The 49,075-nt window shown below is 64.0% G+C and carries 47 protein-coding genes and 1 tRNA gene (1 of these 48 only partly in view); 19 read left to right on the top strand and 29 right to left on the bottom strand.

Features of this window, described 5'->3' with window-relative positions; all coding sequences use genetic code 11:
* The first annotated feature begins 1 nt into the window (after position 1).
* Positions 2-451 (top strand): nuclear transport factor 2 family protein, encoded by a 450-nt coding sequence (locus J5M71_RS19745; RefSeq protein WP_243434267.1) that lies wholly within the window; start codon positions 2-4, stop codon positions 449-451.
* Here the strand turns inward: J5M71_RS19745 and J5M71_RS19740 are convergent, their stop codons facing one another.
* Both J5M71_RS19740 and J5M71_RS19735 read right to left on the bottom strand, forming a co-directional pair.
* Positions 452-1,807 carry an ATP-binding protein gene (locus tag J5M71_RS19740; RefSeq protein ID WP_207835397.1) on the bottom strand — a complete coding sequence of 452 codons (1,356 nt, stop codon included), beginning with the start codon at positions 1,805-1,807 and terminating at the stop codon, positions 452-454.
* Entirely contained in the window at positions 1,804-2,514 is a 711-nt protein-coding gene (locus tag J5M71_RS19735; RefSeq protein WP_063914055.1) for a response regulator, read from the bottom strand. The genes J5M71_RS19740 and J5M71_RS19735 overlap by 4 nt, the downstream gene beginning before the upstream one ends.
* A 168-nt stretch (positions 2,515-2,682) precedes the next feature.
* Between J5M71_RS19735 and J5M71_RS19730 the strand changes: the two genes are divergently transcribed.
* The 5 genes from J5M71_RS19730 (at position 2,683) to J5M71_RS19710 (ending at position 7,256) form a co-directional block, all read left to right on the top strand.
* Positions 2,683-3,465, top strand: a complete 783-nt coding sequence (locus J5M71_RS19730) for a VacJ family lipoprotein (RefSeq protein WP_207835388.1) — start codon at positions 2,683-2,685, stop codon at positions 3,463-3,465.
* Positions 3,466-3,478: 13 nt separating this feature from the next.
* Complete coding sequence (locus J5M71_RS19725; protein ID WP_243434273.1) at positions 3,479-3,688, top strand: hypothetical protein; 210 nt, start codon at positions 3,479-3,481, stop codon at positions 3,686-3,688.
* A 268-nt stretch (positions 3,689-3,956) separates the two neighbouring features.
* On the top strand, positions 3,957-5,189 hold the full coding sequence (locus J5M71_RS19720) for an MFS transporter (RefSeq protein ID WP_207835383.1): 1,233 nt from the start codon (positions 3,957-3,959) through the stop codon (positions 5,187-5,189).
* Positions 5,190-5,225: 36 nt separating this feature from the next.
* Positions 5,226-5,999 (top strand): helix-turn-helix transcriptional regulator, encoded by a 774-nt coding sequence (locus J5M71_RS19715; RefSeq protein WP_207835381.1) that lies wholly within the window; start codon positions 5,226-5,228, stop codon positions 5,997-5,999.
* Positions 6,000-6,107: 108 nt separating this feature from the next.
* A complete protein-coding gene (locus J5M71_RS19710; protein ID WP_063914050.1) occupies positions 6,108-7,256 on the top strand; it encodes a M14-type cytosolic carboxypeptidase in 1,149 nt (382 codons plus the stop codon).
* Positions 7,257-7,449: 193 nt separating this feature from the next.
* Here the strand turns inward: J5M71_RS19710 and J5M71_RS19705 are convergent, their stop codons facing one another.
* The 8 genes from J5M71_RS19705 to J5M71_RS19670 form a co-directional block, all read right to left on the bottom strand.
* A complete protein-coding gene (locus J5M71_RS19705) occupies positions 7,450-8,421 on the bottom strand; it encodes a spore coat U domain-containing protein (protein WP_063914049.1) in 972 nt (323 codons plus the stop codon).
* Entirely contained in the window at positions 8,418-10,742 is a 2,325-nt protein-coding gene (locus J5M71_RS19700) for a fimbria/pilus outer membrane usher protein (protein WP_233687904.1), read from the bottom strand. The genes J5M71_RS19705 and J5M71_RS19700 overlap by 4 nt, the downstream gene beginning before the upstream one ends.
* Before the next feature lie 81 nt (positions 10,743-10,823).
* The gene (locus tag J5M71_RS19695) at positions 10,824-11,600 is read right to left on the bottom strand and encodes a molecular chaperone (protein WP_207835379.1); all 777 of its coding nucleotides are present in this window, start codon (positions 11,598-11,600) and stop codon (positions 10,824-10,826) included.
* A 39-nt stretch (positions 11,601-11,639) separates the two neighbouring features.
* Complete coding sequence (locus J5M71_RS19690; RefSeq protein WP_207835377.1) at positions 11,640-12,143, bottom strand: spore coat U domain-containing protein; 504 nt, start codon at positions 12,141-12,143, stop codon at positions 11,640-11,642.
* A 3-nt stretch (positions 12,144-12,146) separates the two neighbouring features.
* The gene (locus J5M71_RS19685; protein WP_207835375.1) at positions 12,147-12,677 is read right to left on the bottom strand and encodes a spore coat U domain-containing protein; all 531 of its coding nucleotides are present in this window, start codon (positions 12,675-12,677) and stop codon (positions 12,147-12,149) included.
* A gap of 18 nt (positions 12,678-12,695) precedes the next feature.
* Positions 12,696-13,232, bottom strand: coding sequence for a spore coat U domain-containing protein (locus J5M71_RS19680; RefSeq protein ID WP_207835336.1), 537 nt, complete (start codon positions 13,230-13,232; stop codon positions 12,696-12,698).
* Between the two features lie 30 nt (positions 13,233-13,262).
* On the bottom strand, positions 13,263-13,790 hold the full coding sequence (locus J5M71_RS19675; RefSeq protein WP_207835329.1) for a spore coat U domain-containing protein: 528 nt from the start codon (positions 13,788-13,790) through the stop codon (positions 13,263-13,265).
* A gap of 195 nt (positions 13,791-13,985) precedes the next feature.
* A tRNA-Gln gene (locus tag J5M71_RS19670) sits at positions 13,986-14,060 on the bottom strand.
* A 260-nt stretch (positions 14,061-14,320) separates the two neighbouring features.
* Here J5M71_RS19670 and J5M71_RS19665 point away from each other — a divergent pair.
* Positions 14,321-14,563: a DUF465 domain-containing protein gene (locus tag J5M71_RS19665; protein WP_207835327.1), complete on the top strand. Its 243-nt coding sequence runs from the start codon at positions 14,321-14,323 to the stop codon at positions 14,561-14,563.
* A 1-nt stretch (position 14,564) separates the two neighbouring features.
* On the opposite strand, the gene J5M71_RS19660 is transcribed toward J5M71_RS19665, so the two are convergent.
* On the bottom strand, positions 14,565-14,990 hold the full coding sequence (locus J5M71_RS19660) for a DUF1810 domain-containing protein (protein ID WP_207835325.1): 426 nt from the start codon (positions 14,988-14,990) through the stop codon (positions 14,565-14,567).
* A gap of 158 nt (positions 14,991-15,148) precedes the next feature.
* On the opposite strand from J5M71_RS19660, the gene zapE reads away from it, so the two are divergent.
* Complete coding sequence (zapE, locus tag J5M71_RS19655) at positions 15,149-16,219, top strand: cell division protein ZapE (protein ID WP_207835323.1); 1,071 nt, start codon at positions 15,149-15,151, stop codon at positions 16,217-16,219.
* A 126-nt stretch (positions 16,220-16,345) separates the two neighbouring features.
* Here the strand turns inward: zapE and J5M71_RS19650 are convergent, their stop codons facing one another.
* Positions 16,346-18,235, bottom strand: a complete 1,890-nt coding sequence (locus J5M71_RS19650) for a propionyl-CoA synthetase (protein WP_207835314.1) — start codon at positions 18,233-18,235, stop codon at positions 16,346-16,348.
* 172 nt (positions 18,236-18,407) lie between these two features.
* Between J5M71_RS19650 and J5M71_RS19645 the strand changes: the two genes are divergently transcribed.
* Complete coding sequence (locus J5M71_RS19645) at positions 18,408-19,274, top strand: LysR family transcriptional regulator (protein WP_207835312.1); 867 nt, start codon at positions 18,408-18,410, stop codon at positions 19,272-19,274.
* On the opposite strand, the gene J5M71_RS19640 is transcribed toward J5M71_RS19645, so the two are convergent.
* The 5 genes from J5M71_RS19640 to J5M71_RS19620 all read right to left on the bottom strand — a co-directional run bounded on the left by J5M71_RS19640 (position 19,248) and on the right by J5M71_RS19620 (position 23,354).
* Positions 19,248-20,402, bottom strand: a complete 1,155-nt coding sequence (locus J5M71_RS19640; protein WP_207835310.1) for an HPP family protein — start codon at positions 20,400-20,402, stop codon at positions 19,248-19,250. The genes J5M71_RS19645 and J5M71_RS19640 overlap by 27 nt on opposite strands.
* Positions 20,403-20,743: 341 nt before the next feature.
* Positions 20,744-22,063: a sensor histidine kinase gene (locus J5M71_RS19635; protein WP_207835308.1), complete on the bottom strand. Its 1,320-nt coding sequence runs from the start codon at positions 22,061-22,063 to the stop codon at positions 20,744-20,746.
* Positions 22,060-22,728, bottom strand: coding sequence for a response regulator transcription factor (locus tag J5M71_RS19630; RefSeq protein WP_207835306.1), 669 nt, complete (start codon positions 22,726-22,728; stop codon positions 22,060-22,062). The genes J5M71_RS19635 and J5M71_RS19630 overlap by 4 nt, the downstream gene beginning before the upstream one ends.
* Positions 22,729-23,043, bottom strand: coding sequence for a PepSY domain-containing protein (locus tag J5M71_RS19625; RefSeq protein WP_207835304.1), 315 nt, complete (start codon positions 23,041-23,043; stop codon positions 22,729-22,731).
* Positions 23,043-23,354 (bottom strand): PepSY domain-containing protein, encoded by a 312-nt coding sequence (locus J5M71_RS19620; RefSeq protein ID WP_207835302.1) that lies wholly within the window; start codon positions 23,352-23,354, stop codon positions 23,043-23,045. The genes J5M71_RS19625 and J5M71_RS19620 overlap by 1 nt, the downstream gene beginning before the upstream one ends.
* A 266-nt stretch (positions 23,355-23,620) precedes the next feature.
* Between J5M71_RS19620 and J5M71_RS19615 the strand changes: the two genes are divergently transcribed.
* Both J5M71_RS19615 and queD read left to right on the top strand, forming a co-directional pair.
* On the top strand, positions 23,621-24,700 hold the full coding sequence (locus tag J5M71_RS19615; RefSeq protein WP_207835300.1) for a patatin-like phospholipase family protein: 1,080 nt from the start codon (positions 23,621-23,623) through the stop codon (positions 24,698-24,700).
* A 53-nt stretch (positions 24,701-24,753) separates the two neighbouring features.
* Complete coding sequence (queD, locus tag J5M71_RS19610; RefSeq protein ID WP_003256551.1) at positions 24,754-25,110, top strand: 6-carboxytetrahydropterin synthase QueD; 357 nt, start codon at positions 24,754-24,756, stop codon at positions 25,108-25,110.
* Positions 25,111-25,238: 128 nt separating this feature from the next.
* Here the strand turns inward: queD and J5M71_RS19605 are convergent, their stop codons facing one another.
* Entirely contained in the window at positions 25,239-25,718 is a 480-nt protein-coding gene (locus J5M71_RS19605; protein WP_172827536.1) for a DUF1289 domain-containing protein, read from the bottom strand.
* Between the two features lie 404 nt (positions 25,719-26,122).
* Between J5M71_RS19605 and acnB the strand changes: the two genes are divergently transcribed.
* A complete protein-coding gene (gene acnB / locus J5M71_RS19600) occupies positions 26,123-28,732 on the top strand; it encodes a bifunctional aconitate hydratase 2/2-methylisocitrate dehydratase (RefSeq protein ID WP_207835421.1) in 2,610 nt (869 codons plus the stop codon).
* 175 nt (positions 28,733-28,907) lie between these two features.
* Here the strand turns inward: acnB and prpD are convergent, their stop codons facing one another.
* The 6 genes from prpD to J5M71_RS19570 form a co-directional block, all read right to left on the bottom strand.
* Positions 28,908-30,392, bottom strand: a complete 1,485-nt coding sequence (prpD, locus tag J5M71_RS19595; protein ID WP_207835298.1) for a 2-methylcitrate dehydratase — start codon at positions 30,390-30,392, stop codon at positions 28,908-28,910.
* Positions 30,393-30,456: 64 nt separating this feature from the next.
* Positions 30,457-31,647, bottom strand: a complete 1,191-nt coding sequence (prpF, locus tag J5M71_RS19590; protein WP_207835289.1) for a 2-methylaconitate cis-trans isomerase PrpF — start codon at positions 31,645-31,647, stop codon at positions 30,457-30,459.
* 134 nt (positions 31,648-31,781) lie between these two features.
* Complete coding sequence (acnD, locus tag J5M71_RS19585) at positions 31,782-34,370, bottom strand: Fe/S-dependent 2-methylisocitrate dehydratase AcnD (protein ID WP_207835280.1); 2,589 nt, start codon at positions 34,368-34,370, stop codon at positions 31,782-31,784.
* A gap of 169 nt (positions 34,371-34,539) precedes the next feature.
* Entirely contained in the window at positions 34,540-35,667 is a 1,128-nt protein-coding gene (gene prpC / locus J5M71_RS19580; protein WP_013971911.1) for a 2-methylcitrate synthase, read from the bottom strand.
* A gap of 179 nt (positions 35,668-35,846) precedes the next feature.
* Positions 35,847-36,737, bottom strand: a complete 891-nt coding sequence (gene prpB, locus J5M71_RS19575) for a methylisocitrate lyase (RefSeq protein WP_003259689.1) — start codon at positions 36,735-36,737, stop codon at positions 35,847-35,849.
* The gene (locus tag J5M71_RS19570) at positions 36,734-37,450 is read right to left on the bottom strand and encodes a GntR family transcriptional regulator (RefSeq protein ID WP_025338439.1); all 717 of its coding nucleotides are present in this window, start codon (positions 37,448-37,450) and stop codon (positions 36,734-36,736) included. Before J5M71_RS19570 ends, prpB begins: the two co-directional genes overlap by 4 nt.
* Positions 37,451-37,779: 329 nt before the next feature.
* Between J5M71_RS19570 and J5M71_RS19565 the strand changes: the two genes are divergently transcribed.
* From J5M71_RS19565 to J5M71_RS19545, 5 genes are all read left to right on the top strand, one after another.
* Positions 37,780-38,316: an ATP-dependent zinc protease gene (locus tag J5M71_RS19565; protein WP_207835273.1), complete on the top strand. Its 537-nt coding sequence runs from the start codon at positions 37,780-37,782 to the stop codon at positions 38,314-38,316.
* 5 nt (positions 38,317-38,321) lie between these two features.
* Entirely contained in the window at positions 38,322-39,857 is a 1,536-nt protein-coding gene (locus J5M71_RS19560) for an inactive transglutaminase family protein (RefSeq protein ID WP_207835271.1), read from the top strand.
* The gene (locus tag J5M71_RS19555) at positions 39,857-40,837 is read left to right on the top strand and encodes an alpha-L-glutamate ligase-like protein (RefSeq protein ID WP_063914025.1); all 981 of its coding nucleotides are present in this window, start codon (positions 39,857-39,859) and stop codon (positions 40,835-40,837) included. The genes J5M71_RS19560 and J5M71_RS19555 overlap by 1 nt, the downstream gene beginning before the upstream one ends.
* Before the next feature lie 199 nt (positions 40,838-41,036).
* Positions 41,037-42,380 carry an aminodeoxychorismate synthase component I gene (pabB, locus tag J5M71_RS19550; protein ID WP_207835269.1) on the top strand — a complete coding sequence of 448 codons (1,344 nt, stop codon included), beginning with the start codon at positions 41,037-41,039 and terminating at the stop codon, positions 42,378-42,380.
* 197 nt (positions 42,381-42,577) lie between these two features.
* The gene (locus J5M71_RS19545; RefSeq protein ID WP_207835267.1) at positions 42,578-43,312 is read left to right on the top strand and encodes a phosphoadenylyl-sulfate reductase; all 735 of its coding nucleotides are present in this window, start codon (positions 42,578-42,580) and stop codon (positions 43,310-43,312) included.
* A gap of 71 nt (positions 43,313-43,383) precedes the next feature.
* On the opposite strand, the gene cysB is transcribed toward J5M71_RS19545, so the two are convergent.
* The 3 genes from cysB to J5M71_RS19530 all read right to left on the bottom strand — a co-directional run bounded on the left by cysB (position 43,384) and on the right by J5M71_RS19530 (position 46,056).
* The gene (gene cysB / locus J5M71_RS19540) at positions 43,384-44,358 is read right to left on the bottom strand and encodes an HTH-type transcriptional regulator CysB (protein ID WP_010953293.1); all 975 of its coding nucleotides are present in this window, start codon (positions 44,356-44,358) and stop codon (positions 43,384-43,386) included.
* Between the two features lie 128 nt (positions 44,359-44,486).
* Positions 44,487-44,984 (bottom strand): universal stress protein, encoded by a 498-nt coding sequence (locus tag J5M71_RS19535; RefSeq protein WP_063914023.1) that lies wholly within the window; start codon positions 44,982-44,984, stop codon positions 44,487-44,489.
* A gap of 124 nt (positions 44,985-45,108) precedes the next feature.
* Positions 45,109-46,056, bottom strand: a complete 948-nt coding sequence (locus J5M71_RS19530) for a putative 2-dehydropantoate 2-reductase (protein WP_207835265.1) — start codon at positions 46,054-46,056, stop codon at positions 45,109-45,111.
* A 231-nt stretch (positions 46,057-46,287) separates the two neighbouring features.
* Between J5M71_RS19530 and J5M71_RS19525 the strand changes: the two genes are divergently transcribed.
* Positions 46,288-47,364, top strand: coding sequence for a 3-deoxy-7-phosphoheptulonate synthase (locus J5M71_RS19525; RefSeq protein ID WP_063914021.1), 1,077 nt, complete (start codon positions 46,288-46,290; stop codon positions 47,362-47,364).
* An 82-nt stretch (positions 47,365-47,446) separates the two neighbouring features.
* Here the strand turns inward: J5M71_RS19525 and J5M71_RS19520 are convergent, their stop codons facing one another.
* Entirely contained in the window at positions 47,447-47,728 is a 282-nt protein-coding gene (locus J5M71_RS19520) for a GNAT family N-acetyltransferase (protein ID WP_025338432.1), read from the bottom strand.
* A 506-nt stretch (positions 47,729-48,234) separates the two neighbouring features.
* Between J5M71_RS19520 and oprI the strand changes: the two genes are divergently transcribed.
* Positions 48,235-48,486, top strand: a complete 252-nt coding sequence (gene oprI, locus J5M71_RS19515; RefSeq protein WP_003259780.1) for an outer membrane lipoprotei OprI — start codon at positions 48,235-48,237, stop codon at positions 48,484-48,486.
* Between the two features lie 132 nt (positions 48,487-48,618).
* On the opposite strand, the gene J5M71_RS19510 is transcribed toward oprI, so the two are convergent.
* Positions 48,619-49,075 carry the 3' end of a L,D-transpeptidase family protein gene (locus J5M71_RS19510; protein ID WP_207835263.1) on the bottom strand. Its footprint extends 521 nt past the window's final position, so the window shows 457 of its 978 coding nt (coding positions 522-978); its start codon lies off the right edge, out of view; it ends in the stop codon at positions 48,619-48,621.

Genomic DNA, 49,075 nt, shown 5'->3' with positions numbered 1-49,075 from the left:
CCTGCCGCCCTTCACCCGTGAAAGCGCCATCGAAAAAGTCCGCCTGGCCGAAGATGGCTGGAACGGCCGCGACCCGGCCAAGGTCGCGCTTGCCTATACCATCGACACCGTCTGGCGTAACCGCGCCGAGTTCCCCCGCGGCCGTGCCGAGGTCGAGGCGTTCCTGGCGCGCAAATGGAACCATGAACTGGAGTACCGCCTGATCAAGGAGCTGTGGGCCTTCACCGGCAACCGCATCGCCGTGCGCTATGTCTACGAGTACCACGACGACAGCGGCCAGTGGTACCGCGCCCATGGCAACGAGAACTGGGAATTTGCCGACGACGGGCTGATGCAGAACCGTCATTCGAGCATCAACGAACACCCAATCAGTGAAGCCGAGCGCAAGTTCCACTGGCCGTTGGGCCGGCGCCCGGATGATCACCCCGGGCTCAGCGAAATGGGGCTCTGATCAGCCCAGCGGCAGCATGATCCTGACTTCCAGACCGCCACCGGGGCGGTTGCCCAGGGTCACGCTGCCTCCCTGCTCCAGCACGATGGCCCGTGCTGCGGGCAGGCCCAGCCCAACACCACCGGTATTGCGGTTGCGTGAACCTTCGATACGGTAGAACGGCGCGAATACCTGCTCATGTAGCTCCGGCGCGATGCCCGGCCCGCGATCCTGCACGGTAATCTCGATCTGCCTGGCGTTTACCGCCAACACCACCATGGGCTCATGGCCATACTTCGCGGCATTGTCGATCAAGTTGACCAGCACTCGCTTGATGCCCACCGGTCGCCCGGTGTACACACAGCGGCGCGGCCCGCTGAGGCCGACCTCGACCCCCGCATCCTTGAAATCGTCCACTACGGTCAGCAGCAATTCGCCCAGGTCGAATACGGTCGTCTGTTCCAGCCGTGCATCATCACGGAAGAACCCCAATGCCGCATCGACCATTGCCTGCATCTCGTCGACGTCCTTGAACAACTTGGCCTGTAGCTGGGCATCGTCGATGAACTCGGCGCGCAAGCGCATGCGCGTAAGCGGTGCACGCAAGTCATGGGAAATGGCCGCAAGCATCTGGGTACGGTCGTTGAGAAAATGCTTGAGCTGCGCCTGGGTGGCATTGAACGCGAGGATGGCCTGGCGCAGGTCATGCGGGCCGACCACCGGAATGGGCGGGGCATTGAAGTCCTTGCCAAAACGCCGCGCACCTTCGGCAAAGCGCTCCAGCGGCTTGGCCAGGTAGCGCGTGGCCAGCAGCGCGACGGCAAGGCTGGAAACCAGCATCAAGCCCAGGATGATCAGGTTGCGCGGCAGTTCATCCAGGCCCCAGCTGCGGTCGGTGGCACGGTACAGCACCCAGGACTTGTCGGTCAGCTCGATCATCAGCGCATAGCCACGCTCAGGTGCGTATTCCGGCATGTCCGACGGTTCGAAGGCCTCGATCCTGGCATCCGGGCGCTTGAGCAGCGCGCGTAGTATAGGCGTACCCTGGCTGAACTCGGCATCGACCAACACTGGCACGCCCGCTTCGTCATGGCGGCGCAGCCATCGCACAGAGTACGAGCCGTCACCCGCCGCGCTGGCAATGTTGGCACGCTGCTCCATGGGCGCGGCATCGAGAATGCGGGTGACCGCTGCAACCTTCTCGATCACCCCGCTCTCCAGCAGCGGTGGCTGCGCCCAGACGCTCAGCAACAGGCTGAACAGCACCTTGAGCAGCAGCAGGAACAGCATCGCTGTCAGGGTGGTCAGCGCGATCCAGCGGGCAATGGTGATCTTGGGCCGTGGCAGGGCCTGGCGAACCCTGGCGAGGACCTTCATCGCTTCGCGACCGTGGGCGTGAACAGGTAACCAGCGTTGCGCAGGGTACGGATCAAGGGCTCGTTGCCGTGGTCGGTTTCAAGCTTGCGGCGCAGCCGGCTCACCTGGACGTCGATGCTGCGATCATAGGCGTCGTAGGCATCGCCGCGGGCCATGTCCAGCAATTGCTGGCGGCTGAGCACCCGCCGCGGATGCTCGGCGAACACCAGCAGCAGCTCGAATTCACCGTTGGACAAGGGGATCATGACGTTGTCCGGCGAACGCAGTTCGCGCCGCACCACATCCAGTCGCCAGCCGGCAAACTCCAGAATCGCGCAGGCATGGCCCGCCGCGCCACCGGCCGCTTCGCCGGCACGGCGCAGTACTGCCCTCACCCGGGCCAGCAGTTCACGGGCGGCGAACGGTTTGGTCAGGTAGTCGTCCGCCCCCAGCTCCAGGCCAACCACCCGGTCACTCAGCTCGCCCATGGCGGTGAGCATGATCACCGCCACCTTGTGCTCGGCCAGCAAGCGCTGGCACAACACCAGGCCACTGTCGCCAGGCAGCATCACATCCAGAATGACCAGGTCTGGCACCCGCCGCTCAAGGGCCTGCCAGAGCGCCTTGCCATCCCTGGCCACATCAACCTCGTAACCATGCTGGCAGAGAAACTTCTGCAACAGGTCGAGCACCTCGACATCATCGTCGACTATCAGCAAATGGCTCACAAAAAAGCACCGCAAAACAAGGTTACCAAGCCGTACTTTAAGGCCATCCCTACGCAGACGTCATATATTTCAACCCTGAAACAAAGTGTCGACGCCGAGACAATCCGGACATTCCCGGGCAAAGAAAACTGCGCAGCATCGCCGCCAGTTCTTGCCAGGAATGTATCTATGTCCCGTTCATCATCCGCCTCCCGTTCAGCGCGCTCTGCCGCGCTGGCCTTGTCGCTGCTCGTGGCGGGAAGCTGCAGCCAACGTGCAGCGGCCACGCCTGCCTGCGGCAATGTCGCCTATCAGGTCAGTGATCCGGCCGAGCCCGCCAACCGCGCCGTATTCGCCTTCAACCGCACGGTCGATGACTATCTGCTGGCCCCCGTCGCCCGCGGCTACACCGCGCTGCCCGGTTTTGCCCAACAGGGCCTGCACAACTTTGCCAGCAACTTCGGTGAGCCCAAGGTGTTCGTCAACGACCTGCTGCAGGGCAATGGCGAGCGGGCGATGACCAGCCTCAGCCGCTTCATCTTCAACACCACCCTGGGTGTGGCGGGGCTGGTCGACGTGTCTGGCAAAATGGGCCTCAGCCAGCACCGCTCGGACTTTGGCCAGACCTTCGGAGTGTGGAACATCGCCGATGGCCCCATCGTCGAGCTGCCGCTGCTGGGCACCCACAACCTGCGCGATGCCACCGGCACGGTACTGGGCCTGGCGCTGGACCCGTTTGGCGGCAACAGCAATACCGTCGAAACCCTGGGCAAGGTAGCCACGGCTGGAGGCATCGTCGATGCACGGGCCGAAGCACTGCCACTGACCGACCTGCTGCGCACCTGGCCTGATTACTACCTCGCACTGCGTGACTACACCGCGCAGCGGCGCAGCAACCGGGTGGCAGAAGGCAAGGCCGGCGAGCCGGGAGCGTGGCCAGTGGATTGTGCAGGAGATGCCCGTGAAGAATGATGCCCAAGCCGCCATGCTGCTGTTCAGGCGCCTGGAAGGCGCTGCCCGGCAACCGCTGTTGCTGCATGAACTGGAGGCCCGGGTTTCGGCTGATGGCCGGAGCCTGGTGCTGAGCCGCTATCGCGAACGCTTTACCGCCGAAGGCAAACCCTACCGGCACGAGGTTCATCGCAGCGTACCGATTGCCGCCTTGCTGCGCTGGGTGGCGCGGCACGAACGATGAATCCGGGGCGGCCAGGTATTAGCAGGGACCCTGTAGGAGCGGCTTTAGCCGCGAACACCGGCGCAGCCGGTGCCATGCACCGCGTTGGATTCTTCGCGGGTAAACCCGCTCCCACAGGGTACGCGGACCGCTTGCGAATCCAGGGCGTCAGGCCCGGAATGTCCGAAACGCGACAGTAGCTGCCTGTTCGGCGTGAGACAGGCAACCCGGGTACTGGCTAACCTGCGGCGGCAATGCCTTGCTCCCTTTCCACGGAAGAACCTTGCCCATGACGACCTCCACCGCCTCCATGGCCGCCGCCACACCTGCCGACCAACCCCAGGGCTTTCTGGTCCGCATCGTCGGCGCCGCCGCATTCGCCCACCTGCTCAACGACCTGATCCAGGCCGTGCTGCCGTCGATCTACCCGATGCTCAAGAGCGATTTCGCGCTGAGCTTTGCCCAGATCGGCTGGATCGCCCTGATCTACCAGGTGACCGCCTCCCTGCTGCAACCCTGGATCGGTCTGTACACCGACAAGCACCCGCAACCCTACCTGCTGCCGGCTGGCATGCTGGTGACGCTGGTGGGCATCGCCCTGCTCGCCTTCGCCGGCAGCTATGAAATGCTGCTGGTGGCCGCGGCGGTGGTCGGTGTGGGCTCGGCGACCTTCCACCCCGAAGCCTCGCGAGTGGCCAGGATGGCCTCCGGTGGGCGCTTCGGCACCGCGCAATCGACCTTCCAGGTCGGCGGCAACACCGGCTCGGCCCTCGGCCCGCTGCTGACCGCTGCCATCGTCATTCCGCACGGGCAGCCGGCCATTGCCTGGTTCATGCTGGCCGCCGCGCTGGCGGTATTCGTGCTGTTGAGAGTAACCGGCTGGACCGTGCGCCACGGCCAGACCCGGCTCAAGACCTTCGCCGGCCAGCAGGCAGCCGGCCTGTCGCGCGGCGCCATGTGGCGTGCCGTGGCGGTTATCGCCGTATTGATGTTCGCCAAGTTCGTCTACATCGCCTCGTTCACCAACTACTTCACCTTCTACCTGATCGAGCATTTCGGCCTGAGCGTGCAGCACAGCCAGCTGTACCTGTTCGTGTTCCTCGCGGCCGTGGCACTGGGCACCTTCGCCGGTGGCCCGGTGGGTGACCGTATCGGGCGCAAGGCGGTGATCTGGGTCTCGTTCCTCGGCGTGGCGCCCTTCGCCCTCGCCCTGCCCTACGCCAACCTGGCCTGGACCGTGGTACTGGCGGTGGCCATCGGCCTGGTGATGTCCTCGGCCTTCGCCGCCCTGGTGGTGTATGCCCAGGAGGCCGTGCCGGGCCGGGTCGGCATGGTGTCGGGGGTGATGTTCGGGTTGATGTTCGGTATCAGCGGCATCGGCGCCGCCGGGCTCGGTGAACTGGCCGATCGGCATGGCATCGAGTGGGTGTACCAGGTCATCTCGTTCCTGCCGCTGCTGGGGCTGGCCACCGCGCTGCTGCCGGCGACCCGCTCGCAAGCCCGCCCCAGCCGCTGCTGTTAAAATGGGCGTGCCGGGCTGCCTGTACAAGAGGTCGAAATGCTAAAGCCGCAGCGTGAATTGCTGGTGGAGGTCGATGAGTGGACCTGGGAAGTGGGCAGCCGTGCGACGGACTACCCGACCGACTGGTTCATCGAGCCCCACAGCCATGCCAAGCACCAACTGATCTATGCCACCAAAGGCCTGATGATCGTCGAGTCCGGGAACGAACGCTGGACCGTGCCCCCCAGCCGCGGCGTCTGGATGCCCTGCGGCCAGGTGCACGCGATCCGCTGCGTGGGCGATGTGAAGATGCGCAGCGTGTTCGTGCGCACCGACGCGGCAGTGCTGTTGCCCGTGCAGAGCAAGGCCATCAGCATCTCGCCGTTGCTCAGCGAACTGATCAAGGCCTCCGTAGGCTTTACCGCGCCGTTTGCCGAAGACTCGCGTGAAGCCCGGGTGATGCGCCTGATCCTCGACGAGATCTGCGTGCTGCCGACCTTGCCGCTGAAGCTGTCGCAGCCCGGCGACAAGCGCCTGCAGGCGATCTGCTCGGCGCTGCATGAGCGACCTGACGATAACGCCACCTTGGCCGACTGGGGCCAGCAGCTGGGGGTGGACGAAAAGACCATCCAGCGCCTGTTCCGCAAGGAAACCGGCATGACCTTCGGCCAGTGGCGCCAGCAGGCGCGGCTGATGCAGGCACTGGAGCGGATCGCCCTGGGCGAGCGGATCATCGATGTGGCGGGGACGCTGGGGTATGACAGCCCCAGTGCCTTCGCCAGCATGTTCAAGCGCCAGTTCGGTATCACGCCGAGTCAGTTCTTCAAATAGCCTGTAGGAAACATATGAGATCGCCCCGCGTCGCCTGATCTCGCGCATCAACCCTGTCAAGCCGTGTACAGTAGCCTCACAACAAAGCCCCCAGAAGGAGCCCGGCACATGACCGTGACGCTGTCCCCCCTGCAGATCGACTGCGATTTCGACTCCGGCAACATCCAGGTGCTGGATGCCAGCAACCCGGCCCAGGTACACCTGGCCATCCGCCCGGACACCCACAGCGGCCACTACCAGTGGTTCCACTTCAAGGTCAGCGGGCTGACGCCGGGCCAGGTCCATCGCTTCAGCCTCGACAACGCCTCCGGCTCCTCCTACAAGAATGCCTGGAGCGGCTACAACGCCGTGGCCTCCTACGATCAGCACACCTGGTTCCGCGTCCCCAGCCAGTTCGACGGCACGGCGCTGTCGTTCGAGGTAAAGGCCGAACAGCCACACATCTGGTTCGCCTACTTCGAGCCCTACCCGCGCGCGCGCCACAACCAGCTGATCGAACGTGCCCGGCAACTGCCAGGGGTCGAATTGCTCGCCAATGGCCGCAGCGTACAGGGCCGCGACATTCCCCTGCTGCGCGCCGGTGACGGTGCCGCTGGCAAGCGCAAGCTGTGGCTGATTGCCCAGCAACACCCGGGCGAACACATGGCCGAGTGGTTCATGGAAGGCGTGATCGACCGCCTGCAGGCCAACGACGCGGTGATCCAGCAATTGCTGGCCAAGGCCGACCTGTACCTGATCCCCAACATGAACCCCGACGGTGCCTTCCTCGGCCACCTGCGCACCAACTTCAAGGGCAAGGACCTCAACCGTGCCTGGCAGGACGCCAGTGTCGAACTCACCCCAGAGGTGTTCTTCGCCCAGGCGCAGATGAAGCAATACGGCGTGGATGCGTTCATCGACGTGCATGGCGATGAGGAGATTCCCCATGTATTCACCGCGGCCTGCGAGGGCAACCCGGGCTACACGCCACGGCTGGCCAAGCTGGAAGAGCAGTTCCGCAGCACCCTGTGCAGCCTGACCCGCGACTTCCAGACCGTGCATGGCTACACCCGCGACGAACCGGGGCAGGCCAACACGACGCTGGCCTGCAATGCGGTGGGGATGGCGCATGACTGCCTGTCACTGACCCTGGAAATGCCGTTCAAGGACCATGACGACGCGCCGGATGCCGTCACCGGCTGGTCGGGGGCGCGCTCGAAGGCGTTGGCCGGGGCGGTGCTGGAGACATTGGCGAAGATGGTTGGCGATTTGCGTTGACTGAAACGGCCCATCGCCGGCAAGCCGACTCTCACAGGACTGCACATGACTCATGGCATTAGCAGGGCCCCTGTGGGAGCGGCTTTAGCCGCGAACACCGGCGTAGCCGGTGCCATGCACCGCGTTGGATTCTTCGCGGCTAAAGCCGCTCCCACAGGTTACGCGGACCGCCGCTCCCACAAGGTCCCTGCACTCAGAACTGCACATCCAGAATCACACTGTCGGTATAGGTCGCCGCCGGCGGTGTAGCCTGGTCGGTGTAGACCTTGGCGTTGTAGTTGAACACCTGGCTACCGGTGCCAGTACCCGTGCCGGGGTTTACATCGGCATCGGCACTGGCCCGTCGCGCAGCCCCTACCGAACCCCAGCGCACCGCACCGGCGCTCTTGAAAATGTCATAGGCCAGGTAGTTGTTGGCCGCCGACTTCATCCGCCGTCGCCCATTGGCTGCGTTCTGGCCGTCATCCAGGCCCACGGTGTAATTGCTGCCCTTGGTGCACGATACACTCAAGCTCTGGCTCACCGTGCCGAAGCCTGCCACCACCGGCGCACTGGAGAAGCTGATAGTGGGTGTGGTGATCTGGCAGTCGTTGGTCACCGTCAGGCTCACGTACAAATTCTGGCTACCCGAGTTGATGTCACGCCCCGCGCAAAGCCCGCCGAGGCCAATTCCCGCACAGTAATTCCAGCTCCAGGCCACGGTCAGGGTCTCCTGGTACAGGCCTGCGGCGACGTTGCTGCCAGTCTGGGTACGCATGTAGATCGGCACAGTCTTGGGCGTGGAGCTGCCGAGCAACCCCAGCACGTCGATGATACTGTTGCGGGCGAAGTCGTAGGGCTGGCCACGGGTCAGCGGATAGTTGGTACTGTTGTCGGCATACAGCGTGTAGGGGATGACGTCGCCCGTCGGACCGACCAGGCCGCCCGACGCGGGCAGGATGGTGGCGTAGAAGTGATCATCGCTGCTGAGCAGGGTGAGCAGCGAACCGCTGCACTGTAACCCCGAGTTCAGCGTCGAGGTGCTTTGTACCGTGTTGAGTACCTGCCGCGAGCTGAGGCTGCCGAACGCTGCCGGCGACGTCGCGACCGACGAGCACAGCGCCCACGCCGAACCTGCCGGCAGTAACAGTAACCCCGCCCACAACCCGCGCCAGCAGGCCGTCATTTGCACACCAACGGGCCGATCAAGGGGATCGAGCCTTGCGCTTCAGGCAGGTCGAACGCCACCTGGCAATGCCCGCCCCCTTCCAGCTCCACCTGCAGGCGGTTATGCGCCGCCAGGTTCTCCAGGTACACCAGGCCATCCCAACCGACTACAGCCTGGCCGCCACTTTCAGCATGGGTGACACGGCTGCCCAGCTTGAGCGCCTGCCGGTCAGCGTCCACCAGTTCGACACTGGCCGCCAGCACGCGCCTGAGCGGGAACTCCAGCAAGTAGCCGCTGCCCCGGCGCACCGCCACCCGCTGTTCCACTTCCGGCGCGAGGATGTCCGGCGGCAGGTCCATGGGGTCGATCTCGTACTTGCCGCGGTAGTAACCGCTGCCGTACGGCACCAGCAGGTGGCCGTCGGCATCGGTGCGGCCTACTTCCTGGTTTTCATAGCGCACCGGCACATCGGCGTAGCCACCGGTGCTGACCACCACGAAGGCATCGTCGATACGGTTGGCAGCGAACAGCCCGGCATCCATCCACACCAGCGAACCACTGGCGTCGGCCCAGCGGGTCATTTCGCCACTGCTGCCATACACACCGGCCTGCAACTGCACCGACTGCAGGCGCCAGGTGACATCGGCCTGGCGGTAAGCATCGCGCTCGCTACCGGCGGCATAACCCAGGTTGTACCCGTAACCACCACCCACCGGCGTCGCGCGGCTGTAGTTGACCCGCTGCAAGGTCTCGCCTTCCTGGCTGCGCTCCATGCCCAGGGCCAAGGTGCCGTGCAGGTCGAACGGGATCACCAGTTGTGCCTGCACCGCCCACTGGCTGTCCCCCACTTCACGGTTGGCCGACAGGTACACGCTGCTGTTCCCCCACAGCGGCCTGCTGTAGCTCAGGTTGATCAGCCGGGTACGCGTGCCGTCGCCGGCGCGCACATCGAAGTAGCCGGCACCGATGTTGCCGTATTCGTTCAGGTTCAGGCTCAAGGTGACCTGTTCGCTGCGCTGGCTCAGCTGTATGTCCTGGCTGTCGACCCGGGTCAGGTCGGCGTAGTCGCCATGGCGTTGCAGGCGCTGGTAGCTGAAGCCGATGCGCTGGCTGTTGTATTGGTAGCCGAGGGCGACCTGGTGGCCCTTGTCGCCGTCGAACCGGCTCTGCGCCAAGGCAGCGTTGAGCACGCCGAAGTTGCCCAGGCGCAAGTTGCCGCCCAGGCCGCCCAGCATCAGCGATTCGGCAGTTTCGGCATGGGTCTCCAGGGTGAGGATGTCGCTGACCCCGTAGCGCAGGCTGGCCGAGGCAACCCCTGGGCCATAGGCAAAATCGCGCACTCCGTAGTCGCGGCGCAGGCTACCGGCTGCCACCGAATAATCCGCCAGGCCCTGCTGCAGCAGGCTGCTGGTGACGTAGAACGGCAAAGTGGTCGACACCTGCCGACCAAGGGCATCGGTGGTGACCACCACCGCTTCCCCGGCGCCGTTGATGAACGGCACGTTGGTCAGTGTGTAGGGGCCCGGCTGCAACTCGGTGGTGCTGGACTTGTAGCCATTGATGAACAGGTCCAGCGAGGTCGGGACCGCGGCTTCACCGGAGAACGCCGGCAACGGGTAGGTGACCAGGTCGGGGCGCACAGCGAAATCGCGCGATAGCTGCAGGCCACCGACCCGCACCGAGCTGGTCCAGGGCAAGGCGCCGGTCACCAGGTCACCGGCTTCGTAGGTCAGCAGGCGCTGCTCGTCGGTGAAGCGCCAGGTGGTGTCGTAACGCAAGAAGCCCTGGCGCGTGTCGTCGGCCGGCGCACCATTGAACGACTGGCGCCACTGCCCGGTGCTGGAGAACGTACCCCAGCTGTCGAACAGGCGCAGTTCGTTCCAGGCTGCCAGGTAGCTGCCGCCGTCATCGGTGTCGTTGAGGTACAGGTCGTAGTTGAACAACGCGCCGAAACTGCTGCGCGCATCGCTGGCCGTGTACAGGTTGCGGTCGCCCAGTTGCTGGTCGGGCAGCCAGGCCGGCGGCACTTGCAGCAGCAGGCGCTGGTTCTGGCTGTCGTAGTCGGCGTGCAGCCCCGCGATGGCCTCCAGCGCCACCTCGCCCTGGGGGTTGCCCGGCAGCGAGACACCGGCCCCACGCAACACCTCGCTGTCCAGGTACAACTGCCCGGCGCGCTGCTGCACCGGCACCAGTTCAGCCTTGGGCATCTGGTTCACCAGCAGCTCGAGGTACAGCGTGGCGTCGGCGATGGCGGACAGCTCCGTAGGCGGTGGCGGCAGGTCGTCGGCCAGCACCAGGCCAGAGCCGACCAGGGCCAGCCCCAGGCACCAGCGGTGCATCGCCGCCGTCAGCCACCTCACACACGGTTTCCAACCATTGCCAGGTCCTCCCTGGGCCCTGCTCGGCATTCAGGCGCGAGCTCATTGGCTTTGGCGGATGGCGTCCGCACTGCTCTGGCCGTTCAACCTACCCTTCAGCACACTGCCGGCATTCAGTGCCAACGGTGCCGGCCAGCGCATGCTGGCCCCCGGCAGCACATAGCCCAGCAGGCCCTCGGCCAGTGGCGTGCTCTGGCTGCCCTGTTGCACCACTACATCGGTCAGGCGTGCATGCACCGGGCCGGTGTTGCGCAGTTCCACATAGGGCTTGCCCTGCACGGTTACCGCGCGCCAGCTGAGTTGCGGCTTGCCGACACCCTCGGCATTGCGCTTGCCCGCAGGGTCGGCCTTGCCCCACAGGCCTTCGCCGTAGACGAACAGGGGCACCGAGTAGCGCATCTGCAGGCGGATCGCCGCAGTGGTACCGGGCTCGGCCTTGTCGACGGGGATGGCGGGCGGGATTTCGTCGATGATGATGCGGTAGGCCTGCTCCTGGCCGACTGGCGAGGGGCCGGTGCGGGTCAGGCGGATCAGTTGCTTCTGCCCGGGGGCGATGTTGGCCACCGGCGGGCTGCCGATGATCTCGCGCTGCGCCTGGTACTGTTCCTGATAGTCACCCTGGCGCCAGGCGAACACCCGCACCTGCAGGTTGGCCGGTGCAGTGCCGCGGTTTTCCAGCCATAGTGCGCCGGCCTTCTGGTCAGCCTCCAGCACCGGGTCGATCGGCCAGATCAGCACCGAGGTGGCGGCCCCGGCCGGCAGGCTCGCCAGCCACAACGCACCGATCAATCCACGCGCCCACTTCGCGCCTGCCCCCATGAAGCTCTCCTTGGATACTGGTCGTTGGTGCCGATGTATTCACCAGGTCACCGTCACCTGCACTACATCGGTATAGGTCCCTGCCGGCAGCGTACCGCTCAGCTGGAGCCGGCCGTACACCGGCAGCTTGATCGCCGTCGGGTCGGTGTAGCTCACGGCCACGCTCTGGCCGATCCCCAGGCTCTGGCTGTAAGCCGCGTCCCGGTACAACTGGTATGCCAGCACCTGCGTGCCGCCCGTGCGCTTGAGGTTGCGTGTGCCGCTGGAACTGTTCTGTCCGCCATCCACACTCATGCTCAAGGCCACCCCCGGGGTGCACTGAAAGGTCACCGTGGTACCGCCCAGCGAGGTGCCGAGGACACCGGTGGCCAGCGCAGACTGCGTGCCATAGTTCAGCGTCCCGTAGTTGCTGACGCCGCCGACCACCAGGCACCCGGCAACGATCTGCGCCGTCACCATGAAACTGCTGGTGGTCGCCGCATCCAGAGGTGCGGCCAGCAGCACGCCGAGGCCGCTCAGGCCGCCCGCCAGCCAGCTGCGCATGACTCAGAACGACAGCTCGACGGACACTGTGTCGGTATACGCCCCCGCCGGCAGGCCGGCCTTGCCACGCGCCTGGCCATACAGGTTGACGGTCTGGGCCGCGCCGCTGCTGGTCGGCAAGGTGATGGTGCCGTCGATGGCCAGCACCTGCGTGTGCCCGGCATCGGTGTAGAAGTCATACGGCACGAAGTTGCCGGCGCCATCCGCCAGCGCACGGTTGCCCCCGGCCGACTGGCCATCGTGGAGGCCGCCCCTGACACGGATCACCGGTACCGTGCCGGCCGAACAGAGAATGCTCATCGCCCCTCCGCCGCCGCCGATTACCTGGGCGTCGGCAGTGGTGAACAGGGCATCCTTGGTGCCGAAGTCCAGGGTACCAAAGCTCACCCCCGAGGTGCCTGAGCTGCCATTGACCTGGCACGCCGCGGTCAAGGTCAGCGTCGAGTCGATGGTCCCGGTCGTGGCGGCCTGGGCCTGGGAAGCCAGCGCCAGGCCCAGACCGGCGAGGATGCAGCGTGAGAGGTTCATTCGCATCGAAGTCTCCTTGCGTCGTTACCAGTCCAGGGTCACCCTGAGGGTGTCACGGTACAGCCCGGCCGGCAGCGCGCGCGGTTGCGCCACTACCACACCGTAGATGGGGATCGGTATCTGCCGGGTACTGCTGATGGTGAAGGCACGCGCCTGGCCGATGCCGTAGCGGCTGTTGCCGCCCGGGTCGATCGCCAGCTGATAGGGGATCAGCTCGCGGCCGTTACTCAGGCGCCGTATGCCGTCACTGCCATTCAGGCCACCGTTGATACGCACGTTGAACGCCCGCACTTCGGGCGTGCAGCTGATCTGCAGGCTGCCCTCGCCGCTCACATCATCGACCTGGCTACGCAGCGGTTGGTCCCAGTGCGGACCGCGCTCGCCGAAGTCCAGCACCCCCGGGTTGCCCACCACTGTCGGTTGCGTCCCGTTGCTGCTGACCTGGCAAGCCGCGCTGATTACCAGCCGCGCCTGGATGAAACCGGTGCTGGTGCCATGCGCGGCACCGCCGGGCACCAGCAGCGGACCCAAGGTAAGCAGCAGGATCGAGGTGCGGTTCATGGCGTCGCGTCCTTGTGCATGTTGGCATCCCTACCAGGTGACGGTGACTTTGAGCAGGTCGCCATACCTACCTGCGTGCGGTACCCAGGCCAGCTTGTCGATCCGTGCATACAGCGGCAGCTCGACCGAGCCGCTGTCCGGCACCCGCGCCGAATGCGCCACATTCACCGCCAACGGTTCGCGCCAGGCGGCGTCGCGGTAAAGGCGATAAGGGATGGGCCTGGCCTTGTCATCGTCGCTGGCCAGGAAACGCAGCTCGCCGACGCCGCCATGCTGACCACCGTCGACGCGGACCTGGTACGGGGTGTCGGGATTGCACTCCAGGCGTGGCGGGCGCTGGCTCAACAGAACGCCGCTGAGCGGCGCGCCAGGGCCATCCAGCCGCGCAGCAGCGCCCATGTCGATCCGCCCCAGCGCCTGTGCACCGGCATCGCGGGGCTGGTTGACCAGCATGCAGCCGCGCTGCACCAGCACCCGTACCTCCACCAGGAAGTCCGTCGCCATGGCACCACTGCTCAACATAAGGCCCAACAGGGCGGCCAGGGAACGCTCCGTCACCTTATTATCCTTGTCGAAGTCTGCTGAACTGAGCGTAGCAGTGAGGTGGCATCACGATGCTGGCATCAAGCCACTTTTTTTGTATTAGTGATAAAGCGGGGGGAAGGACTGCATATGGATGCAAAAGACAGAAACGACAAAGCCCAGCGCTTGTCTTTCCAAGCACCGGACCGAGATACGTTTGAAGCAGGAAAATGGCAGGGGCGGCTGGATTCGAACCAACGCATGGCAGGATCAAAACCTGCTGCCTTACCGCTTGGCGACGCCCCTGTATCGGATGCAGCGTTTGCTGCTCTGACAATCCCAACTGAGTGACAACTGGGTTTTTGTCTTGGAATGCGCGGCACTTTAACAACAAACTTTCAGTCTGTGAACCCCCTGATGAAAAAAAATTACCAAAAAACAGCGAGTTAGTCATTTTCGCGGTTGGCGCAGCGACCATCCGTCGTTTTCTCCCCGCTTCGCTTCAACACATTCGCATTCCTCCCTTCCAATCAGATGAGCCAACTGCATCGACCAAGGAGGACCCCATGCCTGTTTCCCACGATCTTTACCAGGACTTGCACTACCCGCGCGAAATCGTCCAGCAGCGCCGTCAGGAGGACAGGGAGCTGGACCGGCTGCTGGACGAGTACATGGACATCGACAACCAGGTGCTGGCCGCCGAGTCGATCTCGGCGGGCAACTTCGAGGATGAAGACCTGCGCCGCCTGAAGGAGCGCCGGCTGGCCGTGAAGTACATGATCGAACGCCAGCTTCAGCACAAGCCCTGAGCTAACCCGACAACATGGCCAAGGTCAGGGCGTCCGGCTCACCGTCGTAGAATTGCACCAGCGCAAACTGGAACAACGGATTGTCAGGCGCTGCCCGGGCGAACAGGGTCAGGCACGAGCGCAACTTGAGATGGTCGGGGCTACCGAGGATTTCGCGGGCACTCTTGTCGCCGTGCTGCAGCAGTGCGGTCACGCAGGCTTCCAGGCGCGGGCCAAGCAGCGGATGAGCCAGGTAGGCCCGGGCCTCGTCGATGCCGGCCAGCGCATAACGTTCGGCCATGGCGCTGTGGCCCAGGCCATCGAGTTGCGGGAACACGTACCACATCCAGTGGCTGCGCTTGCGCCCGGCCTGCAACTCCTCCATCACCTGGCCATACACAGGGTTCTGCGCCTCGACGAAACGCTCAAGATCAAGATCGGTGTGCATGGCTCGCCCTCCTCGCATCGGTTCCAGCCTTTACTGTACGCCTGCATGGCCTACCTATCTCGTCAGGCGATCATTGCCGCGCACTTTCTGTATTAGTCAAAATGGCCGCCCTCGGGCAAGCTGCACGCTACCCCGCCATCGCCCAAGGAGCTTTGCTTTTGCCTGCCTGGATCCCTACCCCGCTACGCCAGCTTGGCCAACGCCTGCGCGGCGCCGCCGCCAACCAGAGCGAACTGCTCGGCTGGTTCGAGGACAAGGCGCACAGCCGCGGTTACCAGCTTAGCGACGGCCAACGCCGGGTGATCCACTGCATGGCCGAACAACTGACGCAGCTCGAACAAGGCCAGCCGCGTAGCCTGTACCTGTACGGCTCGGTGGGCCGTGGCAAGAGCTGGCTGCTCGATGGTTTTTTCCAGGCCGTACCGGTGCAGGCCAAGCGGCGCCTGCACTTCCATGACTTCTTTGCCCGCCTGCATCAGGCAGTGCACCGCCACCGGGCGCTGGACGACGCATTGGGCGCGGCCCTCGACGAGCTGGTGGGCGATTGTCGGGTGCTGTGCTTCGACGAATTCCATGTGCACGACATTGGCGATGCCATGCTGCTCACCCGGCTGTTCAATGCGTTGTTCAGCCGCGGCGTGTTCCTGCTGGTAACGTCCAACTATGCTCCCGAAGGGCTGCTGCCCAACCCGCTGTACCACGAGCGGTTCCTGCCGGTGATTCGTCTGATCAACAGCGCGATGGAAGTGCTTGAAGTGGGTGGCGATACCGATTTCCGCAGCCTGCCGGCCAACCGCGAGCATCAGCGCTTTACCCGGGGTCACTATGTCTGGCCGGGCAATGCAGCGCAGCGCCAGGCGCTGAATGTGCCCGAACCGCAACCGGTGATGCTGGAAGTGAACAAGCGCCCGCTGCGCGCACTGGCCGTCGATGGTCGGCGGGTGGTGCTGGGCTTTGACGACCTTTGCGAAAAGGCCACGGCAGTGATCGACTACCTGGTGCTGGCCGGGCAGTACGATGAGTGGATCATCGATGGGCTGGATGACCTGTCGGAATGTTCGCTGGCGGCGCAGCAGCGCTTCGTCAACCTGGTGGATGTGCTGTATGACCAGGATCGGCAGGTGATGGTGATCGGCAAACGCCCACTGGAAGAGAGCCTGGGCGGGCCGCTTGCCGACCTGATGCGTACCCGTAGCCGGTTGGGGCAGCTGCATCAGGTAGGGCCCTAGAACTGTATTGCCTGGGCCGGCCTCTTCGCGGGTAAACCCGCTCCCACAGGGATGTCACAGGCCTTGAGAACTGTGCAATACCTGTGGGAGCGGGTTTACCCGCGAAGAGGCCGGCAAGTCAAAACATCAACCCGCCCTGGGCAAATCCGCCAGCACCGCCTCGATCTCCCCCAGCACCGCCGGGTCATCCAGGGTCGATGGCGGTACATAGTCCTGCCCGTCGGCAATCTTGCGCAGCACCGCCCGCAGAATCTTCCCGGAGCGGGTCTTGGGCAAGCGCTTCACCAGCCGCACCCGGTTGAAGCACGCCAATGCGCCAATCTCCTCGCGCACGCTGCCCACCAGGTCCACCAGCAGCTGCGCTTCGGCAATGCCCTCGCCATCCTTGAGCACCACCAGGGCCAACGGCACCTGCCCCTTGATCTCGTCATGCACGCCAATCACCGCGCACTCGGCCACCGCCGGATGGCGCGCCACCAGGTCCTCCATCTCGCCGGTGGACAGCCGGTGCCCGGACACGTTGATCACGTCATCCGTGCGCCCCATGATGTAGACGAAGCCGTCTTCGTCCAGATAGCCGCCATCGCCGGTGTGGTAATACCCCGGGTAGGTACGCAGGTAAGCCTGCAGGTAACGCTCGTGGTCGCCCCACAGCGTCTGGCTGCACCCGGGCGGCAATGGCAGGGCGATGACGATCGAGCCCTGGTGGTTAGGCCCCAGCAAGTGGCCCTCGTCATCCAGCACGCACACGTTATAGCCCGGCACCGCCCGGTTGCTCGACCCCGGCTTCGCCGCGCTGCCTTCCAGCCCCACACAGGGCGCGGTGACCGGCCAGCCGGTCTCGGTCTGCCACCAATGGTCGTGCACCGGCTTGCCACTGACCCGTTCCAGCCATTCGTGGGTGCTGGAATCCAGTTTTTCGCCCGCCAGGAACAACTGACGCAGCGAGCTCAGGTCGTGCTTGCGGATCAGCTCACCCTCCGGGTCTTCCTTGCGGATGGCGCGCATGGCGGTGGGCGCGCAGAACAACGCGTTGACCTTGTATTGCTCCACCACCCGCCAGTAGGCCGAGGCATCCGGGGTACGGATCGGCTTGCCTTCGTAGAAGACCGTGGTGCAGCCGCTCATCAGCGGCCCATAGACGATCAGTGAATGGCCAACCACCCAGCCCACGTCGGATATGCCCCACCACACATCACCGGCCTGCATGCCGTAGATATGGCGCATGGCGTAGCACAGTGCCACGGCATTGCCGCCGTTTTCCCGCACGATGCCCTTGGGTTTGCCGGTGGTGCCAGAGGTATACATGATGTACAGCGGGTCGCCCGCATCCAGTTCCACCGGTGGCACCGGCTCGGCCTTGGCCAATGCCGCATGCCAGTCCAGGTCACGGCCTGGCTGCAACTGGGCACGCGCCTGCGGCCGCTGCAGCACCAGCACGTTGCGCGGCTGGTGGCGGGCCAGTTGCAGGGCTCGGTCGACCAGCGGCTTGTATTCGATTACCCGGTCGAACTCCAGCCCGCAGGACGCCGTCAGCAGCAGCGTCGGCCGGGCATCGTCGATGCGCAAGGCCAGCTCGTTGGCGGCAAAGCCACCGAACACCACCGAGTGCACTGCGCCAATCCGCGCGCAGGCCAGCATGGCCATGGCCGCCTGCGGCACCATGGGCATGTAGATGATCACGCCATCGCCCTTGTTCACCCCCAGCTGGCGCAACAAACCGGCCAGACGCGCCACTTCGTCACGCAGCTGATGGTAAGTGTAGGCCTGCTGTACGCCGGTCACCGGCGAATCGTAGATCAGCGCCAACTGCTCGCCACGGCCCTGCTCGATCTGGTGATCGAGGGCCAGGTAGCAGCTGTTAAGGCGGCCATCGGCAAACCAGCGGTGGGTGCCGTTGACATTGTCTTGCAGCGTGAGGGCAGGCTTGCGGTGCCAGGCCAGGCGTGCGGCCTGTTCCGCCCAGAACGCGGCAGGGTCGGAAATGGAATGGGCGTAGCTGTGCTGGTAGCTCATATCGTAGGAAACCCGGTACTTGTTGTTATTGAAGGGCGAAACTTGAGTATGGACCGCTACACCCGCGCCGCCATGGGACTAAAGTCACAACCGACCTGCAAATTTGCAGAGAACGCCCCACAACGGTGCAAAGCTTCTAGAATAGGCCACCCCTTCAGCCACCGAGCAGCTCATGGACATCGATCAGGCCCGTACCTTCCTGGAAATCGTGCGTTGCGGCAGCCTGGTCGCCGCCGCCGAACGCCTGTTCGTGTCCCAGACGGCGATCACCGCACGGGTGCAGCGCCTGGAGCAGCAACTGGGCTGTCAGCTGTTCGTGCGTAGCCGTAACGGCGCCAGCCTGACCAGCGATGGCGAGGCATTCGTCAGTTACGCCAACCAGATGGTACAAACCTGGGAAGCGGCGCGCCGCGACCTGCCGCTGCCCGAAGGCTGCCAGCAAGTGCTGCACGTGGGCGGTGAGGTGAGCCTGGGCAACCCGATGATGCTCGACTGGGTCAGTGCCCTGCACCGCGAGCTGCCCAGCCATGCCATCCGCAGCGAGGTGAGCGACGGCGAATCGCTGCTACGCAAGGTCGAGATGGGCCTGCTGGACGCGGCGCTGGTCTACCAGCCGACCTACGGTCCGGGCCTGCAGGTGGAGCAGTTGATGGAGGAGAAGCTGATACGTGTGCGCCGGGTCGACCAGCCAGACCCGTACATCTATATCGACTGGGGCGAGGCCTTCCGTCGCCAGCACGATGCCGCCCTGCCCGACTGTGCGCGCCCGGCGCTGAGCTTCAACCTGGGCCCTTTGGCCTTGCAGTTCATACTCGACCAGGGCGGCAGTGGCTACTTCCGCACGCGGGTGGTGCAGGCCTATCTGGACTGCGGGGTGTTCGAGCGGGTACCGCAGGCACCAGAGTTCACCTACCCGACCTTCCTGGTGTACCCGCGCAAACGCGACAGCGAAGCCCTGCAACAGGCCTTCGCCATCCTGCGCCGGCTGGTGGCCGCCGGCGCCAGCGACTGGTCACAACGCTGGGACCCGGTTATCTGAAACCTCGGCTTTGCTGAGCAGCTGGCGCTTGAGGCCGGCGATCAGGTCGGTCTGAGTGATCACCCCCACCAACTGGTCGGCATCGAGCACCGGCAGGCAATGCAGGCCCTGCTCGCACAGCAATGGCAGCAAGCGCTCCAGCGGATGCTTGCTGCTGACGCTGATTACCCGGCGGCTCATCACTTGCTCCATGCGCACCACCTTGCGGCCGAACAACCCGCGCCAACCGAAGCGGCCACGCTGCATGGCCGGGCCGACCAGGTCGCTGAGGCTGACGATGCCCACCAGCTTGCCCTGTTGCAGCACCGGCAGGGTTTTCAGGTGGTGGCTGGCCAGCATCTTCCAGGCCTGCTCCAGGGTGGTATCGGGCGTGGCAAACTGCACGTCGCGGGACATCACCGACGCGGCCGTGATGCCGCCGAGGCTGCGCTGCAGCGCATGTTGTTCGGTGGCCAGGATGATGCGTTCCAGTTCATCACGGGTGACGTCGACGAACTCGCCCAGTTCTTCCAGGGCCTGGTCCAGGTCTTCCCCGCGGATGCCAACCCGCTCGCTGGGCAGCGGGTCATGGGTGTGGTGCAGGTCCCTGCGCGGCACCACGCTTTTCGGGTAGCGCACGCCGGTGAGGCGGTTGTAGAGGATCGCCACCGTTACCAGGATCAGCGCGTTGAGCAGCACCGGCTCCAGCAGGTGGTCGCCCATGGCGGTCAGCCCCGCGTCGGCCAGCACCGCACTCACCGCCACCCCGCCACCCGGTGGGTGCAGGCAGCGCAGCAGGCACATCACCAGGATCGAGATGCCCAGGGCGACGGCAGCCACCCACAGTTCCGGGCCGAAGCCCTGACGCATGGCCAGGCCGACCACGCCGGCCACTGCGTAGCTGCCCAGCACAGGCCAGGGCTGGGCCAACGGGCCGGAGTGCACGGCGAACACCAGTACGGCCGAAGCCGCCAGCGGGCCGAGCAGGTGCAAGGCGATGCCGGGGCCATAGGCCATGCTGGTCAGCCAGCCGGCGAGGAACAGGCCGAGCAGCGCGCCGATACCGGCACGCAACCATTCTTTGGGGGGAATATTCAGGGGCGCTGGCAACAGCCGCTGCAGACGACTTTCGGAACGCGAGGCAGACATGTAGGTAATCGGAATCTGTGGTTTTTCTGGTTAAAAAGAAAGCCCATCCGAGTTGGCCTGGGCCTCGTATTGCGGTTGCAATAGCACAAGGGGCTCCGTCCGTGGAGAGATGGAAACCGCAGGGTTTCGTGGGGGGAGTTTGCCGGGCGGGGTGAGATTGGGCCAATTCAAAAAAATGCGCCTGTACTGCAATTTTTTTGCAGTGGTGATATGGCCAGCACATTTCTCAGGCGCGCCGCGCAACTTGTGGGAGCGGGTTCACCCGCGAAAAATGCAACACGGTGCATGGCACCGGCTTCGCCGGTGTTCGCGGGTAGACCCGCTCCCACAGGGCCCCGACGTTATCGAGCCTTGCGCGGCAAGTCGATGCTTACCCGCAACCCGCCCAAGGGGCTATCCTGCAGCGCCAGGCGCCCGCCCCAGGCCTCGACGATGTCGCGCACGATGCCCAGGCCAAGGCCGTGCCCGTCAACCTGCTCGTCCAGCCGCGAACCGCGCTCCAGCACCTGTTGCCGCTGGCTCTCGGGGATACCGGGGCCATCGTCATCGACCCACACCTGGTAGCCCTCGGCACTCGGCGCAATACCCAGTCGCACCTCGCTGTCGGCCCACTTGCAGGCGTTGTCCAGCAGGTTGCCGAGCAGTTCCAGGAAATCCTCGCGGTCCCACGGCAGCAGCAGCCCGGGCGGCACATCCCTGGCCAGCAGCAGGCCCTCGCCATGGATCATGCCCAGCGTCCCCAGCAACCCCGGCAGCTCGACATCGCAATCGAACTGCGCGCCTGGCAGCGCATCCCCCGCCAGCCGCGCACGGTTCAGCTCACGCGCCAGGCGCTGCTGAATCTGTTCCAGCTGCTCGCGCAGCTGCGCGCGAACCTCTGGCAGGTCCTTCAGGCGCTCGCTGGAGGCCAGGCTCAGCAACACCGCCAGCGGCGTCTTCAGCGCGTGGCCCAGGTTGCCCAGGGCATTGCGCGAGCGGCGCAGGCTGTCTTCGGTATGGCTCAGCAAATGGTTGATCTGCCCCACCAGCGGCGCCAGTTCGCTGGGCACTTCGGCGTCCAGCTGCGAGCGCTGGCCCTGCTGCAACTGGGCGATCTGCTGGCGTGCCCGCTCCAGTGGCCGCAGCGAGCGGGTCACGGTGATGCGCTGCAACACCAGCACCAGGATCAGCGCCACCAGGCCCATGCCCAGGCCGATCTGTTGCAGGCGCCGAAAACCTTCGCGTACTGGCGAATAATCCTGTGCCACGCTGATCGAGATGTCCTGGCCCAGGCGCCGGTAGTCGGCACGCAGGGCCAGCAGTTGCTGGCCTTCCGGGCCGAGTTCGTGGCTGTCGGAAAGGCCCGGCACGGCGGGCTTGGGCATGTCCAGATCCCACAGCGAGCGGGAACGCCAGGTGCCTTTATCGAAATCGATGCGGAAGTAGTAGCCGGAAAACGGCCGCTGGTAGGCGGCCGAGATCCGCCGCTCATCCAGCTGCAGGCCGGAAGGCCCGCGCACCAGGGCCACCAGCAGGTTTTCACTTTCCTTGCGCAGGCCGTTTTCCAGGTAGCGCTGCAGGCCGACCTCGAACAACCACAAGGTCAGCTGTGCCAGCACCAGGCCAACCACCACCAGCACCGCCACCAGGCCCAGGCTCAGGCGCGCCTGGATCGACTTCACGCGACGCTCCCGGCGTAGATGTAGCCTTGCCCGCGGCGGGTCTCGATGACGCTGCGGCCCAGCTTGCGCCGCAAGTGGTTGACGTGCACCTCCAGCACGTTGGAGTCGCGCTCGGTTTCACCGTCGTAGAGGTGCTCGGCCAGGTGGCTCTTGGACAGGATCTGTTGCGGATGCAACATGAAGTAACGCAGCAGGCGAAACTCGGCAGCGGTCAGCTGGATATCCACGCCGTCACGGTTCACGCATTGCCGGCTTTCGTCCAGTTGCAGGCCGGCCGCTTCCAGCGTCGGCTGGTTGGCCAGGCCACGGGCACGCCGCAACAACGCCTGGATGCGCAGCTGCAGTTCTTCGGGGTGGAAAGGTTTGCTCAGATAGTCATCGGCCCCGGCCTTCAGCCCTTCGATCCGCTCGGCCCACGAGCCACGGGCGGTGAGGATCAACACCGGCGTGACCAGGCCTGCTGCGCGCCACTGGGCCAGCACCTCCAGGCCCGGCAAGCCCGGCAGGCCAAGGTCCAGGATGATCAGGTCGTAAGGTTCGCTCTGGCCCTGGTACACCGCGTCACGGCCGTCGGCCAGCCAGTCCACGGCGTAGCCCTGGCGCTGCAGGCCGGCGGTCAGTTCATCGGCCAGCGGCACATTGTCCTCGACAAGCAACAGGCGCATTCAGTCGTCTTCCTCGTCTTTGAGCAGGGCACCGCTGCTGGCGTCGAGCTTGATCTCGCGCACCACACCTTCAGCCGTCAGCACCTCGACTTCGTATTCGTAGCGACCGTCGTCTTCTTCCAGCTCGGCCTCCAGCAGACGCGCCCCGGGGTGACGCCCCAGGGCGGTTTCCAGCAGATGTTCGAGCGGCAGGATGATGCCCTTCTGGCGAAGTTCCAGGGCTTCGTCCTGGTCAAGGTCGCGGGCAACGGCCAGGGAACAGACCGCCAGCAGCGCCAGCGCGAGGTAGCGCGCCGGCCGCGGTAGGTGGATCATCAGTTATCCCGCTCGTCCTTCAGCACTTCACCGGTCCTGGCGTCCAGCGCCACGTCCCATTCGACGTTCTGCGTGTCGCGCAGCTCGACCTTGTAGATGTAGCGGCCGTACTCGTCTTCAAGCTCGGAGTCGGTGACGGTGGCGCCGGGGTGCTTGGCCACGGCGGCGGCCTTGAGTTCGTCCAGCGACTTGACGGTCTTGGCGTTGACCAGTTTGACCACTTCGTCGGGCTGCACATCCTTGGCGATGGCGGAATGGGCACCCAGGGCAAGGGCGGCGGCGACGGTGAACAGGGCAGTCAAGGGTTTCATCGTTCTTCTCTCCTGAGAACTGTACAAGTTGTCTACGGGGTTAAGATTAACCACCGGTCCTTAATTCAACCTGAAAACAACTGGCGGCATGATAGCGCAGGTCAGGCTACTGTCTCGCCATCACCCAATCCTGCGCGCCCCTGTGGGAGCGGTTTCACCCGCGAACACCGGCGCCACGGCGTTGGCTTCTTCGCGGCTAAAGCCGCTCCCACAGGGTATTCGCCTGAAGCCCTATAATGACCCGTCTGTCGTCCAAGAGTCCCGCCATGAGCGCCATTCACATCAAATACCCCGCCCTCACCTTCAAGGCTGGCCAGCGAGCCATGCGGCAGATCCGCGAGCGCGGCCTGCAGGCGGCCGATGTCGGTGTACTGCCGGGTGCGGCAGGCGGGCCGAAACCGCTGGGCATCCAGGGCCTGGACCTGGCGCTGTTCGGTGAATGGCTGCCGTCGGCACCACGCCAGCGTGCGCTGATCGGTGCCTCGATCGGCGCCTGGCGCTTCGCCAGTGCCTGCCTGGAAGACCCGGTTGCAGGCATCCGTCGCCTGGGCGAGCTGTACACCGAGCAGGATTTCGCCAAGGGCGTCACCCCTGCCGAAATCAGCCGCAGTTGCCAACACATGCTCGATGACCTGCTGCAAGGTCGTGACGGCCAGTTGCTGGCCAACCCACACTATCGCCTGAACATCCTGGTGGTGAAGAGCCATGGCCAGCTTGCTCACGACCATCGCGGCCGCCTGGGCCTCGGCCTGGGTTCGGTGATCGCCAGCAACCTGCTCGGCCGTTCGCGCCTGGCCCGGCACTTCGAGCGCATCATCCTGCACGACGGCCGCGCCGCGCCGCCGCTCGACACGCTGACCGACTTCCCCTCGCGCTGCCTGCCGCTGGACCTGGCCAACCTGCGCCACGCCCTGCTCGCCTCCGGTTCCATCCCTATGGTCATGGAAGGTGTGAAAGACATCCCCGGTGCAGGTGCAGGCACCTACCGCGACGGCGGCCTGCTCGACTACCACCTCGACCTGCCCTACCGCGGCGACGACCTGGTGCTGTACCCGCACTTCACCGACAAGGTCGTACCCGGCTGGTTCGACAAGGCCCTGCCATGGCGCAAGGGCGATGCTACCCGCCTGCAGAACGTGCTGCTGATGACCCCCTCGCCGCAGTACCTGGCGGCCCTGCCCTACGGCAAGCTGCCCGACCGCAACGACTTCAAGCGCTTCATGGGCGATGCGCCTGGGCGCAGGCGCTACTGGTACAAGGCCATTGCCGAGAGCCAGCGGCTGGGCGACGAGCTGCTGGAGCTGATTGCCACCGGGCGGTTGCATGAACGCCTGCAAGCCTTGTAGCGGCCATGCTGGTAGACTGCGCGCATTCTTGATTCACATAGAGTTATGACAGCGTGGAAATCTTCAAGGAATTCACATTCGAATCGGCTCACCGCCTGCCTCACGTCCCAGCCGGGCACAAATGCGGCCGCCTGCACGGCCACTCGTTCAAGGTCGGCCTGCACCTGACCGGCCCGCTCGACCCGCACACCGGCTGGATCCGCGACTTCGCCGAGATCAAGGCGATCTTCAAGCCGATCTACGAGCAGCTGGACCACAACTACCTGAACGACATCCCGGGCCTGGAAAACCCCACCAGCGAAGTGATCGCCAAGTGGATCTGGGACCAGGTCAAGCCGCTGCTGCCGGAGCTGTCGAAGGTGCGCATTCACGAAACCTGCACCAGCGGGTGTGAATATACCGGCGACTGATTCAAGTCATTTGCCGGTTTCTTCGCGGGTAAACCCGCTCCCACAGTTTCCCACTGCACTCGAGCGCAGTGCTGTACCTGTGGGAGCGGGTTTACCCGCGAAGAGGTCGGCAGAGTCATTACAAGGCTTCAGCCTTGCCCCGCCTCCAAGGCATCGCGCAGGAAGCCGGGGGCGATATAGCGCTGGTAATGCGCTTCTGAAAGCAGGAAGAACTCGCGGTCGATGGCATCGCGCAGCTGCGGCAGCTCCCAATCGCGAAATTCCGGCAGCAGCACCATGCCGTAGGCCTCCAGGTCACGGATCATCCGCGCCCCGCGGGCAATCAGCTGGTACGCCCAGCAATATTCCGACTGCTGCTCGACAAAGCGGATGGAGCGCTGCTCCAGTTGCTGGCGCAGCAGGCCTTTGTCGAACACTTCCAGCTTGGCCATCATCACCTGCACCAGCAGTTGCTCCAGGCGCAGCCACACGGCGCGCTTCTGCGCATCGTCGTAGCCGTTCCAGTGGATCACTTCGTGGTGGAACCGCTTGCAGCCACGGCACACCGTGTCTCCGTACACCGTGGAGCACAGGCCGACGCAAGGGGTCTTGATGGACTTGTTGGACATGAAAAACAACAGCTTGGCGGTGGAACACGGGCCCATGTTAGCCCTTTGTCTAACCAGGGTCACTCGTTAAAGTCATCTTCACCGCCTTACCTTCAGGCTTTTTTTACCGTAGAATCATCCCGCCTTTTCAAGGCAACAATGTCCGTTGGAAGCTGTTTTCAAAGCGTCACGAGCACAGTTCATCCGGTAGAACGGCGTTGGCCCGGGCCATGCATCCCTCGCATGCCCGTGCCAGCCCTCATCAGCTCCCGTTCTGCTGGCGTAAAACTTTGAAAGCAGCTTCTGTAAGGATTCTTTGCGACTCTGGCTGGGCGGCCCACAAAGCCGTGGCAGCGCATGGGTGCATCGAATGCTGGATGAGCGTCCCGGACTCCCTTTAGGGACCACTGATGAGGGTAATAACTGTGCTTGAAGCCTACCGCAAACACATCGAAGAGCGTGCCGCCCTGGGTATCGTGCCCCAGCCGCTGAACGCCGAACAAACTGCAGGCCTGGTCGAGCTGCTGAAAAACCCGCCGGCCGGCGAAGAAGCCTTCCTCGTAGACCTGATCACCCACCGCGTACCACCAGGGGTCGACGAAGCTGCCTACGTCAAGGCCGCTTTCCTCTCCGCCGTTGCCAAGGGCGAAGCCAAGTCGCCTCTGATCGACCGCAAGCACGCCACCGAACTGCTGGGTACCATGCAGGGCGGCTACAACATCGAAACGCTGGTCGCACTGCTGGATGACGCCGAACTGGGCGCCGTCGCGGCCGAACAGCTCAAGCACACCCTGCTGATGTTCGATGCCTTCCACGACGTGGCCGAAAAGGCCAAGGCCGGCAATGTTCACGCCAAGGCCGTGCTGGAATCCTGGGCTGCCGGCGAGTGGTTCACTTCGCGTCCGGCCATCGCCGACAAGTACACCCTGACCGTGTTCAAGGTGCCTGGCGAAACCAACACCGACGACCTGTCCCCTGCCCCGGACGCCTGGTCGCGCCCTGACATCCCGCTGCACGCCCTGGCCATGCTGAAAATGGCCCGTGACGGCATCGAGCCGCAGCAGCCTGGTTCGGTCGGCCCGCTGGCCCAGATCGAAGCGGTCAAGGCCAAGGGTTTCCCGGTTGCCTACGTCGGTGACGTGGTCGGTACCGGTTCCTCGCGTAAATCCGCCACCAACTCGGTGCTGTGGTTCTTCGGCGACGACATCCCGTACGTACCGAACAAGCGCGCCGGTGGCTTCTGCTTCGGCACCAAGATCGCCCCGATCTTCTACAACACCATGGAAGACGCCGGCGCCCTGCCGATCGAATTCGACTGCACCAACCTGGCCATGGGCGACGTCATCGACGTTTACCCGTTCAAGGGCGAAGTACGCCGTCACGGTAGCGACGAGCTGGTTACCAACTTCGAGCTGAAAACCGAAGTGCTGCTGGATGAAGTCCGCGCTGGCGGCCGTATCCCGCTGATCGTCGGCCGTGGCCTGACCGAAAAAGCCCGCGCCGAGCTGGGCCTGGGTAGCTCCGACCTGTTCAAGAAGCCAGAGCAGCCTGCCGATTCGGGCAAGGGCTTCACCCTGGCACAGAAAATGGTCGGCCGTGCCTGCGGCCTGCCGGAAGGCCAGGGCGTGCGCCCAGGTGCCTACTGTGAGCCGAAGATGACCACCGTCGGTTCCCAGGACACCACTGGCCCGATGACCCGCGACGAGCTGAAAGACCTGGCGTGCCTGGGCTTCTCCGCTGACCTGGTGATGCAGTCGTTCTGCCACACCGCGGCCTATCCGAAGCCGATCGACGTCACCACCCACCACACCCTGCCAGACTTCATCCGCACCCGTGGCGGCGTGTCGCTGCGCCCGGGCGACGGTATCATCCACAGCTGGCTGAACCGCATGCTGATGCCTGACACCGTGGGTACCGGTGGCGACTCGCACACCCGCTTCCCGATCGGCATCTCGTTCCCGGCCGGCTCCGGCCTGGTGGCCTTCGCCGCCGCCACCGGCGTCATGCCGCTGGACATGCCAGAATCCGTGCTGGTGCGCTTCAAGGGCAAACTGCAGCCAGGCATCACCCTGCGTGACCTGGTCCACGCCATCCCTTACTACGCCATCCAGAAGGGCCTGCTGACCGTCGAGAAGAAGGGCAAGAAGAACATCTTCTCCGGCCGCATCCTCGAGATCGAAGGCCTGAACGAGCTGACCGTCGAGCAAGCCTTCGAGCTGTCCGACGCCTCGGCCGAGCGTTCCGCTGCCGGTTGCACCATCAAGCTGCCAGAGAAGGCCATCGCCGAGTACCTGCAGTCCAACATCACCCTGCTGCGCTGGATGATCGGCGAAGGCTACGGCGATGCCCGCACCCTGGAGCGCCGTGCCCAGGCCATGGAAGCCTGGCTGGCCAAGCCTGAGCTGCTGTCGGCCGACGCCGATGCCGAATACGCCGAAATCATCGAAATCGACCTGGCCGACGTGAAAGAGCCTGTGCTCTGCGCGCCGAACGACCCGGACGATGCCCGCCTGCTGTCCTCGGTACAGGGCGAGAAGATCGACGAAGTGTTCATCGGTTCGTGCATGACCAACATCGGCCACTTCCGTGCTGCCGGCAAGCTGCTGGACAAGGTCAAGGGCGGTATCCCGACCCGTCTGTGGCTGGCTCCGCCAACCAAGATGGACGCTCACCAGCTGACCGAAGAAGGCTACTACGGCATCTACGGCAAGGCCGGCGCGCGCATGGAAATGCCAGGCTGCTCGCTGTGCATGGGTAACCAGGCACGCGTGCAGACCGGTTCGACCGTGGTCTCCACCTCGACCCGCAACTTCCCGAACCGTCTGGGCGACGCCACCAACGTGTACCTGGCATCGGCCGAGCTGGCTGCTGTCGCTTCGATCATCGGCAAGCTGCCGACCGTCGAAGAGTACATGCAGTACGCGAAAGACATCGACAGCATGGCTGCCGACGTTTACCGCTACCTGAGCTTCGACCAGATCGCCGAGTTCCGCGAAGCGGCAGAAAACGCCAAGATCCCGGTGGTTCAGGCGTAAGCTGAGTTGTAAGATGTAAAAGAAAGCCCCGGCAGAAATGCCGGGGCTTTCTTGTTTCAACCTGTACCGCCTTTTCGCGGCTAAAGCCGCTCCCACAGGCCCCCCACAGTTTTCCAGGGCTGTGCAGTGCCTTGTGGGAGCGGCTTTAGCCGCGAAGAGGCCAGCACAGGCAACCTCAGATCACAAACAAATCCACAAACCTGTGCACCGCCATCTGTTCCAGCTTCTGCTGGTCCTTGCACACCTCAAGAATCTCCCCACACCGCTGCCTTGCAAAGCGCGTCGCCAGGTTGTCCCTGAACTTGGCCTCCAGCAACGGTATGCCCTCCCCTCGCCGCCGGCGATGCCCGATCGGGTATTCCACCACCACCTGCTCAGTATTGCTGCCGTCCTTGAAGAACACCTGCAGCGCATTGGCGATCGAGCGCTTGTCCGGCTCCAGGTACTCACGGCTGAAGCGCGGGTCCTCCACCACCTCCATCTTCTCGCGCAGGCGGTCGATGCTTGGGTGGTTGGCATGGAAGGCGTCTTCATAGTGCTCGGCCACCAGGTGACCGAAAATCAGCGGCACCGCCACCATGTACTGCAGGCAGTGGTCGCGGTCGGCGGCATTGGCCAGCGGGCCGCTCTTAGAAATGATGCGGATCGCCGACTCCTGGGTGGTGATGACGATACGGTCGATTTCGTGCAGGCGGTTACGCACCAGTGGATGCAGGGTTACCGCCGCCTCGCAGGCGGTCTGAGCGTGGAACTCGGCCGGGAAACTCACCTTGAACAGCACGTTTTCCATCACGTAGCTACCCAAGGCTTGCGGCACCTGCAACGCTTGCTGCTCGGAAGGCTTGAGTGCCAGGTCCTTGTTGGTGTGGCTGAACAGCACGTCGTAGAAGCCCCACTGCGGCGCCGTGAGCACGCCCGGCACGCCCATCTCGCCACGCAGGGCGATATCGGCCAGGCGCACGCCACGGCTGGAAGCATCGCCAGCGGCCCACGACTTGCGCGAACCGGCGTTGGGCGCGTGGCGATAGGTGCGCAGCGCCTGGCCATCGACGAAGGCGTGGGACAAGGCTGACAGCATCTGCTCGCGGTTGGCCCCCATCAGCCTGGCACACACGGCCGTGGAGGCTACCTTGACCAGTATCACGTGATCGAGGCCAACACGGTTGAAGGCGTTTTCCAGTGCCAGCACACCCTGGATCTCATGGGCCATGACCATGGCTTCGAGCACGTCACGCATGAGCAACGGCGCCTCACCACCAGCCACGCGTTTCTGCGACAGGTGATCGGCAACGGCCAGGATACCGCCGAGGTTGTCCGAAGGGTGGGCCCATTCGGCCGCCAGCCAAGTGTCGTTGTAGTCCAGCCAGCGCACGGTGCAGCCGATGTCCCAGGCGGCCTTGACCGGGTCGAGGCGGTAGGCGGTGCCGGGGACGCGCGCGCCGTTGGGCACCACGGTGCCTTCTACCTGAGGGCCGAGGAGTTTGGTGCATTCGGGAAAGCGCAAGGCCAGCAGGCCGCAGCCGAGGGTATCCATCAGGCAGTTGCGCGCGGTGTCCAGGGCTTCGGCGGATTCGACCCGGTACGTGAGGGCGTAATCGGCGAGGGTTTGCAGCACCCGGTCATAGTCCGGGCGGGCGTTGAAGTCTACGTTGGCGCTCATATGCAGCTCCTGTGAATTGGGGCTGCACAGCAGCCCTCTCTCGAAGCCGAGCGCCAATGGTGCGTTAGAAGCTATCGCCAGGCACGCGAACCCAGCCTTCCATCAGCACGCGAGCACTGCGGCTCATGATTGCCTTGGTCACTGTCCACTCACCATTCACCTGGCGTGCCTCGGCCCCCACCCGCAGGGTGCCCGAGGGGTGGCCGAAACGCACGGCGCTGCGCTCGCCTCCGCCAGCTGCGAGGTTGACCAGCGTGCCGGGAATGGCTGCCGCGGTGCCGATGGCCACCGCGGCCGTACCCATCATTGCATGGTGCAGCTTGCCCATCGACAAGGCCCGTACCAGCAGGTCGATATCACCCACCTGCACCGCTTTGCCACTGGACGCAGTGTAGGTGTTCGGTGGCGCGACGAAAGCCACTTTCGGCGTGTGCTGACGCCCGGCAGCCTGGTCGACGTTGTCGATCAGCCCCATGCGCACGGCGCCATAGGCGCGAATCGTCTCGAAGCGCAGCAGCGCCTGCGGGTCGCCGTTGATGGCGTCCTGCAGTTCGGTACCGGTGTAGCCGATATCCGCCGCATTGACGAAAATGGTCGGGATACCGGCATTGATCAGGGTCGCCTTGAAGGTACCGACACCCGGCACTTCGAGGTCATCGACCAGGTTGCCGGTGGGGAACATAGCCCCGCCGTCGCCATCTTCGTCGGCCGCCGGGTCGAGGAACTCCAGTTGCACCTCGGCGGCCGGGAAGGTTACCCCGTCCAGCTCGAAGTCGCCGGTTTCCTGCACTTCACCTTCGGTGATCGGCACATGGGCGATGATGGTCTTGCCAATGTTGGCCTGCCAGATGCGCACGGTGGCGATGCCGTTGCGCGGAATGCGTGCGGGGTCGACCAGGCCGCTGCTGATGGCGAACGAACCGACCGCGGCGGAAAGGTTGCCGCAGTTGCCGCTCCAGTCGACGAAGGCCTTGTCGATGCTGACCTGGCCGAACAGGTAGTCGACATCGTGTTCAGGCTTGATGCTTTGCGACAGGATCACGGTCTTGCTGGTGCTCGAAGTGGCGCCGCCCATGCCGTCGATCTGCTTGCCGTACGGGTCGGGGCTACCGATCACCCGCAGCAGCAGTGCATCGCGGGCCGGGCCGGGGATTTGCGCCTGCTCGGGCAGGTCTTGCAGGCGGAAGAACACGCCTTTGCTGGTGCCGCCACGGATGTAGGTGGCGGGGATTTTCACTTGCGGTACATGAGCCATGTTCAATTCCTGTCTTGCGCAGCCCCCTGCGGGAGCGGGTTCACCGGCGAAAGCGTCCGATCAGAAAACAATGTTGTATCTGCTGACGCATTCTCGGGTAAACCCGCTCCCACAGAGGACCGCGCTGCTCTTGATTAGGCGGTCGCTTCGAGGAAGTCCTGGGCAAAGCGCTGCAGCACCCCGCCGGCCTCGTAGATCGACACTTCCTCGGCGGTGTCCAGGCGGCAGGTCACCGGTACCTCCAGGCGCTCGCCGTTGGCACGGGTAACCACCAGGGTCAGCGTGGCCCGCGGCGTACGCGCGCCCAGCACGTCATAGGTCTCGCTGCCGTCCAGGCCGAGCGTCTTGCGGTCGGTGCCCGGCTTGAACTCCAGTGGCAGTACGCCCATGCCCACCAGGTTGGTACGGTGAATACGCTCGAAGCCTTCGGCGACGATCGCCTCGACACCGGCCAGGCGCACACCCTTGGCCGCCCAGTCACGGGACGAACCCTGGCCGTAGTCGGCACCGGCGACGATGATCAGTGGCTGCTTGCGATCCATGTAGGTTTCGATGGCCTCCCACATGCGGGTGACCTTGCCTTCCGGCTCGATACGCGCCAGCGAGCCCTGCTTCACGCTACCGTCTTCCTTGCGCACCATTTCGTTGAACAGCTTGGGGTTGGCGAAAGTGGCGCGCTGGGCGGTCAGGTGGTCGCCACGGTGGGTAGCATAGGAGTTGAAGTCCTCTTCCGGCAGGCCCATCTTCGCCAGGTACTCACCGGCAGCACTGTCGAGCATGATGGCGTTGGACGGCGACAGATGGTCGGTGGTGATGTTGTCCGGCAGCACCGCCAACGGGCGCATGCCGCGCAGGGTACGCTCGCCGGCCAAGGCCCCTTCCCAGTAAGGCGGACGGCGGATGTAGGTGCTCATCGGACGCCAGTCGTACAGCGGCGCCACTTTCGGCCCACGGTCTTCCTCGATGGCGAACATCGGGATGTACACCTTGCGGAACTGCTCCGGCTTGACCGCGGCACGCACCACGGCGTCGATCTCTTCGTCGCTGGGCCAGATGTCCTTGAGGCGGATTTCCTTGCCATCGACCACGCCCAGCACATCCTTCTCGATGTCGAAGCGGATGGTACCGGCAATGGCATAGGCTACCACCAGCGGCGGCGAGGCTAGGAAGGCCTGCTTGGCATACGGGTGGATACGCCCGTCGAAGTTGCGGTTGCCCGACAGCACGGCAGTGGCGTAAAGGTCACGGTCGATGATCTCTTGCTGGATCACCGGGTCCAGGGCGCCGGACATGCCGTTGCAGGTGGTGCAGGCGAAGGCGACGATGCCAAAGCCGAGCTGTTCCAGTTCCTTCTCCAGCCCAGCCTCTTCCAGGTACAGCTGCACGGCCTTGGAGCCAGGTGCCAGCGACGACTTGACCCACGGCTTGCGGACCAGGCCCAGCTTGTTGGCATTGCGCGCCAGCAGGCCTGCGGCAATCACGTTGCGCGGGTTGCTGGTGTTGGTGCAGCTGGTGATGGCGGCAATGATCACCGCGCCGTCAGGCATTTGCCCCGGCACTTCTTCCCAGCTACCGGCGATGCCTTTGGCCGCCAGGTCGCTGGTGGCGACGCGGGCATGCGGGTTGGACGGGCCGGCCATGTTGCGCACCACGCTCGACAGATCGAAGCTCAGGGTGCGCTCGTAGACGGCGCCGCCCAGGCTGTCGGCCCACAGGCCGGTGGCCTTGGCATAGGTTTCCACCAGCTTGACCTGCTGTTCTTCGCGACCGGTCAGGCGCAGGTAGTCGATGGTCTGCTGGTCGATGGCGAACATCGCCGCGGTAGCGCCATATTCCGGGGCCATGTTGGAGATGGTGGCACGGTCGCCCAGGGTCAGGGCACGGGCACCCTCGCCGTGGAACTCCAGGTAGGCGCCGACGACTTTCTGCTTGCGCAGGAATTCGGTCAGGGCCAGCACCAGGTCGGTGGCGGTGATGTTCGGCGCCAGCTTGCCGGTCAGCTCGACGCCGACGATTTCCGGCAGGCGCATCCATGAGGCACGGCCGAGCATCACGTTCTCGGCCTCCAGGCCGCCCACGCCAATAGCGATCACGCCCAGGGCGTCGACATGCGGGGTGTGGCTGTCGGTGCCGACGCAGGTGTCCGGGTAAGCCACGCCACGGTCGTTGTGGATCACCGGCGACATCTTCTCCAGGTTGATCTGGTGCATGATGCCGTTGCCCGGCTGGATCACGTCGACGTTCTTGAACGCCTTCTTGGTCCAGTTGATGAAATGGAAGCGGTCTTCGTTGCGGCGGTCTTCGATGGCGCGGTTCTTTTCGAAGGCCTGCGGGTCGAAACCACCGCACTCGACGGCCAGCGAGTGGTCGACGATCAGCTGTACCGGTACCACCGGGTTGACCTGGGCCGGGTCGCCGCCTTTGTCGGCAATGGCGTCACGCAGGCCGGCGAGGTCGACCAGCGCAGTCTGGCCGAGAATGTCATGGCACACCACACGCGCCGGGAACCACGGGAAGTCGAGGTCGCGCTTGCGCTCGATCAGCTGGCCCAGCGAGGCGTCGAGGGTAGCCGGGTCGCAGCGGCGCACCAGGTTTTCGGCGAGTACGCGGGAAGTGTAAGGCAGGCCGTCGTAGGCGCCGGGCTTGATGGCCTCGACCGCCGCGCGGGCATCGAAGTAGTCCAGGTCGGTGCCTGGCAGGTGCTTGCGGAATGCAGTGTTCATATCGTTATCAGGCTCGGTCACGGTATTCGGGGGCAGGTGCGGCTCAGGCCTCGGGGGCGCTACGCGCCCCTTTCGCGACACAAGGCCGCTCCCACAGGTACTGCGCCGTCCCTGTGGGAGCGGCCTTGTGTCGCGAAAGGGCTGCACAGCAGCCCCAGCGATCTATGACTCAGCGCTGTTCGATCGGTACGAACTGGCGCTGCTCGACGCCGACATACTCGGCGCTCGGGCGGATGATGCGGTTGTTGGCACGCTGCTCGAAGACATGCGCCGCCCAGCCAGTCAGGCGCGAGCAGACGAAGATCGGGGTGAACAGCTTGGTCGGGATGCCCATGAAGTGGTACGCCGAGGCATGGTAGAAGTCGGCGTTGGGGAACAGGCGCTTCTGCTCCCACATGGTCTTGTCGATGGCTTCGGAAACCGGGTACAGCACCTTGTCGCCCACTTCGTCAGCCAGTTGCTTCGACCAGCCCTTGATCACCTCGTTGCGCGGGTCGGACTCTTTATAGATGGCATGGCCAAAGCCCATGATCTTGTCCTTGCGCTCGAGCATGCGCAGCAGCTCGGCAGTGGCTTCCTGCGGGCTCTGGAAGCGCTCGATCAGCTCCATCGCTGCCTCGTTGGCACCACCGTGCAGCGGGCCGCGCAGCGAACCGATGGCCGCGGTGACGCAGGAGTACAGGTCGGACAGGGTCGAGGCGCAGACGCGGGCGGTGAAGGTCGAGGCGTTGAACTCGTGCTCGGCGTAGAGAATCAGCGACACGTTCATGACCTTGACGTGCAACTCGCTCGGCTTCTTGCCGTGCAGCAAGTGCAGGAAGTGGCCACCGAGGGTGTCTTCGTCACTGGTGCAGTCGATGCGCACGCCGTCGTGGGTGAAGCGGTACCAATAGCACATCACCGCCGGGAACAGCGCCAGCAGGCGGTCGGTCTTGTCGCGCTGGGCCTCGAAGGTCAGTTCGGGCTCCAGGGTGCCCAGCACCGAGCAACCCGTGCGCATCACGTCCATCGGGTGGGCGTCACGCGGGATGCGCTCGAGCACTTCCTTCAGGGCTTGAGGCAGGTCACGCAGGCCCTTGAGCTTGCGCTTGTAGTCGGCCAGCTCGGCCTTGCTCGGCAGCTCACCGTACAGCAGCAGGTAGGCGACCTCCTCGAACTCGGCACCGGCGGCCAGGTCACGCACGTCGTAACCACGGTAGGTCAGCCCGGCACCGGCCTGGCCCACGGTCGACAGCGCGGTCTGGCCGGCCACCTGGCCGCGCAGGCCTGCGCCACTGAGTACTTTTGCTTCGGCCATGGTGTTTCTCCTTTCTTGAACTTGTTATGGAAGTCTGGCTAATCGTTGAAACCTGTGCCGGCCCCTTCGCGGGTAAACCCGCTCCCACAGGGTTCCACAGGCATCGAGCATCACGCCGTACTTGTGGGAGCGGGTTCACCCGCGAAGAGGCCAGCCGCTCCAATGCAAATCTTTGACCTTCAGCCCTTCTTCTGGGCAAACAACGCATCGAGGCTCTGCTCGAAGGCGTGATAACCAATGGCATCGTAGAGTTCCATGCGGGTCTGCATGGTGTCGATCACGTTCTTCTGCGTACCGTCACGGCGCAGCGCGGTGTACACGTTCTCGGCCGCCTTGTTCATGGCGCGGAACGCCGACAGCGGGTACAGCACCAGCGACACGTCGACCGAGGCCAGCTCTTCGGTGGTATACAACGGCGTCGCGCCAAACTCGGTGATGTTGGCCAGGATCGGTGCCTTCACCCGGTCGGCAAAGGTCTTGTACATCTGCAGTTCGGTGATGGCTTCCGGGAAGATCATGTCGGCGCCAGCCTCGACGCAGGCGGCGGCGCGGTCCAGGGCGGCGTTCAAGCCCTCGACGGCCAGGGCGTCGGTACGCGCCATGATCACGAAACTGTCATCGGTACGGGCATCGACTGCGGCCTTGATGCGGTCGACCATTTCCTGCTGGCTGACGATTTCCTTGTTCGGGCGGTGGCCGCAGCGCTTGGCGCCAACCTGATCCTCGATATGGATGGCGGCAGCGCCGAACTTGCTCATCGAGCGCACGGTACGGGCGACGTTGAAGGCCGAGGCACCGAAACCGGTGTCGACATCCACCAGCAGCGGCAGGTCGCACACGTCGGTGATGCGGCGCACGTCGGTGAGTACGTCGTCCAGGCCACTGATGCCCAGGTCCGGCAGGCCCAGTGAACCGGCGGCGACGCCGCCACCGGACAGGTAGATGGCCTTGAAGCCGGCGCGCTTGGCCAGCAGGGCATGGTTGGCGTTGATGGCGCCAACCACCTGCAGCGGATGTTCAGCGGCAACGGCGTCGCGGAAACGCTGACCGGGGGTGCTCTTCACAGTCATTTCTCACCTCGTGGGCTGTTGTTGTGGGCGTCCAGGTAGTGACGCTCGATATTGCGCTTGGACGCGCCGATGTGGCGGCGCATCAGGAGTTCGGCCAGCTCGCCGTCACGGTCGGCGATGGCATCGAGAATGCGGTGGTGTTCGGCAAAGGCCTGGCGTGGCCGATTGGGCGTGGCGGAAAACTGGATGCGGTACATGCGCACCAGCTGGTACAGCTCGCCGCAGAGCATCTTGACCAGGGTCTGGTTACCGCTGCCCTGGATGATCCGGTAATGGAAGTCGTAGTCGCCTTCCTGCTGGTAATAGCCCAGGCCGGCCTGGAACGCGGCATCGCGCTCGTGGGTGTCGAGCACACGGCGCAGTTCGTCGATGTCGGCCTGGCTCATGCGTTCGGCGGCCAGGCGGCAGGCCATGCCTTCCAGCGATTCGCGAATTTCGTACAGCTCGATCAGTTCGGCGTGGTTGAGCGACACCACCCGCGCCCCCACATGCGGCACGCGCACCAGCAGGCGCTGGCCTTCGAGGCGGTGGATGGCCTCGCGCAGCGGCCCGCGGCTGATGCCGTAGGTACGCGCCAGCTCCGGCTCGGAAATCTTGCTGCCGGGGGCGATATCGCCCTTGACGATGGCCGCCTGGATGCGCCGGAAGACGTTTTCGGACAAGGTTTCCGTTTCGTCAGCCAGCACCGGGCTGGGGGTGGAGAGGTCCTGCATATTGTCGACACCTTGCAAATCTCTTTGCCAGAAATTAGCTAATTCGACCGAAGCAGTCAAAGACAAAATGAACATTGTCGACAATCGTCTAAGAACGAACTAACGCCGCCCCGGTGCTGTCTGATCGCGCACCGCTGGCGTCAAGGCGCCGGCGTGATAGAATGCCGCGCCTCCGATGGAGTATGGATAGCCTGTCTGTCATACATTCATGCTGTTGACAGATGAACGAGGAAGCTTGCGCAGTCGCTGCCAGTCGCCTTGCCCTGAACACGGCTCTGAACATGGCTTTGAAAACAGCCCCGAACCTTGCACTGCACCGCGCCAGGAATATGAGACTTACACCCGCATTATTGCTGCTCTGCCTCACCCTGCTGCCGGCCCTTGGCCAGGCTGCAGGCAAGACCGTGTACGGTCTCAACGAATATGCACGCCTGGGCGACCTGGACCTGGAAGTGGCCGCCAAGCTCGACACCGGCGCCAAGACCGCGTCGCTCAGCGCCCGCGACATCAAGCGTTTCAAGCGCAACGGCGAAAGCTGGGTGCGCTTCTACCTGGCCATCGACGCCGCCCATTCGCACCCCATCGAACGCCCGCTGGCACGTGTAAGCAAGATCAAGCGCCGGGCCGGCGACTATGATGCTGAATCGGGCAAGGCCTACACCGCACGCCCGGTCATCGAACTTGAAATCTGCATGGGCCAGGCCGTGCGCACCATCGAAGTCAACCTCACCGACCGCAGCGCCTTCCAGTTCCCGCTGCTGATCGGCTCCGAGGCGCTCAAGCACTTCGACGCGCTGGTCGACCCAAGCCTTAAATACGCGGCCGGCAAACCTGCCTGTGCCACCGAAGCTCCCAAAGCAGAGTAATCCCGATGCGCTCTCTTACCCTCCATCTGAAAGTCCTGATCACCGTGCTGGTGCTGTTGGGCGTGGCGGTCACGGCTTATCAGATCTTCGTACTCGGCATCCCGGTAACCGAGGATGAAACCGACGACCTGTGGAACATCGACGCCAAGGTCGAGTTCGTGGCCAGCACCAAGGACCCGGTCAAGGTGCAGATGTTCGTGCCACCGCTGAACCGCGACTACGTCAGCCTCAACGAGAGCTTCATCTCCAACAACTACGGGGTGAGCGTCAACCGTGCCGACGGCAACCGCAAGGTCACCTGGTCGGCCCGCCGCGCCAGCGGCAACCAGACCCTCTACTACCGCCTGGTGCTGACCAAGCGCTACAGCAACGAGAAGACCACGGTCAAAGGCCCGACCTTCCGTGACAGCCTGGCAGTGGAAGGCCCCGAGAAGATCGCCGCCGAGGCCCTGATGGCGCCGATCCGCCAGCACTCGGCCGACGTCGAGACCTTCGTCAGCGAGACCATCAAGCGGGTCAACAACCTCAACGACGACAACGTCAAGCTGCTGCTGGCCGGCGACACCACGACCATGAAGAAGGCCCAGGTCATCGACCTGCTGCTGTCGATCGCCCACGTACCGATGGAGAAGGTGCACACCATCCGCCTGGTGGCCGACACCCCGCAAACCCCGGAACTGTGGCTGCGCAGCTTCAACGGTACCGACTGGCTGTACTTCAACCCGGACACCGGCGAGCAGGGCCTGCCCAGCGATCGCCTGCTGTGGTGGACCGGTGACGACAACCTGATCACCGTCGATGGCGGCAAAAAGGCCAACGTTACCTTCAGCATGAACAACAGCGAGATGAACGCCATCCGCCTGGCCAAGCTGACCGACGAGAATACCGACGCCGACTTCCTCGAATATTCGCTGTACGGCCTGCCGCTGCAAACCCAGCAAACCTTCATGATCATGGTGATGATCCCGATCGGCGTGCTGGTGATCCTGGTGCTGCGCAACCTGATCGGCCTGCAGACCCTGGGTACCTTCACCCCGGTGCTGATCGCCCTGGCCTTCCGCGAGACGCAGTTGGGCTTCGGTATCATGCTGTTCACGGTAATTACCGCGCTGGGCCTGTCGCTGCGCTCGTACCTGGAACACCTGAAGCTGCAAATGCTGCCACGCCTGTCGGTGGTACTGACCTTCGTCGTGGTGCTGATCGCAGCCATCAGCCTGTTCAGCCACAAGCTGGGCCTGGAGCGCGGGCTGTCGGTAGCACTGTTCCCGATGGTGATCCTGACCATGACCATCGAGCGCCTGTCCATTACCTGGGAAGAGCGTGGCGGCGGCCATGCCATGAAAGTGGCCATCGGCACCCTGTTCGCCGCTTCCCTGGCGCACCTGTTGATGATGGTGCCGGAGCTGGTGTACTTCGTGTTCACCTTCCCTGCCGTGCTGTTGATCCTGGTGGGCTTCATGCTGGCGATGGGTCGCTACCGCGGCTACCGCCTGACCGAGCTCGTGCGCTTCAAGGCATTCCTGAAGAAGGCTGACGCCTGATGTTTGGTCTGATCAAGACATGGAAAGCCCTGGAGGCCCGGGGCATCATGGGTATCAACCGGCGCAACGCGGACTACGTGTTGAAGTACAACAAGCGCCACCTGTACCCGATCGTCGACGACAAGATCATCACCAAGGAGCGTGCCCTGGCGGCCGGTATCCATGTGCCGGAAATGTACGGCATCATCGAGACCGAAAAAGAGATCGAGAAACTCCACCAGATCATCGGTGGGCGCAGCGATTTCGTCATCAAGCCGGCGCAGGGCGCCGGCGGTGACGGCATTCTGGTGATCGCCGACCGCTTCGAGGACCGCTACCGCACGGTGTCGGGCAAGATCATCAGCCACGAGGAAATCGAGCACCAGATCTCGAGCATCCTCACCGGCCTGTACTCGCTGGGCGGCCACCGCGACCGCGCGCTGATCGAGTACCGGGTAACCCCCGACCAGATCTTCAAGAGCATCAGCTACGAAGGCGTGCCGGACATCCGTATCATCGTGTTGATGGGCTACCCGGTGATGGCCATGCTGCGCCTGCCGACCCGCCAGTCCGGCGGCAAGGCCAACCTGCACCAGGGCGCCATCGGCGTCGGTGTCGACCTGGCCACCGGCGTGACCCTGCGCGGCACCTGGCTGAACAACATCATCAGCAAGCACCCGGACACCACCAACGCGGTGGATGGCGTGCAACTGCCGAACTGGGACGGCTTCATGAAGCTGGCCGCCGGCTGCTACGAGCTGTGCGGCCTGGGCTACATCGGTGTCGACATGGTGCTGGACCAGGACAAGGGGCCGCTGATTCTCGAGCTCAACGCCCGCCCGGGCCTGAACATCCAGATCGCCAACGACTGCGGCCTGACCCAGCGTACCCATGCCATCGAGGCGCACATCGAAGCACTGGCCAAGGATGGCATCAGCGAAGATGCCGAACAGCGCGTGCGGGTATCGCAAGGCTTGTTCGGGCACGTGCACCCGCGCTGAAATCGCCGGGGCTGCTGCGCAGCCCATCGCAACACAAGGCCGCTCCTACAGGATCACGCAATCTCCTGTAGGAGCGGCCTTGTGTCGCGATAGGGCCGCAAGGGCGAAACACAGTGTTTGAATGTCGCCACAAAGCTAGGCGCATTTCCTGCACAGGTCTACAATCGCCCTCCTCGCTTTTACATCGCCGTCCACACTGATGCCGACCTGTACGCTCCACCCCCTGCCCTACCAGCCCGACCCTGCCGCCTATTTCGCCCGCCTGCGCCAGGCCCCCGGTGCGATCCTGCTGGACAGCGCCCGCCCCGGCGCCGAGCGCGGCCGCTTCGACCTGCTCAGCGCCTGGCCGCTGCAACACTTGCAGGCGCAGCCCGACGAAGATGGCCGCGCCTTCCTCCAGCGCCTGCGCGACGGCCTGGCGCAACTGGGCCACGCACAGCTGCCCGCAGGCAGTGAGCTGCCATTCGCCGGCGGCCTGATCGGCTACCTGAGCTATGACTTCGGCCGCCGCCTGGAACACCTGCCCAGCCTGGCCGTGGACGACCTCGGCCTGCCAGACGCGCAACTGGGCCTGTATGCCTGGGCGCTGGTCACCGACCACCAGTGCGCGACCAGCCAGCTGGTATTCCACCCGAGCCTGTCGGGCAGCGAATGCGAACGCCTGATTGCCCTGTTCGAAGCTGTCGACAACGCTGAAAGCGGCAGCTTCCAGCTACTTGCGCCGATGGCCGGCGACCTGCAGCCCGAGCAGTACAAGGCTGCCTTTGACCAGGTGCAGCGTTATATCCAGGCCGGCGACTGCTATCAGATCAACCTTACCCAGCGCTTCCGCGCGCCCTGCCAGGGCGACCCGTGGCACGCTTACCAGGCCCTGCGCAAAGCCTGCCCCACACCCTTCTCCGGCTACCAGCAACTGGCCGACGGCAGCGCCCTGCTGAGTTTTTCGCCCGAGCGCTTCATCCGCGTCAGCCAGCGCCAGGTGGAAACCCGGCCGATCAAGGGCACCCGCCCACGCGCCAGCAACCCGGCCGAGGACGCGCGCAATGCCGAGGAGCTGCTGCATAGCCCCAAGGATCGCTCGGAAAACCTGATGATCGTCGACCTGCTGCGCAACGACCTGGGACGCACCTGCGAGATCGGTTCGGTGAAGGTGCCGGAGCTGTTCAGCCTGGAGAGCTACCCCAACGTGCACCACCTGGTCAGCAGCATTACCGGCCAACTGGCCAGCGACAAGGACGCCCTGGACCTGATCGGCGACAGTTTCCCCGGTGGCTCGATCACCGGCGCCCCGAAAATCCGCGCCATGCAGATCATCGACGAACTGGAGCCGGCGCGCCGGGCGCTGTACTGCGGCTCACTGCTTTACGTGGACGTGCGCGGCGAGATGGACAGCTCGATTGCCATTCGCAGCCTGCTGGTCAAGGGCGGACAGGTCAGCTGCTGGGGCGGCGGCGCGGTGGTGGCCGACTCCGAGTGGCAGGCCGAGTATGAAGAGTCGATTGCCAAGGTGCGGGTGTTGATGGAGACCCTGCAAGGCTTGTGATCGGTGGTGAATTCTTCGCGGGCACACCCGCTCCCACAGGGTACAGCGCACATCTGTCATGCTTGCACGTATCCTGTGGGAGCGGGCGAGCCCGCGAAGCAGCCACCACCGACTCCAAGTCCGTCTACCCCGCCATTTTTTGTTACCATCACCTTACTACGAGCGCACAGCGCCACAGCCACGATGGAAACCGCCTGATGAGCCAACCCTTCGACGTCGCCGCCCTGGCCGCGACCTATGCCAACAAGTCCCCGCAGGACATCCTCAAGCTTGCCTTCGAGCACTTTGGTGATGACCTGTGGATCTCCTTCAGCGGCGCCGAGGACGTGGTGCTGGTGGACATGGCCTGGAAGCTGAACAAGCAGGTCAAGGTGTTCAGCCTCGACACCGGCCGCCTGCACCCGGAGACCTACCGGTTCATCGACCAGGTGCGCGAGCAGTACAACCTGCCGATCGAAATCCTCAGCCCCGACCGCGCCAAGCTCGACCCGTTCGTCAAGGAAAAGGGCTTGTTCAGCTTCTACAAGGACGGCCACGGCGAATGCTGCGGCATCCGCAAGATCGAGCCGCTGCGCCGCAAGCTGGCCACCGTAAGCGCCTGGGCCACCGGCCAGCGCCGCGACCAGAGCCCGGGTACCCGCAGCCAGGTGGCGGCCCTGGAAATCGACAGCGCCTTCTCCACCCCCGAGCGCACCCTGTACAAGTTCAACCCGCTGGCGCAGATGACCAGCGAGGAAGTGTGGGGTTATATCCGCATGCTGGAGCTGCCGTACAACAGCCTGCATGAGCGCGGCTTCATCAGCATTGGCTGCGAGCCCTGCACCCGCCCGGTGCTGCCAAACCAGCATGAGCGTGAAGGGCGCTGGTGGTGGGAAGAGTCGACGCAGAAGGAATGCGGGTTGCACGCTGGCAACCTGATCAGCAAGGCATAAACGACTGGGGCCGTTGTAGGAGCGGGTTCACCCGCTCCCACAGGGGCCGTGAGGCCCCCAATATTTCTTGATCAGTGCACCGGCAGTTCGACGCCTTCGAACAGCTCTTCCAGCTCTTGCTTGTTATGGCACTGAATGGCCTTGGCCATCACTTCACGGGTCAGGTGCGGGGCGAACTTCTCGATGAAGTCGCACATGAAGCCACGCAGGAAGGTGCCACGGCGGAAGCCGATCTTGGTGATACTGGCTTCGAACAGCTCGCTGGCATCCAGGGCCACCAGGTCGCTGTCCAGCTTGGCGTCCACGGCCATGCCAGCGACGATACCCACGCCCAACCCCAGGCGCACATAAGTCTTGATCACGTCGGCGTCTGCCGCAGTGAACACCACCTTCGGCGTGAGACCACGGTGGTTGAAGGCCTCGTCCAGCTTGGAGCGCCCGGTGAACCCGAATACATAGGTGACAATCGGGTATTCGGCGACGGCTTCCAGGGTCAGCTTCGGCAGCTTGGCCAGCGGGTGACCTTGCGGCACCACCACGCAGCGGTTCCACTTGTAGCACGGCATCATGATCAGGTCGCCGAACAGTTCCAGCGCCTCGGTGGCGATGGCGAAGTCGACGGTACCATCCGCGGCCATCTCGGCAATCTGCATGGGCGAACCCTGGTGCATGTGCAAGGACACTTCCGGGTACTGCTTGATGAAGCTGCTGATCACCGGCGGCAAGGCATAACGCGCCTGGGTGTGAGTGGTGGCGATGGACAGCGTGCCCTTCTTCTCGTTGGAGAACTCCTGGGCAATCTGCTTGATGCTTTCGACCTTGCGCAGGATTTCGCCGGCGGTATTGATGATGCGCTCACCTGCCGGGGTGACGCGGGTCAGGTGCTTGCCGCTGCGGGCAAAGACTTCAACACCCAGTTCATCCTCGAGCAGGCGGATCTGCTTGCTGATACCTGGCTGGGAGGTATACAGGCTCTGCGCCGTCGCGGAGACGTTGAGGTCATGGTGCGCCACTTCCCAGATGTAGCGCAGTTGTTGAAGCTTCATAGGTTCCCCTCGGTTCAGCGATGAGTCCGCGGCAGCAGGCAGCGACGATATATAACTATATTAGTGGTTCTGGAAATAAATCTAGAACTATTTTGTTACATACCCCCGGAAATAGCCTACGGCTATCTTCATGCTTTCCTACGCCCCAAATGCTGCGCCAGCGGCACCATGTACACCGGCACCGGCGACAGCTGCAGCAGCCGCACCGCCGTGCGCCCCAATGGCACATCCACGCCGGCGCCGGCACTGTGGCTACCGAAAATCAGCAAGTCGACACTCAGCCGCTGCGCCTGCTCGAGGATCACCTGAGCCGGGTCGCCCTGACGCACCCGCACGGCCCTGATCACCGCCAGGTCGGCCTCCTCGCCCAGCTCGTCTCGAAAGTTTTCCAGCACGCGCTGCTCGATATTGGCCATCACCGTGTTCACCCCTTGGCTGTGCAGCTGGTCGAGCGTCTGTTCATCAAGGTAGCTTTGCAGGAGGGATTCAGCGAACTGACCCATGGGTTCTACCGCGTGGATCACATACAACTCGGCGCCGAATGTGCGCGCCAGCGCCAGCGCGTGTTGCATGACAAAAGGGGCGTAGACACCGAGGTCGGTGGCGTACAGCATGGAGTGGATCATTCGACCTCCTCGACTGCCACTGCGGCAGAGCAAGCTTCAGCTTAGCAGCGCGCCGGACACGCGCTTTGCCGTCCGGCGTGCTGCTGCCGCGGGCTGCAGAGCCCCGGCGAGGCCAACGCCCCCCTTAGCGGGGCTGCTTGCCGCGGTCGATAAAGGCCAGCGCCTGGTACAGCATTTCCATTCGCGGCAAGTGGCAGCCTGCCGCACGCGCCTGCGCCAACGGCTCGGCATAGATGGCCTGCAGCTCCAGCGGGCGCTTGTGGACATGGTCGTGGTACATGCTGGGCCAGTAGTCGGGCATGCGCTCGGTCACCTGGAACAGGTGCTCGGCATACCCCTCGGCCAACACATGGCCACACGCCGCCGCGCCCTGCACCACCTCGGCCATCAAGGCCTGGACAAGGGCGCGACTATGGCTGTCGGCCATCAGCGGCGTGGTACTGGCGCCGAGCAGCACCGACAGGCCGTTGTAGGGCACGTTCCACACAAGCTTCTGCCAGCGTGCCTGGGCCAGGTCGGGCATGGCCTGCGAGTCGATGCCCGCGGCCTGGAACAACCCCGCGCCTTCATTGACCAGCGCGACACCGCCATCGCTGGCCGGCCCGCTGTGGTAACCGAGGTTGACCGCGCCCAGGGCCTGGTGGCGGATCACGCCGGGCGCCTGGCGGTTGACGCAGATGAAACACAGGCCGCCAAGCAGGTGCATGTCACTGCGCAAGGCGGGGCGCAACTGCTCCTCCACGCCCAGGCCGTTCTGCAGCAGTACCACCTTGGCGCCCGGCGCGGCCACCTGCACGATCAGCGGCGCCAACTGGTCATTGCTGGTAGCCTTGGCCCCTACCAGCAGCCAGTCGCAGGGCGGCATGTCGGCGGCACTGGCATAGGCCTGCACCTTCATTTGCAAGGTGCCGTGAACGGCACTGTCCAGCGCCAACCCTTGCTCGCGGACAACCTCGTACTCGCTGCGCAACAGGAAATGCACATCGAAGCCGGCCCGGGCCAGCATCAACCCATAGAAGCCGCCGATGGCGCCACTGCCAATGATGCCGATACGTGGTGTGTGCGGATGCATGCCGATCTCCAGGTAAAAGTCAGCCCTCTTTTTACACAGGTTGTGCAGCGCTGGGCAGCCCATGCGCGGCAAACACCTGCCATCTCGGAAAAACCCCACACGGACTGGGCCTGGCCCATTGTCGCGCCACCTGTAACGCGCTAAGGTTCGGCTCCCCGCTGCGATTATTCTTGCTGCTGGGCCGCACGGGGATAGTTGGCGGCCGGCACCCGTGACCTGACGAGTAACACGATGGCTGATTTACCGATCGATGACTTGAACGTTGCCTCCAACGAGACCCTGATCACCCCCGATCAGCTCAAGAAGGAAATCCCCCTCAGCGCCAAGGCCCTGCAGACCGTGACTGCCGGCCGTGAAGTGGTGCGCAATATTCTCGACGGCAAGGACCATCGCCTGTTCGTCGTGGTCGGCCCTTGCTCGATCCACGACATCAAGGCCGCCCACGAGTACGCCGAGCGCCTGAAAGTGCTGGCCGAGGAAGTGTCCGACACGCTGTACCTGGTCATGCGCGTGTATTTCGAAAAACCGCGCACCACCGTCGGCTGGAAAGGCCTGATCAACGACCCGTACCTGGATGACTCGTTCAAGATCCAGGATGGCCTGCACATCGGCCGCAAGTTGCTGCTGGACCTGGCCGAAATGGGCCTGCCGACCGCCACCGAAGCGCTCGACCCGATTTCCCCGCAGTACCTGCAAGACCTGATCAGCTGGTCGGCCATCGGCGCCCGCACCACCGAATCGCAGACCCACCGCGAGATGGCTTCGGGCCTGTCCTCGGCAGTCGGCTTCAAGAACGGCACCGACGGCGGCCTGACCGTTGCCATCAACGCCCTGCAGTCGGTGTCCAAGCCGCACCGCTTCCTCGGCATCAACCAGGAAGGCGGCGTGTCGATCGTCACCACCAAGGGCAACCCGTACGGCCACGTGGTACTGCGCGGCGGCAACGGCAAGCCGAACTACGACTCGGTCAGCGTCGCCCTCTGTGAACAGGACCTGGCCAAGGCCAGGATCAAGGCCAACATCATGGTCGACTGCAGCCACGCCAACTCCAACAAGGACCCGGCCCTGCAACCGCTGGTAATGGAGAACGTCGCCAACCAGATCCTCGAAGGCAACCAGTCGATCATCGGCCTGATGGTCGAGAGCCACCTGAACTGGGGCTGCCAGTCGATTCCGAAGAATCTGGACGAGCTGCAGTATGGCGTGTCGATCACCGATGCCTGCATCGACTGGTCGGCTACCGAGAAGACCCTGCGCAGCATGCGCGCCAAGCTGAAGGATGTGCTGCCGCAGCGCAAGCGCGGCTGATACAAGAAAGCGGGGCCGCTTCGCGCCCCATCGCCGGCAAGCCGGCGATGGGGCGCGAAGCGGCCCCGCTTTTTTTACAGAATCAAACCTTGCTCGAATGCCGCTGCTGGCGCTCCATGTAGCGCTCCACATACGAGCAGGACGGAATCACCGTGTAGCCCATCTGCTCTGCGTACTCCAGGGCCCGCTCGGTCAGGGCGGCAGCAATCCCGCGGCCTCGCAGGGCGTTGGGTACGAAGGTGCGATAGATGTCCAGCGTCTGCTTACCCAGATCCATGTACGTCAGATAGGCACGATGACCGTCCACGTTGGTCTCGAACTGATGACCGGCCTGGTCATGGTGGATGGTCAGCGCTTCGCTCATCACTACTCCTCGCAGGTCTTCTCGGCAGACCCATACCTTAACCGATGGTGGTTTATCCGGCACAGAATCCTCTACGCCACCTGTTGCCCCCTTCGACCACTGGACGATTGCAATCGTTCGGATCCTCTGGCACTCACAAGATAGTAGGCGCCGCAGGCGGGATTGCTCAAGGTGGTGGCGGTTAAAAAGGGCGGAAACGCAGCCAGAGCGACTCTTGCTTGCACGCAAGCAGCCACCGGATGTACTAGGGCTAAGACGCTGAAGGACAGTTAAAGTCACCGTTAGTTCAGCAAAAAAGTTCCTGTACTACAATCGCTTGCGATCCCTGTACGTTTTTTTCACAGACGTGTCGCAAATCTTGTCGGAAAGGCGTCAAGCAACATTTTTTTTGCAGTTCTTGCGCTTAGTCAGTTTACTTACTACAAGTAATGGGTACTATGTACGCCGGCCAGTTTCTCTTTTCCGAGAGATGGCTATTTAATAGAAAGTCCTTGAAGGGGAACACGATGAACAACGTTCTGAAATTCTCTGCTCTGGCTCTGGCCGCAGTTCTGGCTACCGGTTGCAGCAGCGTATCCAAAGAAACCGAAGCTCGTCTGACTGCGACTGAAGACGCAGCAGCTCGCGCTCAAGCTCGTGCTGACGAAGCCTACCGTAAGGCTGATGACGCACTGGCAGCCGCTCAGAAGGCTCAGCAGACCGCTGACGAAGCCAACGAGCGCGCTCTGCGTATGCTGGACAAAGCCAGCCGCAAGTAATAGTCCTCACGGATTGTTATGGAGCCGACCCACTTGTGGGTCGGCTTTTTTATTGCCCGCGCACAAGGCAAACACGCCAGACAGAAACAAAAAGGCCTGCACTAAGGCAGGCCCTGATGCGTCGCAAAAACCCTACTGCAGTTCGGGCGGAATGCTCGAAACCATCGGTGCACCACCCTGGCTTGCGGTCGGCACGGCAATTTCCACCGGCATGCCATCTTCTGCCGCAACCACGTCACGCACCATATCCCAGTTCATGCGTAGGTTATTGGCCAGGTCTTCACGTTTGAGCAAGGCGTTGATAACAGCGGTATGTTTGTCGACCACTGACGGATTACCCTGGTCGTCCAGCGGCGTGTGCGCCTCCAGATAGACCTTGCCGCCACTGATACCGAACTTGTAGGGCTCGTTGATGATGCGCACCGGCGTACCCACCGGCACCATCTTCGACAGCTCCAGCACGTTGTTGTTGAGCATGCGGAAGCAACCATGGCTGGTACGCATGCCGATGCCGAACTTTTTGTTAGAGCCGTGGATCAGGTAGCCCGGCACCCCGAGAGTGAACTTGAACGGCCCCAGCGGGTTGTCC

Source organism: Pseudomonas sp. 43(2021) (assembly GCF_017490805.1).
Taxonomy (GTDB): Bacteria; Pseudomonadota; Gammaproteobacteria; order Pseudomonadales; family Pseudomonadaceae; genus Aquipseudomonas.
The sequence above is the reverse complement of the archived record's forward strand: the minus strand, read 5'-3'. Positions and strand labels throughout refer to the sequence as shown.

Excerpts from the sequence above, each read along its gene's own strand:
- J5M71_RS19740 (WP_207835397.1), bottom strand. The coding sequence starts at position 1,807 with ATGAAGGTCCTCGCCAGGGTTCGCCAGGCCCTGCCACGGCCCAAGATC.
- J5M71_RS19730 (WP_207835388.1), top strand. The coding sequence starts at position 2,683 with ATGTCCCGTTCATCATCCGCCTCCCGTTCAGCGCGCTCTGCCGCGCTG.
- J5M71_RS19725 (WP_243434273.1), top strand. The coding sequence starts at position 3,479 with ATGCTGCTGTTCAGGCGCCTGGAAGGCGCTGCCCGGCAACCGCTGTTG.
- J5M71_RS19720 (WP_207835383.1), top strand. The coding sequence starts at position 3,957 with ATGACGACCTCCACCGCCTCCATGGCCGCCGCCACACCTGCCGACCAA.
- J5M71_RS19715 (WP_207835381.1), top strand. The coding sequence starts at position 5,226 with ATGCTAAAGCCGCAGCGTGAATTGCTGGTGGAGGTCGATGAGTGGACC.
- J5M71_RS19710 (WP_063914050.1), top strand. The coding sequence starts at position 6,108 with ATGACCGTGACGCTGTCCCCCCTGCAGATCGACTGCGATTTCGACTCC.
- J5M71_RS19705 (WP_063914049.1), bottom strand. The coding sequence starts at position 8,421 with ATGACGGCCTGCTGGCGCGGGTTGTGGGCGGGGTTACTGTTACTGCCG.
- J5M71_RS19700 (WP_233687904.1), bottom strand. The coding sequence starts at position 10,742 with ATGCACCGCTGGTGCCTGGGGCTGGCCCTGGTCGGCTCTGGCCTGGTG.
- J5M71_RS19695 (WP_207835379.1), bottom strand. The coding sequence starts at position 11,600 with ATGGGGGCAGGCGCGAAGTGGGCGCGTGGATTGATCGGTGCGTTGTGG.
- J5M71_RS19690 (WP_207835377.1), bottom strand. The coding sequence starts at position 12,143 with ATGCGCAGCTGGCTGGCGGGCGGCCTGAGCGGCCTCGGCGTGCTGCTG.
- J5M71_RS19685 (WP_207835375.1), bottom strand. The coding sequence starts at position 12,677 with ATGCGAATGAACCTCTCACGCTGCATCCTCGCCGGTCTGGGCCTGGCG.
- J5M71_RS19680 (WP_207835336.1), bottom strand. The coding sequence starts at position 13,232 with ATGAACCGCACCTCGATCCTGCTGCTTACCTTGGGTCCGCTGCTGGTG.
- J5M71_RS19665 (WP_207835327.1), top strand. The coding sequence starts at position 14,321 with ATGCCTGTTTCCCACGATCTTTACCAGGACTTGCACTACCCGCGCGAA.
- J5M71_RS19660 (WP_207835325.1), bottom strand. The coding sequence starts at position 14,990 with ATGCACACCGATCTTGATCTTGAGCGTTTCGTCGAGGCGCAGAACCCT.
- J5M71_RS19650 (WP_207835314.1), bottom strand. The coding sequence starts at position 18,235 with ATGAGCTACCAGCACAGCTACGCCCATTCCATTTCCGACCCTGCCGCG.
- J5M71_RS19645 (WP_207835312.1), top strand. The coding sequence starts at position 18,408 with ATGGACATCGATCAGGCCCGTACCTTCCTGGAAATCGTGCGTTGCGGC.
- J5M71_RS19640 (WP_207835310.1), bottom strand. The coding sequence starts at position 20,402 with ATGTCTGCCTCGCGTTCCGAAAGTCGTCTGCAGCGGCTGTTGCCAGCG.
- J5M71_RS19630 (WP_207835306.1), bottom strand. The coding sequence starts at position 22,728 with ATGCGCCTGTTGCTTGTCGAGGACAATGTGCCGCTGGCCGATGAACTG.
- J5M71_RS19625 (WP_207835304.1), bottom strand. The coding sequence starts at position 23,043 with ATGATCCACCTACCGCGGCCGGCGCGCTACCTCGCGCTGGCGCTGCTG.
- J5M71_RS19620 (WP_207835302.1), bottom strand. The coding sequence starts at position 23,354 with ATGAAACCCTTGACTGCCCTGTTCACCGTCGCCGCCGCCCTTGCCCTG.
- J5M71_RS19615 (WP_207835300.1), top strand. The coding sequence starts at position 23,621 with ATGAGCGCCATTCACATCAAATACCCCGCCCTCACCTTCAAGGCTGGC.
- J5M71_RS19605 (WP_172827536.1), bottom strand. The coding sequence starts at position 25,718 with ATGTCCAACAAGTCCATCAAGACCCCTTGCGTCGGCCTGTGCTCCACG.
- prpD (WP_207835298.1), bottom strand. The coding sequence starts at position 30,392 with ATGAGCGCCAACGTAGACTTCAACGCCCGCCCGGACTATGACCGGGTG.
- prpF (WP_207835289.1), bottom strand. The coding sequence starts at position 31,647 with ATGGCTCATGTACCGCAAGTGAAAATCCCCGCCACCTACATCCGTGGC.
- acnD (WP_207835280.1), bottom strand. The coding sequence starts at position 34,370 with ATGAACACTGCATTCCGCAAGCACCTGCCAGGCACCGACCTGGACTAC.
- prpC (WP_013971911.1), bottom strand. The coding sequence starts at position 35,667 with ATGGCCGAAGCAAAAGTACTCAGTGGCGCAGGCCTGCGCGGCCAGGTG.
- prpB (WP_003259689.1), bottom strand. The coding sequence starts at position 36,737 with ATGACTGTGAAGAGCACCCCCGGTCAGCGTTTCCGCGACGCCGTTGCC.
- J5M71_RS19570 (WP_025338439.1), bottom strand. The coding sequence starts at position 37,450 with ATGCAGGACCTCTCCACCCCCAGCCCGGTGCTGGCTGACGAAACGGAA.
- J5M71_RS19565 (WP_207835273.1), top strand. The coding sequence starts at position 37,780 with ATGAGACTTACACCCGCATTATTGCTGCTCTGCCTCACCCTGCTGCCG.
- J5M71_RS19560 (WP_207835271.1), top strand. The coding sequence starts at position 38,322 with ATGCGCTCTCTTACCCTCCATCTGAAAGTCCTGATCACCGTGCTGGTG.
- J5M71_RS19555 (WP_063914025.1), top strand. The coding sequence starts at position 39,857 with ATGTTTGGTCTGATCAAGACATGGAAAGCCCTGGAGGCCCGGGGCATC.
- pabB (WP_207835269.1), top strand. The coding sequence starts at position 41,037 with ATGCCGACCTGTACGCTCCACCCCCTGCCCTACCAGCCCGACCCTGCC.
- J5M71_RS19545 (WP_207835267.1), top strand. The coding sequence starts at position 42,578 with ATGAGCCAACCCTTCGACGTCGCCGCCCTGGCCGCGACCTATGCCAAC.
- cysB (WP_010953293.1), bottom strand. The coding sequence starts at position 44,358 with ATGAAGCTTCAACAACTGCGCTACATCTGGGAAGTGGCGCACCATGAC.
- J5M71_RS19535 (WP_063914023.1), bottom strand. The coding sequence starts at position 44,984 with ATGATCCACTCCATGCTGTACGCCACCGACCTCGGTGTCTACGCCCCT.
- J5M71_RS19530 (WP_207835265.1), bottom strand. The coding sequence starts at position 46,056 with ATGCATCCGCACACACCACGTATCGGCATCATTGGCAGTGGCGCCATC.
- J5M71_RS19525 (WP_063914021.1), top strand. The coding sequence starts at position 46,288 with ATGGCTGATTTACCGATCGATGACTTGAACGTTGCCTCCAACGAGACC.
- J5M71_RS19520 (WP_025338432.1), bottom strand. The coding sequence starts at position 47,728 with ATGAGCGAAGCGCTGACCATCCACCATGACCAGGCCGGTCATCAGTTC.
- oprI (WP_003259780.1), top strand. The coding sequence starts at position 48,235 with ATGAACAACGTTCTGAAATTCTCTGCTCTGGCTCTGGCCGCAGTTCTG.